General features: G+C 66.8%; 41 protein-coding genes, 3 tRNA genes and 1 riboswitch. Of the genes, 19 read left to right on the forward strand and 25 right to left on the reverse strand.

Features of this window, described 5'->3' with window-relative positions:
* Positions 1-130: 130 nt before the first annotated feature.
* The 3 genes from RT688_RS16945 to RT688_RS16955 form a co-directional block, all read right to left on the reverse strand.
* Positions 131-205, reverse strand: a tRNA-Thr gene (locus RT688_RS16945).
* Positions 206-242: 37 nt separating this feature from the next.
* A tRNA-Gly gene (locus tag RT688_RS16950) sits at positions 243-316 on the reverse strand.
* 39 nt (positions 317-355) lie between these two features.
* Positions 356-440 (reverse strand) — tRNA-Tyr (locus RT688_RS16955).
* 208 nt (positions 441-648) lie between these two features.
* Between RT688_RS16955 and RT688_RS16960 the strand changes: the two genes are divergently transcribed.
* Positions 649-3,903 (forward strand): EAL domain-containing protein, encoded by a 3,255-nt coding sequence (locus RT688_RS16960; protein WP_313706026.1) that lies wholly within the window; start codon positions 649-651, stop codon positions 3,901-3,903.
* Here RT688_RS16960 and RT688_RS16965 read toward each other — a convergent pair.
* The 4 genes from RT688_RS16965 to RT688_RS16980 form a co-directional block, all read right to left on the reverse strand.
* Positions 3,866-5,431: an HDOD domain-containing protein gene (locus tag RT688_RS16965; protein WP_313706027.1), complete on the reverse strand. Its 1,566-nt coding sequence runs from the start codon at positions 5,429-5,431 to the stop codon at positions 3,866-3,868. The two genes, RT688_RS16960 and RT688_RS16965, sit on opposite strands and share 38 nt — an antisense overlap.
* Before the next feature lie 3 nt (positions 5,432-5,434).
* Complete coding sequence (locus RT688_RS16970) at positions 5,435-7,069, reverse strand: tetratricopeptide repeat protein (RefSeq protein WP_313706028.1); 1,635 nt, start codon at positions 7,067-7,069, stop codon at positions 5,435-5,437.
* Between the two features lie 159 nt (positions 7,070-7,228).
* The gene (locus tag RT688_RS16975) at positions 7,229-8,161 is read right to left on the reverse strand and encodes a J domain-containing protein (protein ID WP_313706029.1); all 933 of its coding nucleotides are present in this window, start codon (positions 8,159-8,161) and stop codon (positions 7,229-7,231) included.
* Between the two features lie 132 nt (positions 8,162-8,293).
* Complete coding sequence (locus RT688_RS16980) at positions 8,294-9,442, reverse strand: class I SAM-dependent methyltransferase (protein ID WP_313706030.1); 1,149 nt, start codon at positions 9,440-9,442, stop codon at positions 8,294-8,296.
* A gap of 58 nt (positions 9,443-9,500) precedes the next feature.
* Between RT688_RS16980 and RT688_RS16985 the strand changes: the two genes are divergently transcribed.
* The 3 genes from RT688_RS16985 to ttcA are packed head-to-tail and all read left to right on the forward strand — an operon-like array spanning position 9,501 to position 11,618.
* Complete coding sequence (locus tag RT688_RS16985; RefSeq protein WP_313706031.1) at positions 9,501-10,283, forward strand: SDR family oxidoreductase; 783 nt, start codon at positions 9,501-9,503, stop codon at positions 10,281-10,283.
* Between the two features lie 16 nt (positions 10,284-10,299).
* Positions 10,300-10,698: a dihydroneopterin aldolase gene (locus RT688_RS16990; protein ID WP_312550614.1), complete on the forward strand. Its 399-nt coding sequence runs from the start codon at positions 10,300-10,302 to the stop codon at positions 10,696-10,698.
* The gene (gene ttcA / locus RT688_RS16995; RefSeq protein WP_313706032.1) at positions 10,695-11,618 is read left to right on the forward strand and encodes a tRNA 2-thiocytidine(32) synthetase TtcA; all 924 of its coding nucleotides are present in this window, start codon (positions 10,695-10,697) and stop codon (positions 11,616-11,618) included. The genes RT688_RS16990 and ttcA overlap by 4 nt, the downstream gene beginning before the upstream one ends.
* Here the strand turns inward: ttcA and RT688_RS17000 are convergent, their stop codons facing one another.
* Both RT688_RS17000 and RT688_RS17005 read right to left on the reverse strand, forming a co-directional pair.
* Complete coding sequence (locus tag RT688_RS17000) at positions 11,619-12,857, reverse strand: YbfB/YjiJ family MFS transporter (RefSeq protein ID WP_313706033.1); 1,239 nt, start codon at positions 12,855-12,857, stop codon at positions 11,619-11,621.
* A gap of 8 nt (positions 12,858-12,865) precedes the next feature.
* Complete coding sequence (locus tag RT688_RS17005) at positions 12,866-13,120, reverse strand: hypothetical protein (RefSeq protein ID WP_313706034.1); 255 nt, start codon at positions 13,118-13,120, stop codon at positions 12,866-12,868.
* 113 nt (positions 13,121-13,233) lie between these two features.
* Between RT688_RS17005 and RT688_RS17010 the strand changes: the two genes are divergently transcribed.
* Positions 13,234-13,755, forward strand: coding sequence for a phosphoglycerate mutase family protein (locus tag RT688_RS17010; RefSeq protein ID WP_313706035.1), 522 nt, complete (start codon positions 13,234-13,236; stop codon positions 13,753-13,755).
* Positions 13,756-13,904: 149 nt separating this feature from the next.
* On the opposite strand, the gene RT688_RS17015 is transcribed toward RT688_RS17010, so the two are convergent.
* The 3 genes from RT688_RS17015 to RT688_RS17025 form a co-directional block, all read right to left on the reverse strand.
* The gene (locus RT688_RS17015) at positions 13,905-15,665 is read right to left on the reverse strand and encodes a M14 family metallopeptidase (protein ID WP_313706036.1); all 1,761 of its coding nucleotides are present in this window, start codon (positions 15,663-15,665) and stop codon (positions 13,905-13,907) included.
* A gap of 127 nt (positions 15,666-15,792) precedes the next feature.
* The gene (locus RT688_RS17020) at positions 15,793-17,382 is read right to left on the reverse strand and encodes a S41 family peptidase (protein ID WP_313706037.1); all 1,590 of its coding nucleotides are present in this window, start codon (positions 17,380-17,382) and stop codon (positions 15,793-15,795) included.
* Between the two features lie 213 nt (positions 17,383-17,595).
* Positions 17,596-21,153 (reverse strand): indolepyruvate ferredoxin oxidoreductase family protein, encoded by a 3,558-nt coding sequence (locus tag RT688_RS17025; RefSeq protein WP_313706038.1) that lies wholly within the window; start codon positions 21,151-21,153, stop codon positions 17,596-17,598.
* Positions 21,154-21,419: 266 nt separating this feature from the next.
* On the opposite strand from RT688_RS17025, the gene RT688_RS17030 reads away from it, so the two are divergent.
* On the forward strand, positions 21,420-21,935 hold the full coding sequence (locus tag RT688_RS17030; protein WP_313706039.1) for an Lrp/AsnC family transcriptional regulator: 516 nt from the start codon (positions 21,420-21,422) through the stop codon (positions 21,933-21,935).
* 160 nt (positions 21,936-22,095) lie between these two features.
* Here the strand turns inward: RT688_RS17030 and RT688_RS17035 are convergent, their stop codons facing one another.
* From RT688_RS17035 to RT688_RS17070, 8 genes are all read right to left on the reverse strand, one after another.
* Entirely contained in the window at positions 22,096-22,761 is a 666-nt protein-coding gene (locus RT688_RS17035) for a GNAT family N-acetyltransferase (protein WP_313706040.1), read from the reverse strand.
* A 71-nt stretch (positions 22,762-22,832) separates the two neighbouring features.
* On the reverse strand, positions 22,833-24,389 hold the full coding sequence (locus RT688_RS17040; RefSeq protein WP_313706041.1) for a diguanylate cyclase: 1,557 nt from the start codon (positions 24,387-24,389) through the stop codon (positions 22,833-22,835).
* Between the two features lie 93 nt (positions 24,390-24,482).
* Positions 24,483-25,238: a type II CAAX endopeptidase family protein gene (locus RT688_RS17045; RefSeq protein ID WP_313706042.1), complete on the reverse strand. Its 756-nt coding sequence runs from the start codon at positions 25,236-25,238 to the stop codon at positions 24,483-24,485.
* Between the two features lie 114 nt (positions 25,239-25,352).
* Positions 25,353-26,492: a multifunctional CCA tRNA nucleotidyl transferase/2'3'-cyclic phosphodiesterase/2'nucleotidase/phosphatase gene (locus RT688_RS17050; protein WP_313706077.1), complete on the reverse strand. Its 1,140-nt coding sequence runs from the start codon at positions 26,490-26,492 to the stop codon at positions 25,353-25,355.
* 14 nt (positions 26,493-26,506) lie between these two features.
* Complete coding sequence (locus RT688_RS17055) at positions 26,507-27,226, reverse strand: glutathione S-transferase family protein (protein ID WP_313706043.1); 720 nt, start codon at positions 27,224-27,226, stop codon at positions 26,507-26,509.
* 29 nt (positions 27,227-27,255) lie between these two features.
* Positions 27,256-28,218: a complex I NDUFA9 subunit family protein gene (locus RT688_RS17060; protein WP_313706044.1), complete on the reverse strand. Its 963-nt coding sequence runs from the start codon at positions 28,216-28,218 to the stop codon at positions 27,256-27,258.
* A 34-nt stretch (positions 28,219-28,252) separates the two neighbouring features.
* Positions 28,253-30,247, reverse strand: coding sequence for a transglycosylase SLT domain-containing protein (locus RT688_RS17065; protein ID WP_409521936.1), 1,995 nt, complete (start codon positions 30,245-30,247; stop codon positions 28,253-28,255).
* A 13-nt stretch (positions 30,248-30,260) separates the two neighbouring features.
* Positions 30,261-30,392, reverse strand: a complete 132-nt coding sequence (locus RT688_RS17070; RefSeq protein ID WP_313706046.1) for a hypothetical protein — start codon at positions 30,390-30,392, stop codon at positions 30,261-30,263.
* Between RT688_RS17070 and RT688_RS17075 the strand changes: the two genes are divergently transcribed.
* Positions 30,385-30,915, forward strand: coding sequence for a 5-formyltetrahydrofolate cyclo-ligase (locus tag RT688_RS17075; protein WP_313706047.1), 531 nt, complete (start codon positions 30,385-30,387; stop codon positions 30,913-30,915). The two genes, RT688_RS17070 and RT688_RS17075, sit on opposite strands and share 8 nt — an antisense overlap.
* A gap of 52 nt (positions 30,916-30,967) precedes the next feature.
* Here the strand turns inward: RT688_RS17075 and metF are convergent, their stop codons facing one another.
* The 4 genes from metF to metK all read right to left on the reverse strand — a co-directional run bounded on the left by metF (position 30,968) and on the right by metK (position 35,215).
* Positions 30,968-31,801 (reverse strand): methylenetetrahydrofolate reductase [NAD(P)H], encoded by an 834-nt coding sequence (gene metF / locus RT688_RS17080; protein WP_313706048.1) that lies wholly within the window; start codon positions 31,799-31,801, stop codon positions 30,968-30,970.
* The gene (locus RT688_RS17085; RefSeq protein ID WP_313706049.1) at positions 31,788-32,141 is read right to left on the reverse strand and encodes a phage holin family protein; all 354 of its coding nucleotides are present in this window, start codon (positions 32,139-32,141) and stop codon (positions 31,788-31,790) included. The genes metF and RT688_RS17085 overlap by 14 nt, the downstream gene beginning before the upstream one ends.
* Positions 32,142-32,281: 140 nt before the next feature.
* Positions 32,282-33,694: an adenosylhomocysteinase gene (gene ahcY / locus RT688_RS17090; protein ID WP_313706050.1), complete on the reverse strand. Its 1,413-nt coding sequence runs from the start codon at positions 33,692-33,694 to the stop codon at positions 32,282-32,284.
* 26 nt (positions 33,695-33,720) lie between these two features.
* Positions 33,721-33,792, reverse strand: a riboswitch (S-adenosyl-L-homocysteine riboswitch).
* 256 nt (positions 33,793-34,048) lie between these two features.
* On the reverse strand, positions 34,049-35,215 hold the full coding sequence (metK, locus tag RT688_RS17095; RefSeq protein ID WP_313706051.1) for a methionine adenosyltransferase: 1,167 nt from the start codon (positions 35,213-35,215) through the stop codon (positions 34,049-34,051).
* A 186-nt stretch (positions 35,216-35,401) separates the two neighbouring features.
* Between metK and RT688_RS17100 the strand changes: the two genes are divergently transcribed.
* The 3 genes from RT688_RS17100 to dapF are packed head-to-tail and all read left to right on the forward strand — an operon-like array spanning position 35,402 to position 37,985.
* Positions 35,402-36,253 (forward strand): lysophospholipid acyltransferase family protein, encoded by an 852-nt coding sequence (locus tag RT688_RS17100; protein WP_313706052.1) that lies wholly within the window; start codon positions 35,402-35,404, stop codon positions 36,251-36,253.
* The gene (locus RT688_RS17105) at positions 36,250-37,113 is read left to right on the forward strand and encodes a lipid A biosynthesis acyltransferase (protein WP_313706053.1); all 864 of its coding nucleotides are present in this window, start codon (positions 36,250-36,252) and stop codon (positions 37,111-37,113) included. Before RT688_RS17100 ends, RT688_RS17105 begins: the two co-directional genes overlap by 4 nt.
* An 8-nt stretch (positions 37,114-37,121) precedes the next feature.
* Positions 37,122-37,985: a diaminopimelate epimerase gene (gene dapF, locus RT688_RS17110; protein ID WP_313706054.1), complete on the forward strand. Its 864-nt coding sequence runs from the start codon at positions 37,122-37,124 to the stop codon at positions 37,983-37,985.
* Positions 37,986-38,009: 24 nt separating this feature from the next.
* Here the strand turns inward: dapF and RT688_RS17115 are convergent, their stop codons facing one another.
* Positions 38,010-39,623, reverse strand: a complete 1,614-nt coding sequence (locus RT688_RS17115) for a hypothetical protein (RefSeq protein WP_313706055.1) — start codon at positions 39,621-39,623, stop codon at positions 38,010-38,012.
* Between the two features lie 466 nt (positions 39,624-40,089).
* Here RT688_RS17115 and RT688_RS17120 point away from each other — a divergent pair, with 466 nt between their 5' ends.
* The 9 genes from RT688_RS17120 (at position 40,090) to RT688_RS17160 (ending at position 48,626) form a co-directional block, all read left to right on the forward strand.
* Positions 40,090-41,130: a porin gene (locus RT688_RS17120; RefSeq protein ID WP_313706056.1), complete on the forward strand. Its 1,041-nt coding sequence runs from the start codon at positions 40,090-40,092 to the stop codon at positions 41,128-41,130.
* 165 nt (positions 41,131-41,295) lie between these two features.
* The gene (locus tag RT688_RS17125; RefSeq protein ID WP_313706057.1) at positions 41,296-41,958 is read left to right on the forward strand and encodes a DUF484 family protein; all 663 of its coding nucleotides are present in this window, start codon (positions 41,296-41,298) and stop codon (positions 41,956-41,958) included.
* Positions 41,959-41,960: 2 nt separating this feature from the next.
* Positions 41,961-42,887, forward strand: a complete 927-nt coding sequence (locus RT688_RS17130; protein ID WP_313706058.1) for a tyrosine recombinase XerC — start codon at positions 41,961-41,963, stop codon at positions 42,885-42,887.
* Between the two features lie 181 nt (positions 42,888-43,068).
* Positions 43,069-44,133 (forward strand): GTP-binding protein, encoded by a 1,065-nt coding sequence (locus tag RT688_RS17135; RefSeq protein ID WP_313706059.1) that lies wholly within the window; start codon positions 43,069-43,071, stop codon positions 44,131-44,133.
* Positions 44,134-44,345: 212 nt separating this feature from the next.
* Entirely contained in the window at positions 44,346-44,798 is a 453-nt protein-coding gene (gene dksA, locus RT688_RS17140) for an RNA polymerase-binding protein DksA (protein WP_312553169.1), read from the forward strand.
* Between the two features lie 256 nt (positions 44,799-45,054).
* On the forward strand, positions 45,055-46,407 hold the full coding sequence (locus RT688_RS17145) for an STAS domain-containing protein (protein ID WP_313706060.1): 1,353 nt from the start codon (positions 45,055-45,057) through the stop codon (positions 46,405-46,407).
* Positions 46,408-46,516: 109 nt separating this feature from the next.
* On the forward strand, positions 46,517-47,053 hold the full coding sequence (hslV, locus tag RT688_RS17150) for an ATP-dependent protease subunit HslV (RefSeq protein ID WP_312554174.1): 537 nt from the start codon (positions 46,517-46,519) through the stop codon (positions 47,051-47,053).
* Positions 47,054-47,067: 14 nt separating this feature from the next.
* Positions 47,068-48,405, forward strand: a complete 1,338-nt coding sequence (gene hslU / locus RT688_RS17155) for an ATP-dependent protease ATPase subunit HslU (protein ID WP_313706061.1) — start codon at positions 47,068-47,070, stop codon at positions 48,403-48,405.
* 17 nt (positions 48,406-48,422) lie between these two features.
* The gene (locus RT688_RS17160; protein ID WP_313706062.1) at positions 48,423-48,626 is read left to right on the forward strand and encodes a hypothetical protein; all 204 of its coding nucleotides are present in this window, start codon (positions 48,423-48,425) and stop codon (positions 48,624-48,626) included.
* The last annotated feature ends 161 nt before the right edge of the window (positions 48,627-48,787 follow it).

Here is a 48,787-nt window from a genome sequence, read left to right on the forward strand (position 1 = left end):
ATGGTGCCGACGTTGACGTGCGGCTTGGTCCGTTCGAATTTACCTTTTGCCATTTGAGACTCCTAACGATATTTTGAGAATTACCAGGCACACCTGACGGACGAGTACAACGGACTGCCGCGCTAAATTCTGGTGCCCTTGACGTGGATTGAACACGTGGCCTCTCCCTTACCAAGGGAGTGCTCTACCACTGAGCTACAAGGGCTGATTTGTTTGCGATACACAGCTTGCATCGCAATAACTGGAGCGGGTGAAGGGAATCGAACCCTCGTCGTAAGCTTGGAAGGCTTCAGCTCTACCATTGAGCTACACCCGCGAGGTACAACTTCAATTCGACTTCACGACTTCTTCTTTTTGGTGGTGGGGGCTGGATTCGAACCAGCGTACTCAGAGAGGGCAGATTTACAGTCTGCTGCCTTTAACCACTCGGCCACCCCACCGCGAAGAACCGCAGAGTATGAAGCAAGCTCAACATGCTGTCAACTATTTTTGCCATCACTACCAACCTGGCTCAATAGCAGCGTTGCTTCGGGGCGTGATTGTAACCGTAGCTTATGCAAACCTGCAAGGGTTCTTTTTACATGCTGTGCGCTGCGGCCCGACGCGCTGCGATACTGTATGCCTCATGGGTATGTAAAGACGGGGCAGATGGACATCAAGAAGCCTGGGTATCCCCGCTGGGGTTGGCGGCAGCTGCTGCTGGCCAACCTGGCGATCGTCGCGGTCCACCTGGCCACGCGGCTGGCGGCGAACGCCCTGGCGTTGGGCGAGAACTACGTGCTGCCGCTGTTCCCGCCGGCCGGCGTGGCGCTGGCCCTGGCCACGATCGGCGGCGCACGGGTGCTGCCCGGCGTTGCGATCGGGGTCGCGGTCGTCAACCTGCCCTGGTACCTGAGCAACACCGGGCTGGCGCCCGCGATGGCCGTGCTGACCACCGCGGCGACCACGCTCGGAGCGGTGCTGCAGGCCTGGCTCGGCTCGCGCCAGTTCCGGCGCTGGCTGCGGCCGGCCATCGATTCCGGCCAGGACGTCATTGCCTTTCTCGTGCTCACGCCGCTGATCTGCCTCATCAGCCCCAGCATTGGCGTACCGGCGCTGCACGCGCTGGGTGCGGTGGACGATCCCGAGCCGCTACGCAGCTGGCTGGGCTGGTGGGCCGGCGACACCATTGGCGTCCTGCTGGCCGCGCCCTTGTGCTGGATCGCCTGCGGCGAGCCGCGCCGCCTGTGGCGCCAGCGCGCCACGATCGTCGGACTGCCCCTGGTGCTGGCCAGCGCGGCGGTGCTGACCGTCTACCGGCTCACCGTCGGCTGGGAACACGAGCAGCACCTGCAGCCCTTTCGCCTGAAGGCGCAGCAGACCGCCGACATGCTGCAGGCCGAATTCAACGAACACGTGCGCTTCGTCGGCACCTTCGCGCGCACGCTCGCCGACACCGAGCACATCCTGGCGCGCGACAAGTTCCTGCACATCGCCAGCGGCTATGTCGACGGCCGCCCCGAGATCCAGGGCGTGAACTGGGCGGTGCCGGTCACGGGCGGCGAGCGCGCCGGCTTCGAGGACTGGGTGCGGCGCACGCTCGACGCTTCCTTTCCCGGCATCCAGGATGTCGCGGCCGGCCGGCGCCTGTCTCCCGCCAGCGAGCGCGAGCGCTACCTGCCGATCCTCTATACCTGGCCGCCATCGAATGCCATGCTACGGGGGATCGATTTCCTCACCGCCCCGGGACGCGCCGCGGTGGCAGCCCAGTCGCTCACTGCGCGCACGCCGATCGCCACCGAGCCCTTCCCACTGATGACGACCGGCGACATGGGCATCAGCCTGTTCCGCTCGGTGGGCGATCCGCAGCTGCCGACCGCCGGCGTGGTCGTGTTCGTGCTCAATGCCGACGTCCTGCTCGAGCAGACCATCGCACGCGCCGGCTTCGACGGTTTCCAGGCCTCCCTGATCGATGTCACCGACGGCGCCGCGCTGCCGGTAGTGGGCATGCTCGGCACACCCCACCCCGACGAGCACCGCATCGGCCTGTTCTTCGCCGGCCGCAGCTACCTGGTCGCCTTCCGCCCCACCGCCGCCTTCATCGCCGCCGAGCGCGGCGTGGCCAGCTGGACCGTGCTGTCGGCCGGCCTGCTGCTCACCGGCCTGCTGGGCGCCCTGCTGCTGCTGGTCAGCGGCGAGCGCGCCGCCATCGAGGTGCAGGTGCGCGACCGCACCGCGCGCCTGCGCGACCGCGAGGCGCGCCTCGAAGCCATCCTCGACAACGCGGCCGACGCCATCCTCACGGTCGATGCGGAAGGCGTGGTGGTCTCGGCGAATGCCGCCACCGCGCGCCTGTTCGACTATCCGGCCCAGCACCTGGTCGGATTGCTGTTCGGCTCGCTGGTGCCGGCCGGCGTCGACGGCGACGCCCGTGCCCAGCTCACGCGCCTGTCGCAGTCCGGCCCCGACGACTGCGTGCTGGAGGGACGCAACGCGCGTAACGAGGTGTTCCCGTTGTCGATCTCGGTGGCGCCGGTGCGGATCGGGAGCGACCAGCTGTTCGTCTGCATCCTGCGCGACCTCACGGAACAGCAGCGCTCGCAGGAACGCATCTACCGCCTGGCCCACCACGACGTGCTCACCGGCCTGGAGAACCGGGTCGCGCTGAACGCCCGGCTCGAGCAGCAGCTGGCCAGCGCGCGCCGCCACAAGGAGCCGGCGGCGGTGCTGTTCATCGACCTCGACCACTTCAAGAAGATCAACGATTCGCTCGGCCATGCGGCCGGCGACAGGCTGCTGGTCGGCGCGGCCGAGCGCATGAAGGACCTGCTGCGCGACGTCGACACCCTGGCGCGCCTGGGCGGCGACGAGTTCATCATCGTGCTGGCCGGCCCGCTCACGCCCGACAGCGTGAGCGGCGTCGCGGTGCGCCTGGTCGAGTCGCTGTCGCAGCCCTACCAGTTGAACGGGCACACGGCGCACAGCGGCGCCAGCGTCGGCGTGGCCCTGTTCCCGGACGACGGCGAGGACGCCGGCACCCTGCTGCGCCACGCCGACATGGCGATGTACGCGGCCAAGCGCGAGGGCCGCAACAACTTCCAGTTCTTCTCGCCGGCGATGAACGCGGCCACGCACGAACACCTGCTGCTGGAAAACCGCATGTGGAGCGCCCTGAGCGCCGAGGGTTTCGAGCTGCACCTGCAGGCCCAGGTCGCGCTCGACACCGGACGCGTGATCGGCGCCGAGGTGCTGCTGCGCTGGCACGACAGCGAACTGGGAGCGGTCGAGCCGAGCCGCTTCATCCCGGTGGCCGAGGAAAGCGGGATGATCGTGCCGCTGGGCGACTGGGTGCTGGCGCGCACCATGGCCCTGCTGGCCGAGTGGCAGCGCGAGGGGCTGGACCACCTGCGGCTGGCGGTGAACCTGTCGGCGCGCCAGTTCTCGGGCGGCTCGCTGATCGAGCGCCTGGACGAGCTGGTGGCGCACTACGGCATCGACCCGGCCCTGCTGGAACTGGAGATCACGGAATCGGCCGCGATGCGCGACCCGGAGAACACGCGCCAGCTGCTGCGCCAGCTGCGCACGCGCGGCTTCAAGCTGGCGATCGACGACTTCGGCACCGGCTACTCGTCGCTGGCCTACCTCAAGTTGTTCGCGATCGACCGCATCAAGATCGACCGCGGCTTCGTGAAGGACATCGAGCACAACCCGAACGACGCGGTGATCGTCGCGGCCACCATCGGCCTGGCGCATTCGCTGGGCCTGACGGTGGTGGCCGAGGGGGTGGAAACCCAGGCGCAGTGGGGTTTTCTGCGCGACAAGCACGGCGACGAAGCCCAGGGCTTCCTGTTCGCGCGGCCGATGCCGGCCGCCGAGTTCCGCGAATTCATCCGGCGGCAAGCGCAGCCAGTACCTGGCGCTTGAGGGCGCGGATCAGCGCGGTCTCGTCGGGCGCCACGCCTTCCGGCGCGGCGAGCGCGCGGTCGGCGTAGAAGAAGCCCAGCCGGGCCTTGCCGACCACCAGCGGCAGCACGATGAAACTCTTCGCATCCGGCAGCAGCGCGCGGTGCCAGGCCGGCAGCAGCTCGCGGATCTTCGGGCTGGCGGCGTCGGAAATCATCAGGTCGGCATCGTTGTCCAGCGCCAGCAGGAACAGGTCGCGCCCCGGGCCATTGTCCATGACAGGAAAGCTGAAGCCGGCCTGCACGCGCGCATGCTCCTCGCCGAACGAGACGCGGGCGCGGTACCCGTTCTGGCGCGCGTCCTTCAGGCACACGGTGGCGAAGCGAAAGCCCAGCGCGCGGTACAGGGTCTCGAGCACCGCCAGGATCACGTCGTTCAGGCGCGCCGCTCCGCCGGCGCGCAGCTGGGTCACGTCCTGCACGCCGGCCAGCAGCAGTGCGCGCGCGTTCTTCGGCTTGCCGCTCGGGTGCGTGCCCTCGTCGCTGTCGCCGGCGTCGAGCGTGGCCAGCAGCAGCACGTTGGGCAGGCCGCCGCCCTCCTCCAGTTCGGGCGGCGCCAGCGGCTGCAGGTTCATGCTTTCCATCAGGGCCTGCATGCCGCCCGCGACGTTCGCAAACAGGGCCTCCAGCCGGGCCGCATCGAGCTCGAAGGCGGCGCCGTAGCGTTCCAGCAGCGCGCGCGCCTCGGGCGAGCCGCTCGGCTCGGGCTGGCGTGCCAGCAGGCGCGCCACTTCCAGGCTGAACGAGGCCACCTGGCGCATCCACTCGCCGCGGTTGGCGGCAGGCTTCAGGACGCCCGGCGGCAGCGCGGCCTGGGCGCGCACGATCACGTCGGGGATCTTCCATTCGGCCAGCACCGCCGCCGACAGGGTGTCGTAGCTGCAGCCGAGGATCAGCTGGGAGGCCTGCGCCGGCGTATGCCTGCCGCCGGCAACCAGCTGCCGGATCTCGCGGTAGCGTTCGTGCGCGTGCGAGGCCACCAGCAGCGCGCCCAGGTTCTTGAACAGCGCCCCGATCGCCGCCTCCTCGGCGCCCTGGTAGAACGACAGGCGCGCCATTTCGCGCCCGACCAGGCTGGCGCACAGCGCCGCTTCCAGCTCGACGCGCACGCTGCCGGCGTGGGCGCCGTTGTCCAGGGTGTCGACCAGCAGCATCGCCAGGGCGGTGGTCTTGACGTTGTCGAAGCCGAGCAGCGCGATGGCGCGCGAGACGGTGGTGACCACGGTGCCGGCCATGGTGCGGTACTGCACCGTGTTCGACAGGCGCAGAATGCGCTGGGTGAGGGCCACGTCGGACAGCACGAAGTAGGCGAGGTCGTGCGTGCCCTGGTCGTCCGAGGAGGCCAGTTCGACCACGCGCGCGATCGCGGCGCCGAGGGCGAACATCTCCTCGTCGCCGTTCACCTTCTGCATCAGGGCCGCGCGCACGCGGCGCGTCGCCTGCTCGTCCGGCTGCGGCGAACCCGGCGCCATGTTTCCCGCTGCTGCCATCGCTTATCCGGCTTTCCTGGCGCGTGCGCCCTTGTCGTATTTTTTCAGGACTGCCTGGTGCAGCGCGGTGAGCGCCGGCAGCTTGGGGTTGCGCGGATCGAGCCGGCGCACCGCCGCCAGGTGGACCAGGGCCTGCTGGCCCAGCTTCTCGTCCCAGCCGGTGTGCTCCAGGCAGCGCAGCAGCGCCAGCGCGGCATTGAAGGCCACCTGCGGATTGCCCGGCATGCGCTGCGCCGCTTCCTGCATCAGGGCGACGGCGCCGTGGTAGTCGCCGCTGCGGGCGCGCTCGGCGCCGCCGGCGACCAGGTCGACCACGTGCTGGCGCGCTTCCTGGGCGAGCGTCGCGCCCAGTTCGGCCTGGCCGGCCTGGGCCATCACGCTCATCGCGCGGTCCATGCTCGAAGCGTCGCTGGCGTTGCGCATCACCTCGCGCACGATGCTGGCGGCGCCCTCGGCCATGTCGTGATCGAGGCAGCTGCGCGCCAGCTCGAGCTTGAGGTCGGCCGACATCGCCGGGATGTCGCGGCTGGCCGCCACCGCCGCGTTCAGGGCCTCGGCCAGGCGCTCGCCGTTGCCGGTGTATTCGTGCAGCAGGGCCGAGGAGATCGCGCTGCAGGCGTCGGCATGCTGGCGCCCGCCCATCGAGCGGTCCAGTTCGCGGATCACGGCGGCGGCGGCCACCGGATCGCCCCTTTTGACCAGGGTGCGCACCAGTTTCACGTGGTCCTCGGGGTCGCGGAACTCCGAATACTTGGCCTTCGCCACCACCTGCTTGAACGCCTTTTCGGCGGTATCGCTGTCGCCGGCCTCGAAGGCGACTTCGCCCAGGGTGCGCAGGCGCCGCACTGCGTGCGGCGACACCGCCACCGCCTTGGCCAGCACCGCCTGCGACCGGTCCAGCTCGCCCATCGCGGCATGGGTGCGCGCCAGCCAGTCGTAGGCATCGACGAAGTTGGTGTTGGCCTGCACCAGCTCGGTGAGCAGGGTCTCGGCCTGGTCGTACTGCTCGCGCAGATAAAGGGTCTTGGCCAGGCCCAGGCGCGCCCAGGCGATGGCGCGGGTTTCGGACAGGCGCCGGTAGATGGGCTCGGCCTGTTCGGCTTCGCCGAGGAACAGGTGCAGTTCGGCGCGCAGGCGCAGGAAGTCGACCGCGTAGCGCGGATGCGCGGCCTCGCCCTCGATGCAGGCCTGGATCGCCTCGTGCTGGGCGCCGGCCTCCATCAGCCGGTACACCGGCAGCAGCACGCTGCGCCGCTCCAGCGCACGCGCGATGCGCTCCAGCAGGCGGTCGGCGGTGAAGGGCTTCAGGATGTAGTCGGTCGGGGCCAGTTCGGCGGCGCTGACGACCTTGCCGTAGTCGCCCTCGGCGGTCACCATGAAGAACATGGTCGAGAGGTTGACCAGCTTGTGGTGGCGCAGGTCTTCCAGCAACTGCTGGCCATCCTGCCCGCCCTCCAGGTCGTATTCGCACAGCACCAGGTCGAACGCCTTGAGGCCGAGTTGCTTGACGGCCTGGTTGGCGCTGCTGGCGTGGTCGATGCGGGTCAGGCCGCACAAGGTGAGCATGCCGTGGATGTTCGCCCGCATCCCGGCATGGGGCTCGATGAGCAATGCGGTCAGACCGTCTAGTTCGTTCATGGCGATTTTTTTCCGTGGGCCGCAAGGGCAGCCTGCCTGCCGGCGGCTACGTTGGCCGCTGCTCGGTTCAGTATATTACGGCGAGGAAAAAAAATTACTTAAATTGAATACCTGGCTTGCGCGGAAACGGCAGGCCGATGGCAAAAAGCGACAGACGAATTAAAAATTGGCGCCAGCCTGGCGCAGCGGGGCGGCATTTGCGCAGGCGGCGCGCGCCGCTTCGGTGACGACGTTCTGGTAACGCACTTCGTAGCGCCCCGCCGCCAGCTGGTCGATCGTCAGGGTGGCATGCGCCTCGACGTAGGCGTGGCGCACGTTCGAGCGGCGGTCGAGGTCGTAGATCTTGACGAACACCGGCGCCTCGTTAGCGCCGTTGTCCACCACCACGGACATCTCCTTGCCCAGGTTACCGACAGGATAGCCGGCGATGTAGCCGGAATCGGCCGGCCAGGGTTCGCCGTTCGGCGCGGCCGGGGTCGCCATGTCGGTGGCGCACTCGGGTTTGCGCGGCGGGACCACCAACTGGGTGACGGCCAGCGCCTTGACCTGGCTGGCCGGGATGCGGGCGCCGTCCAGGCCGGCCCAGACGTCGGGCTCGGCATCCTGCACCGGCGTCGGCGTCTCGGTTTTCGCGGCGGCGGGCTTGCCGTTGAAGGCCAGCGCGGCCGGCAGGATCTTCGGCGGCTGGATCAGGAGCACCGCGGCCGCTGCCCCGACCGTCACGCCGCCGAGGATGCCCAGCCACCATTTCGGGTCGCGCAGCAGGCTCGGACGCGGCAGGGCCGGCGCCGGCGGCGCTTCCCAGCCGCCTTCGCCGCGGGGGCGCGCTCCCTCCTCGCCGCTGCTCTCCAGCCACTCGACTTCCCACTCCTCGGCCGCGATCCACTCGTCGTGCTCCTTGCGGCGCACCGGATCGGACAGGGCGTTGTAGGCGGTGTTGACGATCGCCATGATGCGGGCGGCCTTTTCGTCGCCCGGGTTCTTGTCGGGGTGATACTTCTGGCTCAGAGCCTTGTAGGCCGCACGAATGACTTCCTGCGGCGCTCCGCGCGCCACCTTCAGGTTGTCATAATGGGTGTGGATCTTGGCCATGGTTGTTGTCAGCGGGAGTCGCTCATTCTGGCGCCTGTCTCGTTGCGGATGGCAGCCGATCCCGCAAGCCCGCCGAGCGGTGCAATCGGTACAGCATAGCCGGGTTTGTATCCACAGCGCAAGATGTCAATCTTATAATCGATGACTGCGGTCCGCGCGCACGATTGCTTCCGGCAACTCGACTTCCCGCCCCACCGCCAGCACCTTGAACAGCTCGCCCATCTCGGCCGGGGACACCAGCTTTTGCACCGCCTTCGACTGCGGCAGGTAGCGCATCGCGTCTTCCGGATCCGTCCGCAACAGCAGTTCGCCGATGCCGCAGCCGAGCAGGAAGCTGGCCTGGTTCATGTAGCCCAGCACGTCCAGCCCGGCATCCTGGGCGGCCAGCGCCATCGCCGTGAAGTCGACGTGGGCGGTGATGTCCTGCAGGCCCGGCAAGTAGAAGGGCTCGGGGTGCGCATGGTGGCGGTAGTGGCACATCAACGTGCCGCCCACGCGCTGGTCGACATAGTATTCGTGGGCCGGGAAGCCGTAGTCGAACAGGAAGGCGGCGCCTTTTCCGTTCTCGAACATGCGCGCCAGCGAGGCCATGAAGCCGCAGGCGACCGGGTGGATCTCGGTCAGGTAGCCCTCGGGCAGCGTGTCGGCTGCGGGAACCTGGCGCGCCAGCTGTTGCGCCAGCGCCGCATCCAACTCCTGCTGGACGTAGGTAAAACGGCCGTCCTCGACGGTCACCATCTGGCGCCGCCAGCCGGCCGCGGTTTTCAGCACCAGCTCGATCGGCATGGCGTCGAGCACCTCGTTGGCGAGCACCACGCCGCTGTACGAGTCCGGGAAACCGTCGACCCAGCGTACCTGCGGAAAATCCTGCAAGGCTTCCTGCTGGCGCGCGCGCAATTCGCCCGACAGTTCGATGATGGTGTAGCTGTCGACCTGCACGCCCTGCTCCGCCAGCGCAGTCAGGACGTCGCGCGCCAGCTTGCCGGTGCCGGCGCCGAATTCGATGATGTTGGGCGCGCTTTGGGCGATAATAGCGGCTGCCGCGCGCGCCAGCGCTTGCCCGAACAGGGGCGTGATCTCGGGCGCGGTGGTGAAGTCGCCGTCGCTGCCCAGCTTGGCCGCGCCGCCGCTGTAGTAGCCGAGCCGCGGCGCATACAGCGCCAGCTCCATGAAACGCGAAAACGCAATCGCGCCGCCCTGTTGTTCGATTTCGGCGGCAATCAATTGCTGCAAGGCTTGGGACGCGGCCAGCGCGTCGCTGTCGGGAAGGGGTAGGGACATCCCGGCATTGTAGCCAGATCGGCAGGGATCAACAATTTCAGGCAACCCACATTCTGTTATGACGCAAGACATACCGCCGCATGACGCGCCACGCGTCGCGCTCGTCACCGGCGCCGGACGCCGCATCGGCCGCGCGATCGCGCTCGGCCTGGCGCAGGCCGGCTGGGACGTCGCGGTCCATTACCGCCATTCCGAACGCGAGGCCGAAGAAACCGCCGAGGCCATCCGCGCGCTGGGCCGGCGCGCCGCCTTGCTCGCCTGCGACCTCGCCGACGAAGCGGCGGTGCGCGCCCTGCCCGGCCGCGCAGCCGAGGCCCTGGGCCGCGTGACTTGCATCGTCAACAACGCTTCGTTGTTCGAATACGACAACGCGACCACGTTTTCCCCGACGCTGTTAAGTGCCCACATGAGCGCCAACCTGGCCGCGCCCCTGCTGCTGGCCCAGGCCCTTCACGCGGCCACGCCGGAAAACAGCCAGGCGGTGGTGATCAACCTGCTGGACCAGAAACTGTACAATCTCAACCCGGATTTTTTGTCGTACACGCTGTCGAAAGCGGCGCTCGATACCGCCACCACGATGCTGGCCCAGGCGCTGGCGCCGCAGTTGCGCATCGTCGGCGTGGCGCCCGGCATCACCATGGTGTCGGGCGACCAGAGCGAGGAAGGTTTCCAGCAGGCGCACACGGTGACCCCGCTGGGGCGCTCCTCGACACCGCAGGATATTGCCGATGCCGTCGTGTACGCGGCCTCGGCGCGCGCGCTCACCGGCACCACGCTGGTGGTCGACGGCGGCCAGCACCTGGTGCCGCTGGCGCGCGACGTGATGTTCCTTACCAAATAACTTATTAAGGCTTGTTATGCTGTCCGCCCTGTCCCACCCGAGCTTGCGCGATTGCCGCCGGCTGTTCCTGCGCAATTACGAAGTGATGATCAACATCGGCGTCCACGACTTCGAGAAGAAGGGCGAGCAGCGCGTGCTGATCAACGTCGACCTCTACATCCCGCTGGCCGAATCGACCCCGAAGGCCGACCAGCTCGACGAAGTGGTCGACTACGATTTCATGCGCGAGACCATCGCGCGCCGCATGGCCCAAGGCCACGTGCACCTGCAGGAAACCCTGTGCGACGACGTCGTGCGCGCCATGCTGGCGCATCCGCGCGTGCGCGCCGCCTGCGTGTCGACGATGAAGCCGGACGTGTACCCCGACTGCGAAGGCGTCGGCGTGGAAGTATTCCAGATCAAGGATCAAGCATGAGTGCAGTAATGAACGAGGTCTCCGCAGAAGCAACGGATGCCAAAAAATTGGAAAAGATCGCGCACGAGAACAACAAGCTGCACAAGCGCTTGTGCCGCCTGGTGGGCCAGGCGATCGGCGATTTCAACATGATCGAAGATGGCGACAAGGTGATGGTCTGCCTGTCCGGCGGCAAGGACAGTTATGCCCTGCTCGACATCCTGATGACGCTGCGCGAGCGCGCGCCGATCCATTTCGATATCGTCGCGGTCAATCTCGACCAGAAGCAGCCGAACTTCCCGGCCGAGGTGCTGCCGGCCTACCTGGATAAACTGGGTATTCAGTACCACATCGAGAACCAGGACACCTACAGCATCGTCAAGCGCCTGATCCCGGAAGGCAAGACCACCTGCTCGCTCTGTTCCAGGCTGCGGCGCGGCATCCTGTACCGCGTCGCCGACGAACTCGGCTGCAACAAGATCGCCCTCGGCCACCACCGCGACGACATCCTCGAGACCTTCTTCCTGAACATGTTCTTCGGCGCGAAGATCAAGGGCATGCCGGCGAAGCTCGTGTCGGACGACGGCAAGCACATGGTGATCCGCCCGCTGGCCTACGTGAAGGAAGCCGACACCGAGCGCTACGCGGAAGTCAAAGGCTTCCCGATCATCCCGTGCGATTTGTGCGGCTCGCAGGAAAACCTGCAGCGCAAGCAGATCAAGGCCATGCTGCGCGACTGGGAAAAGAAACACCCGGGCCGCGTGGAGAACATCTTCTCCTCGCTCACGACCGTCGTGCCCTCGCACCTGATGGACCGCGACCTGTTCGGTTTCAAGGACCTGAAAACGGACGGCGTGCCGAACCCGAACGGCGACATCGCCTTCGACGAGGAGCCGTGCTCCACGCCCGTAGCGAACACGATCTCGCTGACCCAGCTGTAATCAGGCAGAGGCGCGCTCAAGGGGGCGCTGGCGCGAAGCCAGCAGCGCCCCGATGAACAGCGCCAGCGCCGAAAACACCAGGCCCCGCTGCAAGCCCCCGGGGCCATCGGCGATCCAGCCGATCACCGACGGCCCGACGATCTGGCCCAGCGCAAACACCGTCGTGAAGGCGCTGATGCCGGCGGACCAGGCGTGCTGGGGCAGGTTGTGGCGCACCAGGGCGGTGGTCGAGGCCACCACCGACAGGAAAATCCCCCCGAACAGCAGGCCCGACACGAACATCAGCGGCGGCGCGGCCGTCAGGGCCGGCAGGATCGTCGCCACGCCCAACAAGGCGTTCAGGATGGCCAACGACTGGCCGCCCCTGAAGCGGTCCAGCATGCGCGCCCAGATCCGCGACGAGGCCATCACGGCCAGGCCCAGCGCCGTGTAGAACAGCGTGACGGTGGCGCCATCCATCCCCTGCTCGCGCAGCAGGGCGATCACGAAGGTCATGTAGCCGATATAGCCGACGCCGAACATCAGGTAGCCCAACAAGCCGAAGGCGAAGGCACGGGTCTTGAAACCGCCCTGCCCGTTCGCGTTGGAGGCGGCGCCATCGACCTGGCGCGCCGGCAGCACCATCGCCAGCGTCGCCAGCAGGCACAGCGCCCCGAGCGCGATCCACGCCCATTGCCAGCCGTGCGCCGCAGCGTGGGCGTCAGCCGCATCCAGGACCAGCGGCACCAGCAAGGCGGAGGCGGCGATCCCCAGGCCCGTGCCGCCATAATAAATCCCGAGCAGCAGGCCGGAACGCTCGGGATGCAGCAGGCCCAGGCGGGCCGCCAGCAAGCCGCCGGAAATGAAGATGAAGGCGCTGGCAATGCCGGCCAGGACGCGCTGGCCGATCAGCAGATCGGCATCGGTCACGAAACCGGACAGCATCATGAACAAGCCGGCCAGCAGCGCCCCGCCGACCAGGGCGGCATGCGCGCCGTAGCGGCGCATCAGGGCCGGCGTCGCCAGGGCGCCAATAAAGTAGCCCAGGGCGTTCCCGGTGTTCATCGCGCCGGACAGGAAATAGGACCAGCCCAGGTCGGCGCGCATCGGCGGCAGCAGCAGCGCATAGGAAAAGCGCGTCAGCCCCAGCGAGATGGCGGCGCCGAGCGAGAGGGCGAATGCGGTAAGAAAAGGGCGCCGCTCGGCCAGGGAGCGCAGGCCCGGCAGGCTGGCCGGCGCGGCTTTCGCATGATTGTCCATCCCTGCCCCTAGGGAAGCACTGATTTATTCATGGCGGCGGTCTCGACCACGAGAAATGCGTCCTGCTGCGTTGTAAATCCTCGCGATACCCCGGTATCGCTCCGGTTTACGCCTTGCCGGCCACATTTCTCGTGTCCGATTCCTGCGCGCCAGACTAAATCAGTGCTTCCCCAGGCGAACGCGCTGGCGAACAGCGCCAGGTCGCGGGTGTGCCCGGTGGGGAGGACGATCGTCGGCGCGCTGGCGGATAAATGGGCGGTCACGGAGCTTCCTTGCGATGGCTGGTGAGCTGTAGTTTACGTCAAGCCTTAGCATTGTGATACTTTTGCATCCAGGCCCGCCGGGCCATCCGCCGCTCCCCTGACGAAAGACCACGATGCCCCTGCTGCCACGCCTGTCCGCCGCCTTTGCCCTCGTCCTCGCTATGCTTACGCCCTGCGCCGCCCTCGCCGATCCCGCCATGGTCTACCTTGTACGCCATGGCGAGAAGGAAACGATAGGCAAGGACCCCGCCCTGACCGCCGATGGCCTCCAGCGCGCCCGCAACATCGCGGCGATGCTGGGCAAGGCCGGCATCGGCCACGTCTTCGCCACCCCGACCGTGCGCGCCCGGCAGACCGCGCAGCCGCTGGCCGAACGCAGCGGGCTGCAGGTCGAACTCTACGATCCGCGCTCGCCGCAGGCGCTGGTGGCGAAGGTGAAGGATTTATCCGGGCCGGTGCTGGTGGTCGGGCATTCGAACACGCTGCCCGAGCTGGTGCGGCTGTTCGGCGGGCAGGCCGGGGCGGAGATTACCGATAACGAGTTCGATCGGGTGTACCAGCTGATCCCCGGGACGAATGGCAGCGTGACGACGGTAGTGTTCACGTCGCTGCCGGAAACGGGTGCGGCGCCGTAGGGTGGGTTCTCGAACCCACCGGTTTGCAAGGGATGATGGATCGAAACGGACGATGTCGACCGTTCGGGCAGCGGACCGCGTGGGTTCAAGAACCCACCCTACGAAAAACGGCCGGGATTCCCGGCCGTTTTGACGTGCTGTGACTTCGCTTACAGCGCCACGTTCGTGCGCAGCACCGGATACAGGTTCAGGCGCTCGTCCCAGGATGCGTGACGACGCGCGAAGAATTCCAGGCGGGCGTGGGCGCTCTTCGCGAAGGCCGGGTCGGTGTCGATGCGGCGCTGGAATTCGGCGGCGATCGCCGGGTCGGCTGCCATCTGCTCGCGCGCCACATCCTCGGCGACGTACTCCTCCATGTATTCCTTGGCTTCGAAGGCATTGTTGAACATGCCCCAGGCCAGCAGCGAGTCCGGCGCCTGCGGTTCCAGGATCGCCATCACCAGGCGCGCCTTGGGCTGGGCGATCGGCACGAACAGGGCGCCGCGGCCGACGCTGCGCGGCTCGCTCTTCCAGCTGCCTTCGACCGTCAGGCGCTGGTGCGATTCGAGGGACTTGGCGCCGAACGTCACCTTGTCGGCGCGGAAGGTCTCGGTTTCGACACGGTCGATCGCCTTGTCCAGCTTGCGGAAAGCGATACCGTGCTGGGTCAGCTTGGCGGCCACCATGGCCGCATGCGCGGCCGGGACGATGTAGCCGGCGCGCGGCGCCGCCACCTCGAGGTCGGCCACGACTTCGTCGCGCAGCGGCACGCGCCAGACTTGCGGCTTGGTCTCGTCGTAACGCGTCATCAGGATGCCCGAGACACTTGATGGAGTACGCGTGTACTCGTAGCCGTTGAAGTCGACCATCTTCGATTTTTCGGTGGTTTTATAGGTCAGCGCCACCGGTGTGCCCGCAAGCTTCGCGGCGCGCGCGTCGGCGGCCGCGGCGGCCTGCTGCCATGCCTTGCCGTGTTTCGCCACCTGCTCGAGCACCGAGACGAAGCTGTTGTGGGTGATGCGCACGCGGGTCGGGTAATCCTTCCACGAATGGGTCTCGACCAGCATCGCCATGCGGTTACGCAGCGGGAAGTAGCCGGTCGAGAAGCGCGGGTCCGACACGCCGTCGACGAAGCCGGACATCGGGTCGTCGGTCTTGGCGAACGACATGTAGTACGACTGCGGGCTCGAGCCCTGCCTGGCGATGTCGGCGATCACGTTGTCGCGCAGCGCCAGGCCTGCCTTGCGGAATTCCGGGTCGGCGGAATACACCGGCTCGACCTGGATCGAGATGTCATGCTGGAACTTGGCGCCGTCGGTCACGTGCAGGTCGACGTAGGTCAGCGGGTCCCAGGCGTTCACCAGCGCCAGCATGGCCTGCATCTCGGGCGCGTCGGCCTTCACGTAGTCGCGGTTCAGGTTGAAGTTCTGGGCGGTGGTGCGCCAGCCCATCTCGACCGGGCCGCGCTGGTTTGGGCGGTTCCACTTCTGGAAGCGCTCGTGGCCGTCGACGTTGAAGACCGGGACGAACAGCAGCACCTGCTTGTCCAGCGCGCCTTGCGCCAGGCGGCCGGCCAGCATTTCGCGCAGCGCCAGGAAGCCGGCGTCCTTGCCGTCGATCTCGCCGGCATGGATGCCGCCCTGGATCAGGGTGACCGGCAGGCCCTTCTTCGCCGCCGCCTGCGGCGTGAAGGCGCCGGTCCTGGTGACGACCAGCGCCAGCATCGGACGGTCTTCCGGCGTGCGGCCGAACTCGATGCATTTGACGTCCTTCGGGTAGGCCTTCTGGAACTCGCCGCACAGCTTGACGACTTCGTCGTAGCGGCCGGTGGCCTGGAAGCCCGAGCGCTCGGACACGGTGGTCAAGTCGGGGGCGGCATGGGACAGCGGCAAGGCGGCAAGCAGCGCAAGCAGTAACGCAGAACGAATCATCGATGAAGCTCCGGCAGTTGGGAAAGAGGCAAAGCGGAAAATTATAGTCGGGTTTGCACGGCGGCAGACCAACAAAAAAAACGCCACCCGAAGGTGGCGTTCCTGCTCTCTATCGACCGGGCAGCGATCAGCGCGGACGCGAGTAGATCTTCAGTTCCGACACGTGCTTGCGCACCAGGGTCCTCGGCTGCGCCAGCTTCATCGCCACTGCCGAAGGCTGGCTTGGGCAGATGCCAGTTTCGCGGTGCTTCAGCGCGGTTGCCAGCAGGGCTTCGTTGCGGTCGCCCAGTTCACGGGACAGGTCGTCGGCCACCGGGCAGGTCGGCGCGAAGCCCTGCGCGTAGTCGCCAACTCCCTTCGCGTTCACGCCTGCAAACTCGATCGAGAAATAGGTCGTGCCGCAGTTCGGGACCGGGGTGAAGCCGTAGGGCTTGCCGCAGGTCTGGCTGCCGACGATGTCGACCTGGACATCGACGCCGCGCAGCGCGTTGATCACCGCTTCGCTCGCCGAGCAGGTGCCGTCGGTGGTCAGGATCGTCACGCGCGGCAGGTTCAGGGTCGGCAGCGGCGTACCCGGCGTGACCCGGTTCGGCGCCGTGAAGCCTTCGGCGGTGCGCTTGAAGTAGACCGTATCGCGGTCATCCGTGACGATCTTGTCGTTGTACTTGAGGCGTTCGAATACCTTGCCGGCCGAACGGTCGCCCGCCACCATGTAGGCCAGCTCGGCCGCCATGTACAGCAGGCCGCCGCCGTTGTAGCGCATGTCGATCACCAGGTCGTTCACGTTATCGGTCTTCAGCTTGCTGAAGGCATCGATCAGCTGGCGCTCGGCAACCGCGGTATGGTTGTCGAAGGTCAGGTAACCGACGCGGCGGCCGCCGGCGATGTCGAAGTACTGCGTGTTCTTGACCGGGGTTGCCTTCACGTCCTGCGCGGTCAGGGTCACGGGAAGCTCGATGCCGGTGCGGGTGACGGTGAAGCTGTGCTGCTCGCCCGCCTTGGCCGGGAACAGGCCGGCATTGATCTTGGCGACCGAGGCTTCGTCGGTGGCGTTCACGAAGTCGACGCCGTCGACCATGGTCAGGCGGTCGCCGCGGCGCAGGCCTTGCAGCGCGGCCGGTGAGCCCGGTTCGACGGTCGTTGCACGCCAGTCGCGCGGCGCGGTCGGGCCGCTGCTCGACCAGGTGACGCCATACCCCATCTCGATGCCTTCGGTGCTCAGCTTGTCCCACTCGGCCGAGTCGTAGGTGAAGTGGAAACGGTCCTTCGGCACGCCCGGCGCGAGTTCCACCGGCGTCTTGAGCTTGTCGAAATAGGCCACCGGATCGGTGAAGTCCGCCATCTTGAAGTCGGTCGGGATCTCGTTGTACCAGAGGTAGAACTGGTGCGACCAGGCGCGCAGGAAGGTCAGCTCGTCGCGCAGGGTACCCTGCTTGTCCAGGTAGGCCTTGCCGGTATAGGGATCGATGCCGGTGCGCGGCGTTTCGCAGCGATTCTGGTAAGCGAAGGGGTCGCCGAGGGTCGCGAGATCCGGATCCGGCAGCTTGTTCGGATCGGTCGGCGTCGGCGTCGGCGTTGGAGTCGGAGTCGGCGCGGGCGTCGGGTTGCCCGCAATCGGGCCGTTGCCGCCACCGCCGCCGCCACCACCGCCACCACAGGCGGCAAGCGCGGATGCGGCCACGACGGCGGCGCAGATCAAGCGGAGCGAAGTGGTCATCTGACCCTTGGAAGTAGTTGGCGTCTTCATTGGCATTCGTTAAATAAAGGACAATATTGTCAGGCAAGGGTATGCCAAGCTCGTCGGTTTGAGAAGACCCGCACGATTGCATTTATTAAATTTTTTTTTGATAAGTTTTCTTTTGCGGGCGCAAAAAAACGCCGGGACGGCGCAAAGCCAGTCCCGGCGCGGGGGATACCAGACAGGCAGGCGTCAGGCGGCGCGCGTCACGCCTCCCGGGGTGTGGAAAGCAGACAACAGCTTCGCTTCTTTTTCCTTCGCCGCTTTCAGGTGGCGCGCCTTCACGTGACCATAACCGCGGATGTCTTCCGGGATGCTGGCGATCGCGACCGCCTGCGCCAGGTTCTCACCCGTGAGCGTCGGCAGCAGGCCGGTCACCATGTCGCGGTACTGCTTGATGAGCGCACGCTCCATCTTGCGCTCCTCGGTATAGCCGAACACGTCGAACGGGGTGCCGCGCAGGCCCTTCAGCTTGGCCAGCACGCCGAAGGCGCCCATCATCCACGAGCCGTATTCCTTCTTCATCGCGCGGCCTTCCTTGTCGTGCTTGGCCATCAGCGGCGGCGCCAGGTGGAATTTCAGCTTGATGTCGCCTTCGAACATGTTGGCGATCTTTTCGCGGAACGCCGGATCGGTATGCAGGCGCGCGACCTCGTACTCGTCCTTGTAGGCCATCAGCTTGTAGTAGTAGCGCGCGACCGCTTCCGTCAGGCGCGTGCCCTTGCCCAGCTTTGCCTCTTCCGCACGCACCTGGTCGACAAACGTCTTGTACTGCGCGGCGTAGGCGGCGTTCTGGTAGGCGGTGAGCAGCTCGACGCGGCGGTTGATTAATTCGTCGAGGGTCTGGGCGCGCTTGAACTCGACCACCTTGGCCGGCGTCGCCAGCTTCGTCACCGCGGCCAGGTCGTGCGCGGCCGTGCGGCCCCAGTTGAAGGCGGCCTTGTTGAACGGCACCGAGACGCCGTTCAGTTCGATCGCTTTCATCAGCGCGGCTTCGGACAAGGGCACATGGCCCTTCTGGAAGGCGTAGCCGAGCATGAACATGTTGGTCGCGATCGCGTCGCCCATCAGCGCGGTGGCGATGCGGCCGGCGTCGATGAAGTCGACGTTGCCTTCGCCGCAGGCCTGGACGATGGCCCCGCGCGAACCCTCGGCCGGGAACTGCCAGTCCGGGTTCTTGACGAAGGCCGCCGTGGTGGCCCCGGTGCCGTTCACCGCGGCCCAGGTGCGCCCTTCACCCATGCGGCTCAAGGCATCGCGGCTGGCGGTCACGATCTGGTCGCAGCCGATCACGAGATCGGCGCTGCCGGTGCCGACGCGGGTCGAGTGCAGGTCGGATTGATGCTGGGCCAGGCGTACGTGCGACATCACCGGGCCGCCTTTCTGGGCCAGGCCGGACTGGTCGAGCACGATCGCGCCCTTGCCTTCGACGTGGGCCGCCATCGCCAGGATCTGGCCGACGGTGACGACGCCGGTGCCGCCGATGCCGGCGACCAGGATGCCGAAGGGCGCGCCAATCTGCGGCACCAAGGGCGCCGGCAGCACTGGCGGAGCGTTCTCCGTACTTGCGGCTTTCTTGGGCTTCTTCAGGCCGCCGCCCTCCACCGTGACGAAGCTCGGGCAGAAGCCGGACACGCACGAGAAATCCTTGTTGCAGGAGGACTGGTTGATCTGGCGCTTGCGCCCCAGTTCCGTTTCCAGCGGCTCGACCGACAGGCAGTTCGACTGCACCGAGCAGTCGCCGCAGCCTTCGCACACGGCCTCGTTGATGACGGCGCGCTTGGCCGGGTCGGGGAACTCGCCTTTCTTGCGGCGGCGGCGCTTCTCGGAGGCGCAGGTCTGGTCATAGATCACGGCCGACACGCCCGGCATTTCGCGCAGCTCTTTTTGCACGTCCATCAGCTCGGAACGGTGGCGCACGGTGACGCCCTCGGCCCAGGCGTAGTCGCTCGGGTATTTATCGGGTTCGTCGGTGACGACGATGATGGGCTTGACGCCTTCGGCGGCGATCTGGCGCGTGATCATGCCCGGATCGAGCGGGCCGTCGACGTTCTGCCCGCCGGTCATGGCGACCGCGTCGTTGTACAGGATTTTATAGGTGATGTTCACCTTGGCCGCCACCGCGGCGCGGATCGCCAGGATGCCCGAGTGGAAGTAGGTGCCGTCGCCCAGATTCACGAACACGTGCTTCTCGCTGGTGAACGGCGCCTGGCCGATCCAGGTCGTGCCTTCCGCGCCCATGTGGGTGAAGGTCGAGGTCTCGCGGTCCATCCACAGCACCATGTAGTGGCAGCCGATGCCGGCCATCGCGCGCGAGCCTTCAGGCACCTTGGTCGAGCTGTTGTGCGGGCAGCCCGAGCAGAAATACGGAATGCGGTCGGTGTCCGGATTGGCCTTGGCCGGGATATTCTTGAGCACCAGTTCCTTCGCTTCGAGGAAGGCGATGCGTTCCTTGACGCGTTGCTCGACCGGGTGGCCCGCGCAGTAGTGCGAGATGCGCGAAGCGATGGCGCGTGCGATCTGGGCCGGGTTCAGTTCATAGGTGGCCGGCAGCAGCCAGTCGCCGTGGCCCATGCGGTTCTTGTTGTGCCACTCGCCGGTGTCGTCGAACTTGCCGACCACGCGCGGGCGCTCGCCGTCCGGCAGGTTGTACAGCTCTTCCTTCAGCGCGTATTCCATCACCTGGCGCTTTTCCTCGACCACCAGGATCTCGTCCAGGCCGCGCGCGAACTCGTGCACGCCTTCGGACTCGAGCGGCCAGGTCATGCCGACCTTGTACAGGCGCAGGCCGATGTCGCGCGCGGCCTGCTCGTCGATGCCGAGGTCGGCCAGCGCCTGGCGCGTGTCGACATAGCTTTTACCGGCGGTGATGATGCCGATCTTCGGCTGCGGGCTGTCCCAGATGATCTTATTGAGCTTGTTGGCGCGCGCGTAGGCCAGCGCGGCGTACCACTTGTAGTTGCTCATCCGCACTTCCTGGTCCAGCACGGCGTCCGGCCAGCGGATGTTAAGGCCGCCTTCCGGCAGTTCGAAGTCGGTGGGCGTCACGATCTGGACGCGGTCCGGGTCGAGGTCGACCACGGCGCCGGACTCGATGATGTCGGTGACGCACTTCATCGACACCCACAGGCCGGTATAGCGGCTCATGGCCCAGGCATGCAGGCCGAAATCGATGTATTCCTGCACCGACGAAGGATAGAGGACCGGGATGCCGCAGTGGGTCAGGATGTGGTCCGACTGGTGCGCGGTGGACGAGGATTTCGCCGCATGGTCGTCGCCGGCCAGCACCAGCACGCCGCCGTTCTTGGCGGAACCGGCGTTGTTGCCGTGCTTGAAAACGTCGCCGCAACGGTCCACACCCGGGCCCTTGCCATACCACATGGCAAACACGCCGTCGTAGTTGGCGTCCTTGTACAGGTTGGTTTGCTGGGTCCCCCAGACGGCGGTCGCCGCCAGGTCCTCGTTCATGCCCGGGTGGAATTTCACATGGTGGGCTTCGAGGTGCTTCCTCGCCTTCATCGCGGTCTGGTCGACGGCGGTGACGGGCGAGCCGCGGTAGCCGGTAATGTAGCCGGCGGTGTTCAGGCCAGCTTTCAGGTCGCGTTCGCGCTGCAGCATCGGCAGGCGGATCAGCGCCTGGGTGCCGGTCATGAAGGCGCGGCCACGCTCGAGCGTCCACTTGTCGTCGAGCGTGATCTCGTGCTCCGGCTGGGATGGTTGCAGCTGGGAACGGTCCAGGGGTGCGTTCATTGATGTCTCCGTTGTGTTGAGCCGGACGCAAGGCAGCGGACAGCGCCGCCCTTGTGGGGTGGCGTTTCCGCACTATCTATATAGATATTTCTTATCGTCCAAATGGGTTGGCGCCTTGTTGTTATTGGTTGCGCCATGACGGAGAAGTCTCCTCCGTGGTTTGCGACAGTATAGTCTTGTGCCCCCGGCATTAAATACCAATCAATTCCCCACGCCGAGGCGATTGCGCAATAAAATTGCGGCTTCAAACCGTAGCAAGGAAATTTATGTCAAAAATCGAGCTCGATAAAACCGACCGCAAAATCCTGGAAATCCTGCAGGCCGATGGCCGCCTGTCGAACCAGGACGTGGCCGAGCGGGTCAACCTGTCGCCCTCGCCCTGCCTGCGCCGCATCAAGCGGCTGGAGGAAGCCGGCGTGATTCGTCAATACGTGGCCCTGGTCGATCCCGACAAGATCGGGCTGGGCCTGCTGGCCTATGTCAACGTGCGCCTGGAAAAGCACAGCGAAGGCCCTGCCAACTCGCGCGTGCCGGCGACCTCGCCGCGTTTCGAGTTCGCGCAGGCGGTGGCGACCTGGCCGGAAGTGGTGGCCTGCTATGCGATGACAGGGGAGATGGATTTCCTGCTGCGCGTGCACGTGGAAGACATGGACCACTTCTCGCGCTTCATGATGGCAACCCTGCTGCGCCATCCGTCGGTGCTGGACGTGAAGTCGAGCTTTGCGCTGCAGCGGATCAAGGAGACGACGGCGCTGCCGATCGAGGCGCCGACGGCGCGGTAATCGGGGTTTCGTAGGGTGGGCTCTTGAGCCCACGCGGTACAACTTATGAGTATCGAAAAGTACCCCGACAGGGTAAGGATGCGATCGCTTCGCGAGGCTTTTCGGCAGACCAGCAGTTCTACCGCGTGGGCTCGAGAGCCCACCCTACAACGGCAAAACCTTATTTGCTACGCTTCTTCGGCGTCAGCCACTTCACCGCCGCCCGCGCATTCGCCTTCACCGTGTAGTCGATCACGGCAAACTGTTCCTCCAGCGCCTCGCGCATCACGCTGCCCGGACTCGGCGGCGGCAGGTGCAGGTAGGCGTCCGCTTCCCCATACTCGCGCTTGATCTCCATCCCGGCCTTCTTGGCGATGTGCATCATGGTGCGGTTGCTCGACAGGCACTGCATGTAGAGGGTGTCGATATCGGAGTTGCGGCAGTGGATGGACGCGCGCTGGAACAGGCGCGTGCCCACGCCCTGCCCGCGCGCCGACTTCGAGACCGAGACGCCGAATTCGGCCACCCGCTCCTTGGTGGTCGTGCCGGCGCGGCCCTTCTCGGCGGGCGCGAAGGCCAGGTGGCCGACGCCGACCAGCTGGAACACGTGACTGAACACGCCGAACACGATGTCGCGCGAAAAATCGATCTTGTTCACATAGGCATGGATCTGCTCGTCCGGCAGGACGGTGCCGAAGCGCAGCAGGCGGTCGCCCTCGTCGAGCGCGAGGAAATGCTTGAGCATGCGCCGGCGGTCGCGCTTGCCCAGTGCCTTGACCAGCACCGCCGGACGGTCGGTCTTGCCGGCCAGGCTGGCCAGCCAGTGGGTGAACGGATTGTCGGGCATACGGAGTCGGGATTCGGTTGAGCGGTTCGTTATTGTGCAGCGCACCATGCAGATATTGTAGCGGATTGCGCTCAGCTTGCCGGGTCGGGGCTGCCGTGCGCGCCCTTGTCGGGATCGGGCGCGCCCCACTGCGCGTTCGGGCTGATGATGAAGGTACCCTTGCCGGCCTGCTTGGCCGCATACATCGCCTTGTCGGCGTCGGCCAGCAGGGCCGCCGCCCCCCATTCGGCGCCGGCGCGGCCGCGCGCGCTGGCGATGCCGATGCTGGCCGAGATCGCGACCGGGTTGCCGTCGGCCTCGACGATGCCCTCGATCTGCTCGAGCACCAGCTTGGCGATGCGCAGCGCGCCCTCGGGCATGTTCACGCCCTCGAGCATGATGACGAATTCGTCGCCGCCCAGGCGCGCCAGCACGTCCTCCGCGCGCAACACCTTCTGCACCCGGCGCGCCACCAGCTGCAGCACCAGGTCGCCGGTGGCGTGGCCCCAGGTGTCGTTCACGCCTTTGAAACCGTCGAGGTCGATGAACATGGTCGAGACCACGGTGTCGCGCCGCGCCGCCCGCACCAGCGCCAGCTCCAGCAGGCGGGTGAGCTGTCCGTAGTTGACCAGTCCGGTCAGGCTGTCGTGCTGGGCCAGGCGCGCCAGCTTCTTCGACTGCTCCTCCAGTTCGGCGGTGCGTTCGGCCACGCGGTGCTCGAGCGTGTCGTTGGCCGCCTTCAGGCGGTGGTTCACGTCGTTGATGATGCGGTAGCTGCGGCGCAGGCGCCAGCCGGCATAGGCGAGCAAGGCCAGTAGCAGGATCGAATAGGCGAACAGGAAGCCGCGGTAGCGCTGGCGCTCGAGCACCTCGGCCTGGAACGAACGGTCGAACTCGCGGCCCAGCAGCGCCATCATCTCTCCGGTGCCGAGCGCGGAGATCTGGGTTTCGACCTCGTTCTCGCGCGGCCGGTTGGCCAGGATGGTGCGGGTGTCGCGCGCCAGTGCGTCGATCTGGTCGACCACCGCCTGCGAGAAGCGCGACTTCTGGTCCTCGATCTGGGCCAGGGTGCTCTCGATGCGGCGCGCCAGCGTCGGCGAGGGCGCCAGGTTGAAGCGCAGCGTGTCGGCCAGCAGGTCGTTCAGGAGCGCATCGAGGCGCACCACCACGCGTCCTGGCGCCAGCGCGCCCTCGATGCCACCGAGCTCGGTCTTCAGGTCGGCCAGCGCCGGCGGCAGCGTCTGCAGGGCCGTGCGCAAGGGCGTGTTCAGCGTGCGGAACTCGTTCACCAGGTCGGCCTTCATGCGCAGCGCGCCGGCCAGCTCCGTGTGGGCCTGGCGCGCGCCGCGTCCGCGCGTCATCGGCAGCGCCTCCTCCAGGCGGTCCATCAGCTGGCGCATCTGCTTGACCGGCCCCACCAGACGCGCGTCGGCCAGGCCGCTGCCGATATGGGCCCGCAGCAGGTTCGCATCCCACTCGGCATCGAGCTGCTGCAGCTCGTGCAGGTCGAACATCACGCGGTTCTGGTTGTCGACATCGACCCCGGTGGTGCGCGTGTACAGGACCGCCAACAAGGCGATCAGGACCAGCGCCGCGGCGCCGACCAATTGCAGCCGCCGTCGCGGATGCAAGGCTTCCACACGACGCATCCATCCCGCAAACAAGCTGTCCGACCAACGTAACAATCTACTCATAGTTGCAGGAGCATATCAAAACGGCGGCGGCAGTCGCGCACGTGGCATTTACGACAACTTTCCGTGCCAGAGGCGCGCGAAAATCCAGCCGTTCATGGCGGCATTGAAGGCGGCGTGGGCCAGGATCGCGGGCGTGATCGACTCCGCGCGCCGCCGCAGCCAGGCGAACGCCAGCGACAGCAGGAACATCTGAGCCACCCACAGCGCACCCGATACCGGCAGCAGCGCGAATCCGGCGGCGGTCAGCACGATGCCATGGTGGCACAAGTGGACCAGGGCGAACAGGCCCGCTTCATACAGCGTGGCCCGCACGGCGCCATGGCGCTCCTCGAGCACCCCGTGCAGGAGGCCGCGGAAGAAGATTTCTTCACCGATCGGACTGAACAGGCAGGCGACCGTGGTGAACACCAGGTGCAGCTGCAACAGGCTCCAGCCGGCGGTGGGCTGCAGCTGGTAATTGCGCGCAACGCTGACGAACCAGTTGTCCGCGCTGGCCCCGTAGAGCGTGGCGCCGAGCCAGTAGCAGGCGCTCGCGGCCAGCACCCCGACGGCAAGTCCCGCCGCCAGCCAGAGCGGGCGGCGCGGCCACTGCATGCCGATCCTCCGGCGCCCTTCGCGGTCGAGCAGCACCCAGGGCAGGATGGCCATCACGATACAGGTCAGCATGAACAGGCCGCGCCAGGCGGCCGGACCGAACACGGCGATGGCCCGCATGAGCGAGGACACGGCGGCAAACGCCAGCACCAGGCCGTATATGCTCCCCGCCGCGATGCGCGCGGCTGTTCCTGCATTGGTCCGGTTCATCCGCTGCGCTCCGCCAGTCATGAAGAGCTCGACTATACAAAGCGCAGGCGCAGCCGTCTATCGCTGGTGCATGGACCAGTTCGCCGGCGATAACGATGGCCGATGCCGTCCGGTTCAGCCAGGCGGCGACTGCGCCATCCAGCTCCCGACAGCGGCGACGCGGGCGGCGAGCACCGCGTCCGGGATCCTCGCCTTGTCCCCGGCGCAGCTGGCCGCGACCGCCCCCGCGTCGACGCCACGCGCCACCTCGAGCGCCGCCAGCAGCCAGGCCTGCGGCACGGGCGCGTGGCATGCGGCCGCCAGCAGCATCTCGGCAAAGCGCTCGGGCTTGCGGAAGGCGTCGCAGCGTCCGAACAGGGCGACCAGCGCGGCAGCGTCGAGCTTTGCCGCGGCCTCGACGTGGCTGTGCTCGCGCGCCGTGATCAAGGCCAGGTCGCGACAATCGTTGGGCACTTTCAGGCGCTTGCACAGCCCGGCAACCGCGTCGGCGCCACCAAGGTCGCGCATCAGCACCGCGCAGCGCACCGCCAGCGTGCGGTCCAGTTCGGCGGCGTGGTCGATCACCTCCATGATTCGGACACCGTTGTCCACTTCCGGGCGCCGCGGCTGCGGCATGCCCCACAAGGCATCGAGCTCGGGCATGATGCGCGCCAGGGCGCCGCAGTCGCGCAGCACGGCGAACATGCGCGAGGGGCGCCGCTCCATCAGGCCGCGCGACAGTTCCTGCCAGACGCGTTCGGGCACCAGCGCATCGACCTCGCCCGCCTCGACCATGCTGCGCATCAGGGCGTTCGTGTCCTCGGCCACGCGGAAGTCGGCGAAGCGCGCGGCGAAGCGGGCCACGCGCAGGATGCGCACCGGGTCCTCGGCGAATGCGCTCGATACGTGGCGGAACAGGCGCGCTTCCAGGTCGCGCTTGCCGCCGTAGGGGTCGACGATGCTGCCGTCGTCGGCGCGCGCCATGGCGTTGATGGTCAAATCGCGCCGCACCAGGTCGTCTTCCAGGGTGACGTCGGGCGCGGTATGGAAGACAAAGCCGTGGTAGCCGGGCGCGGTCTTGCGCTCGGTGCGCGCCAGGGCATATTCCTCCTGCGTCTCGGGATGCAGGAACACCGGGAAATCCTTGCCGACCGGGCGGAAGCCGGCCGCGACCATCTGGTCCGGCGTGGCGCCGACCACGACGTGGTCGCGGTCCTGTACCGGCAGGCCGAGCAGCGCGTCGCGCACGGCGCCGCCGACAACGTACGTCTTGATCGTCATCGCCGGTGTCAATCCTGCGGCAGGTCCGCGTCGTGCAGCGGGGTCGGGTCGGTTTCGCGCATGGCTTCGTTCACCCAGCGCGCCACCGCCGGATGGGCCAGCACGCGGTCGCAGTAGGCCTGCAGGGCCGGCGCCAGCGCCACGCCGTAGGTCTTGAAACGGGTGACCACCGGGGCATAGAAGGCGTCGGCAATGGAAAAATCGCCGAACAGGAATTCGCGGTGGCCGAAGCGCGCCAGGCACTCTTCCCAGATTTCGCAGATGCGGCCGATGTCGGCCTGGGCGCCCGGCGTGCGGCCGCGGCCCGGCAGCCTGGCCTGGATGTTCATCGACATGTCGTTGCGCAGGGCCTGGAAGCCGGAATGCATCTCGGCCACGACCGACCGCGCCAGGGCGCGCGCGGCCACGTCCTGCGGCCACATGTGCTTGTCGGGGAACTGCTCGGCCAGGTACTCGCAGATGGCGAGGCTGTCCCAGATCGTCATCTCGCCGGCCAGCAGCACCGGCACCCGTCCCGCGTGCGAATAGCGCGCGATGTTGGCGGCGGTGTCGGGCTGGTCGAGCAGCAGCCGCACTTCGGTGAATGGGATATTGAACGCGACCGCCGCCACCCACGGCCGCATCGACCACGAGGAGATGTTCTTGTTGCCGATGACGAGGGTGAGGCCGGGCTTGCGCGCCTGCGCAAGGGTATTCGAGAGGGTCGGGTCGAGTTCCGTGGTCTGCATGACGCTCCTGGCGATGGATGAATGGTCAATTAGCGGCCGGCGCGGGCGCGCAGGCGGTCGAGCGGCTCCTGGGGCGCGAGGTAGTGCGGCGCCACCGCTTCGAGCGCAGTGAGCTTGATTCCCAGCGCGGCGGCTGTCAAGTCCTGGATGGCCGGGTCGATCACGTTATCGACTTTCATCGAGTCGAGGTTGTCGCGGGTGATGATGGGCTCGCCCGGCAGCGACTCGAACAGGCGCGCCTGCAGCCGGGCCAGGCGCGGCGGCAATTCGATGATGGGACGCTCGCAGCCGGCGTAGCGCCCGGCCAGGCGCACCAGCTCGGCCAGCGTGTAGACGTTCGGCCCGCCGAGCTGGTAGACCTGGTGGCGCGCGGCCGGATCGCGCAGCGCGTTGAGGAAGGCCTGGGCGACGTCGCCGACGTAGACCGGCTGGAATACCGCCGAGGCGCAGGCGAGCGGAATGACGGGAAAACGCCGCTGCAGCCGCGCGAACACGGTCAGGAACTGGTCTCCGGGGCCGAACACGACCGAAGGCCGGAAGATGGTCGCCGCCACCTCGGGCCGGCTGCGCGCGGCCAGTTCGCCGTCGGCCTTCGAGCGCTGGTACATCGAGGGACCCTCGATGCTGGCGCCGAGCGCGCTCATGTGCAGGTAACGCTCGACGCCGCAAGCGGCGCAGGCGTCGACGATGCGGCGCGGCAGGTCGACGTGAGCGCGCCGGAACTCCGGCCCGTAAGGCTGGGCGCGGCTGCCGTGCAGGATGCCGACCAGGTTGATCGCGGCCGTGTGTCCCTCGAGCAGGCGGCGCACGGTGGCGTCGTCGTGGATGTCGGCCTCGACCACGTCGACCCCGGGCAGGGTCGTCAGGTGGCGCACGCGCGCGGCGTGGCGCGTCGGCACCAGCGCGGGGATGCTTTCCTCGGCCAGCAGCGCCAGCAAATGACTGCCGATGAATCCGGAACCGCCAAATACCACCACCGACAGGTCGCGCATGGAGTCCTCGTCTAAAAACCGTCTCGGTATTGCGTCAGGGGAGTCCGCTCGCGGCGCCGCGCGGGGCGATCGTTCCCAGGCGCGCCTTGAGCGACTGCGGCCGCCGCTCGAACAGCGCGGCGTAGTTCGTTGCGTTCGACATCACGTTGCGCACGTAGGTTCGGGTCTCGGTGAACGGGATCGACTCGACGAACACCGCCCCTTCCATCGGCGCCTCGAGCTGGCCGCGCCAGGTGCGCGAGCGCGCCGGGCCGGCATTGTAGGCGGCGGTGGCCAGCACCTGCGAGCCGCCGTTATTTTCCAGCACCATGTTCATGTAGTTGGCGCCAAGCGTGATATTGGTGCGCAGGTCGTTGAGCATGTCGTGCACGAAGTCGGTCAAGCCGATCTTCGCCGCCACCCACTTGCCGGTGGCCGGCATCACCTGCATCAGGCCGGAGGCGCCCACGCCCGAGCGGGCGTCGGAAACGAAACGCGACTCCTGGCGGATCAGGCCATACACCCAGGCGGTGTCGAGCGACAGGTTCTTTGCCGTGGGATGCAGGATGTCGTTGTGCGGCGCCGGGAAGCGCTGGTCGAAATCGAGCTCGTTGCGGGTGCGCAGCGAGGTCTCGACCATGCGGTCGAGCAGCTCGTTGCGGCGCGCGTACTCGGCGGCGGCGAGCAGCTGGCGCTCGGACAGGCCGCGCAGCGCCCAGCTCCACTCGCGGTTGCCTTCCGGGCGCAGGCGCAGCGCATAGAACTTCATGGCCTGTTTCATCGCCGGCAAGGCCGCCACATAGGCCACTTCGCCCGGCGTCGGCGGCGCGGCCGCGGGCGGGATCGTCACCAGTTCGCCCAGCTCTTCCATCGCCAGCTGGCCATAGAAATTGTTCTGGGTGGCGATGCGGCGGAACAGGGCCTCGCCCTCTTCCTTGCGGTTCTGCGCCACGTGGGCCCGCCCGCGCCAGTAGATCCAGCCCGATTCGGCGGCCAGGCCGGCGGGCATCGCGTCGATGGTGGCGGCGACCGTCTTCCAGTCGCCGCGGCGCAGCGCCATGCGGGTCTTCCATTCGAGCTGGAAGTTCGACAGCGGCGCGCCTTCGGCACGCTTCCAGTAGTCGTGGGCGTCGGGCGACAGCGCGATCGAGGCGGCCAGGGCGACGTTGGCCCAGCCGATCGCGCGTTCTTCCTTGTTCAGTTTGCTGCTGTTCTTCTCGAGCGCGACCACGGCCAATTTGAGGCTGGTGCGCGCCATGCGGCCCAGCGCGACCAGGTAGATCTCGTGCTCGGCGCGGTTCGCGCCGATGCCGCGCGCCATCGCCACCGCCGGCACGTCGACCGCTTGCGCGGCGCGGGTGTCCGAGGCCCCGAGCAGCTGGGCGATGCGGCGCGAAGGACCGGTGGCGCCCATTTCGCCGGCCAGGCGCAGCTGCACCAGCAAATCGTCCTGGCCCAGCTGATTCATCTGCACCAGTTGGGTCATCAGCGCGGCGCAGCCCTCGCCGTAAGCGGGCGGGTTGGTCAGCAGCGCACGCGCTTCCGGCGCCACCCGCTCGCCGCGCAGCGCGCGCGCCTGCAAGCCGTAGCAGCGCACCTGCAGCTCGGGGGTACCGGCAAGCTGGCGCATTTCGTGCTCGAAGTTGTTCCAGTCGCGCTGGCGCCCGAGTTCGAGCAGCCAGTCGGCACGCAGGCGTTCGGCGATCGCGCTGCCTTCGTGGCGGCGCAGCACGGCGCGCACCTCGTCCGGCGTGGCGTCGCGCAAACGCGGTTTGAGACGATAATAGTCGACGTAGCCTGAGAGCACGTAGTCCGGCAGGCGCGAGGCCAGCGCGTTGGCGCGGGCGGCGTCGTTCTGGCGCGCCGCCTCGCGCAGCAGGAGGAAGGTGTCATCCTCGGCACTGGCGGCGTCGATCGCCGGGGCGGCGCCCGGCGCGGCCGGGACCGAGGAGGCGCCTGGAACGGGCGGCACCGCCTGCGGGACCTCGGCGATGGCGGCGAGGCTGGTGGCGGCGAGGACTGCGCCGGCTATCAATTTCCACGGAAACAACAACACAGCTTTTCTACCCTTCATTCGAGATCATGACCGGCGAATCAAGAATACCATGCGCATCAATCGTGCCGCCAGAGAACGCCTCCAGCGTGGCCAGTTCGGACGCCAGAGTCAGCGCGGCGGCAAAGACAGCGTTGCGCAAACACCTCAAAGCCCAGCGTGCGGCGCTCGATGACGCGGGCAAGGCGGAGCGCGACCGCCGCATCGGCGCCCAGGTGCTGGCCTGGTGGCGCCGCACGCGTCCGCCCCTGCTGGCCGTGTACTGGCCGCTCAGCGGCGAACCGGACCTGGGCGAGACCTACCGCGCCCTGGTGCAGGAAGGCGCCGCGCTGGCGCTGCCGGTGGTGCTCGAACGCCACGCGCCGCTGGCCTTTGCCGCCTGGACGCCGGGCGAAGCGATGGCCAGCGACCCGCTGGGCGTGGCGGTGCCGGCCACGCTGCGCACGGTGGAACGCCCGCCGGCCCTGCTGGTCCCCTGCCTGGGATTCAACGAACACGGTTACCGGCTCGGCTACGGCGGCGGCTTCTACGACCGCACCCTGGCCGGCGGCGTGCGCCCGGCAACCCTGGGCATCGCCTACGCCTGCCAGGCGGCCCCCTTCGATGCCGACGCCCACGACGTGCCGCTCGACCTGATCGTGACCGAGGAAACAGGCGTGGAATGAAAAAAATCCCGGCAACGCGCCTGCGCCGCCGGGACTTTCCATTTCCGCCACCTTATTTACCGGTCAGGCGCTTCCAGATGGCGGTGGTCGCCACCGCCTGGTTCATGCTGTAGAAATGCAGGCCCGGCGCGCCACCTGCCAGCAGGCGTTCGCACAGAGTGGAGACCACGTCCAGGCCGAAGGCCTTGATCGAGGCGCTGTCGTCGCCGAAGCTGGCCAGCTTGAGGCGCACCCAGCGCGGAATCTCGGCGCCGCACATGTCGGAGAAACGCATCAGTTGCGTGTAGTTCGTGATCGGCATGATGCCGGCCACGATCGGCACCTCGATTCCCATCTTGCGCACGTTGTCGACGAACTGGAAATAGGCGTCGGCATTGTAGAAGTACTGGGTGATCGCGGCGTTCGCGCCCGCGTGGACCTTGCGCGCGAAATTCTGCAGGTCGTCCTGGGGCGAACGGGCCTGCGGATGCATTTCCGGATAGGCCGCCACTTTGATGTGGAACCAGTCGCCGGTTTCCTGGCGGATGAACTCGACCAGTTCGTTGGCGTAGCGCAGTTCGCCGGCGCCGCCGTAGCCGCTCGGCAGGTCGCCGCGCAAGGCCACCAGGCGGCGGATGCCGTGCTGCTGGAATTGCTTGAGCAGCACACGGATCGATTCGCGCGTGGCGCCGATGCACGACAGGTGGGGCGCGGCCGGGTGGCCGTCGGCCATGATGTCGAGCACGGTGTCGAGCGTGCCCTGCTGGGTGGACCCGCCGGCGCCGAAGGTCACCGAGAAATACGTCGGCGACAGTTCAGCCAGCTGGCGGCGCGTGGCGCGCAGCTTTTCCGCGCCCTCGGGCGTCTTGGGCGGGAAGAACTCGATGCTGAAATTATGAGTTTCCATCGTCTTTCAGGAGCAAGGTGGAAAGCGCCCACGAAATCACGCTGTACAGGATCGCCGCCAGGAAGGCCGACCAGAACCCCGCCACCTCGAAACCCTCCACCCACTGCGACACCAGCCAGAACAGCAAGGCGTTGATCACCAGGATGAACAGCCCCATCGACAGCAGCGTGACGGGCAAGGTCAACAGGACCAGCAGCGGCCGGATCAGCGTGTTGACCAGGCCCAGCACCAGGGCGGCGATCAGGGCGGTGCCGACATTGCTGACGGCGACGGAATGCATCAGGTAAGGCAGGGCCATCAGCGCGGCAGCGTTGATCAGCCAGGTCAGGAGCAGGCGCATGTTGAGCTTCTTTCGTGTGCGTTTCTTGTTGTTGGGTCGCGGGAACGGAGTCCGTTCCCGCAGGCTGCGTGTCTCTTGCAGCGAAACCGCCGCACGCAGCGCGGCCGGCGCGGGCGCGCAGGACGCCCGCTTACCGCATATTAATAGCGGTAGTGGTCCGGCTTGAACGGGCCTTCCTTCTGCACCGAGATGTAGGCGGCCTGCTCGTCGGTCAGCGTGGTCAGCTGGGCGTTGAGCTTCTTCAGTTGCAGGCGCGCGACCTTCTCGTCCAGGTGCTTCGGCAGGGTGTAAACGCCGACCGGGTATTTATCCGTGTTGGCGAACAGCTCGATCTGGGCGATGGTCTGGTTCGCGAACGACGAGCTCATCACGTACGACGGGTGACCGGTGCCGCAGCCCAGGTTCACCAGGCGGCCTTCGGCCAGCAGGATGATGCGCTTACCGTCCGGGAAGATCACGTGGTCGACCTGCGGCTTGATGTTTTCCCACTCGTACTTCTTCAGCGCGGCGACTTCGATCTCGTTGTCGAAGTGACCGATGTTGCAGACGATCGCCTGGTCCTTCATCTTGAGCATGTGCGCTTCGGTGATGACGTGGTAGTTGCCGGTGCAGGTAACAAAAATGTCGCCGTGTTCGGCGGCGTAGTCCATGGTCACGACGCGGTAGCCTTCCATCGCCGCCTGCAGTGCGCAGATCGGGTCGATCTCGGTGACCCACACCTGCGCCGACAGGGCGCGCATGGCCTGGGCCGAACCTTTACCCACGTCGCCGTAACCAGCGATGACGGCGATCTTGCCGGCGACCATCACGTCGGTGGCGCGCTTGATGCCGTCGACCAGCGACTCGCGGCAGCCGTACAGGTTATCGAACTTCGACTTGGTGACGGAATCGTTGACGTTGATGGCCGGGAAGGCCAGCTTGCCTTCCTGGTGCATCTGGTACAGGCGGTGCACGCCGGTGGTGGTTTCCTCGGTCACGCCCAGGATGCACGGCAGGCGCTTCGAGTACCACTGCGGGTCGCGGGCCAGGCGGCCTTTGATGGCGTTGAACAGGCAGATTTCTTCGTCCGAACCCGGATTCGCCAGCACGGAAATGTCCTTCTCGGCGCGGGTGCCCAGGTGCAGCAGCAGGGTCGCGTCGCCGCCGTCGTCGAGGATCATGTTGGCACGGTTGTCGCCCGGCCATTCGAAGATGCGGTGGGTGTATTCCCAGTATTCATCGAGGGTTTCGCCCTTGACGGCGAACACCGGGGTGCCGACCGAAGCGATGGCGGCGGCGGCGTGGTCCTGGGTCGAGTAGATGTTGCACGACGCCCAGCGCACCTGCGCGCCGAGGGCTTCCAGCGTGCGGATCAGCACGGCGGTCTGGATGGTCATGTGCAGCGAGCCGGCAATGCGCGCGCCCTTCAGGGGCTGGCTTGCGGCGTATTCCTCGCGGATTGCCATCAGGCCCGGCATTTCGGTTTCGGCGATGCGGATTTCCTTCTCGCCCCAGGCAGCCAGGGAGAGGTCGGCAATGTGGAAGTCTTGGGTTTCTTTCAGTACGGCGTTCATCACGCCCTCCTTTCAGTTAGAAAAAAGTAACGTGAGCGCAGTGTTGATATCCGAGCCTGGCGAAAAGGAATCTTTTCGTCGCAACGCTCCTCGGAACGGGGTAGTTTAGCACGACTAAGGACGGGATTGGCTTTGGCGGTGCTGGTTTTGCTGCACCTGCAACATGGGGTGTAGGGTGGGTTCTTGAACCCAAGCAGATGCAACGCATGCCCATCGGAGGGTAAGCCGATGCCACGCCAGCATCAGTTGCGTAGGGTGGGCTCTCGAGCCCACGCGGGGATAGGCGACGATGATAGTCAGCGGCTGATCAAGCGTTGACTATCACCGCGTGGGCACAAGTGCCCACCCTACGTTTTACGCCAGGCCCGCTTCCGCGCGCAGCAGCGCGGCCTTGTCGGTGCGCTCCCAGGTGAATTCCGGCTCTTCGCGGCCGAAGTGGCCGTAGGCGGCCGTCTTGGCGTAGATCGGGCGCAGCAGGTCGAGCATCTGCACGATGCCTTTCGGGCGCAGGTCGAAGTGTTCCATCACCAGCTGGGCGATCTTCTCGTCGGAGATGACGCCGGTGCCTTCGGTGTAGACGGTGATGTTGATCGGCTTGGCCACGCCGATGGCGTAGCTGACCTGCACCTGGCACTGGCGCGCGAGACCGGCGGCGACGATGTTCTTCGCCACGTAGCGCGCGGCGTAGGCGGCCGAGCGGTCGACCTTGGACGGGTCCTTGCCCGAGAACGCGCCGCCGCCGTGCGGGGCCGCGCCGCCGTAGGTGTCGACGATGATCTTGCGGCCGGTCAGGCCGCAGTCGCCCTGCGGGCCGCCGATGACGAAACGGCCGGTCGGGTTGACCAGGTAGCGCGTGCCCTGCAGCCACTCGCGCGGCAGGATCGGCTTGATGATCTCTTCGATCACGGCTTCCTCGATCTGCGAGTGGGTGACGTCCGGATGGTGCTGGGTCGAGAGCACCACGGTGTCCACGGCGACCGGGCGGCCATCGACGTAGCGCAGCGTGACCTGCGATTTCGCATCCGGGCGCAGCCATGGCAGGCGGCCGTCCTTGCGCAGCTGCGACTGGCGCTCGACCAGGCGGTGCGCATAGTGGATCGCGGCCGGCATCAGCTCGGCGGTCTCGTCGCAGGCATAGCCGAACATCAGGCCCTGGTCGCCCGCGCCCTGGTCGAGGTCAATGCCGGCGCCTTCGTCGACGCCCTGGGCGATGTCCGGCGACTGCTTGTCGTAGCAGACCATGACGGCGCAACCCTTGTAGTCGATGCCGAAGTCGGTGTTGTCGTAGCCGATGCGCTTGATGGTGTCGCGCGCGACGCGAATATAATCGACGTTCGCGTGGGTCGTGATCTCGCCGGCCAGCACCACCAGGCCGGTGTTGCACAGCGTTTCGGCGGCGACGCGCGCGCGCGGGTCCTGCTCGAAGATCGCGTCGAGGATGGCGTCCGAGATCTGGTCGGCAACTTTATCGGGATGGCCTTCCGAGACGGATTCGGAAGTGAAGAGGTAGTCGTTGGACATGAAGGCTCCTGTTACTGTTCAAAAAACTGCCGCAGCAACATGTGCCTGCGACGCTTTAGCGACATTTATATTCCGCTTCGCAAGTTGTCTATTAACTCGGCGGATCCTGCGTAAAGTGGTATTTTACGCTCCTTTAAGAAATTTTTGGCAGAGCAGGCCTGCTCTTCCTGAACGCCGATCAATCGCATGCTAGTTATTCTATTCAGAGTTCTCTCCATATTTCCCCTGCGCCTGCTGCACGCGCTCGGCGCCGCGCTGGGCTGGCTGGTCTACCTGCTCTCCCCTTCTTATCGCCGCCGCCTCGACGCCAACCTGGCCCAGGCCGGCTATAGCGCCTACCGCCGCGCCGCCGTCGCCGAGGCCGGCAAGGCCATCGTCGAACTGGCCTTCGTCTGGTGCGGCAAGCCGGAACGCGTGGCGCGCCATGCCAGCATCGAGAACTGGGACCTGGTCCAACGCACGCTCGACGCCGGCCGCGGCATTGTGTTTTTAACGCCACACTTGGGCTGTTTCGAGATGACCGCCCAGCAGATCGCCCTGCACACGGCGCTCACCGTCATGTACCGGCCGCCGCGCAAGAGCGCCCTGAAACCGCTGGTCGAAGGCGCCAGGGCCCGCCACAACCTGCACCTGGCCCCGGCCAACCTGTCGGGCGTGCGCATCCTGGCCAAGACCCTCAAAAGCGGCCAGCCGATCGGCCTGCTGCCCGACCAGGTGCCGCAGGAAGGCGAAGGCACCTGGGCGCCCTGGTTCGGGCGCAGCGCCTATACCATGACGCTGCCGGCCAAGCTGGCCCAGCTGGGCAAGGCCGACATCCTGCTGGTCTATGCCGAGCGCCTGCCGCAAGGCCGCGGCTACGTCGTGCGTTTCGTGCCCTTCGAAGGCGACTTGTCGGGCAACCCGGCCGAGCAGGCGGCCAGCATCAACCGCGCGATGGAGCAATTGATCTCCCGCTGCCCGGCGCAGTATTTCTGGAGCTACAACCGCTACAAGCAACCGCAGGGCGTGGACGCACCGCAAGCCGAGGCCGTCGCATGAGGGTCGCCATCGCATTCATGTGGCTGCTGCACTGGCTGCCGCTGCCCGTGCTCGGGCGTTTCGGCGAAGCCGTCGGCAGCCTGATCTACCTGATCCTCGGCAAGCGCCGCAAGATCGCCCTGACCAACCTGCGCCTGTGCATGCCGGAGCTGACGGAAAAGGAAAGGCGCAACATCGCCTATCGCCACTTCCAGGGCTATTCGCGCAGCATCTTCGAGCGCTCCATTTTGTGGTGGGCGCCGGAAGAACGCGTGCGCAGCCTGATCCAGGTCGAACCGGCGGTACCCCAGGCCGAGATGGAAGCCGGCCCGACCATCCTGCTGTGCCCGCACTTCGTATGCCTGGACGTGGCCGGCGTCGCCGCGCGCGTGATCCCGGTGTGCAGCATGTACGTGCCGCAGAAGAACGAAGCCTTCGACAAACTGCTGCGCCATGGCCGCGAACGCTACGGCCCGGTGCGCCTGGTGACGCGCAAGGAAGGCATCAAGCCGATCCTGCGCGCGCTGCGCGACGGCCTGCCCTACTTCATGCTGCCGGACATGGACTTCGGCGAAAAGGACGCCGAATTCGTGCCCTTCTTCGGCGTGCCGGCCGCGACCCTCACGGCCCTGGGCCGCATTGCCGCCACGACCGGCGCGAAAGTCATCCCGGTGGTGGCGACCTTCCTGCCGAACTACAAGGGCTGGCGCGTACGCTTCTATCCGGCATGGGAAAACTACCCGGGCGCCGACATGGTCGAGGCCACGCGCCGCATGAACGCCTTCATCGAAGAGCGCGTGCGCGAGGCGCCGGCCGAATACTTCTGGACCCATAAACGCTTCAAGACCCGGCCGCCGGGCGAACCTTCCCTGTACGACTGATTTATAGAATGAAACTCAAGTTCACCAAGATGCACGGCGCGGGCAACGACTTCGTCGTGATCGACGCCATCAACCAGCAGATCGATTTCGATACGAACCAGTGGCGCCGCCTGGGCGACCGCCGCTTCGGCGTCGGCGCCGACCAGATCCTGGTCGTCGAGCGCCCGCTTGAGCCCGGCTGCGATTTCCGCTACCGCATCTTTAATAGCGATGGCGGCGAGGTCGAGCAATGCGGCAACGGTTCGCGCGCCTTCGTTCGCTTCGTCAGCGAGAAAGGCTTGACGGATAAACGCAGCATCCGCGTCCAGACCATGGCCGGCATCATCGAGCCGCGCCTGGAAGACGACGGCAGCGTGACGGTCGACATGGGCGCGCCGGTGCTGGAAGCGGCCGCCGTGCCCTTCGACAGCGCCGGCCTGACTGGCCGCCCCGAGGGACGCGACACCTTGTGGCCGCTGTCCCTGCGCCAGGGCGGCGCGGAGCGCACCGTGCTCGTGTCCGTGGTCTCGATGGGCAATCCGCACGCCGTGCAGACGGTCGACGATGTCGACAACGCGCCGGTGGCCGAACTCGGCCCGCAAATCGAACATCACCCGCGCTTCCCGAAGCGCGTGAATGCCGGCTTCATGCAGGTGGTGCATCGCCATCATGTGAAACTGCGGGTGTACGAGCGCGGCGCGGGCGAGACCCTGGCCTGCGGCACCGGTGCCTGCGCCGCCGTCGTGGCGGGCATCCGGCGCGGCCTGCTCGATTCGCCGGTGCGGGTGTCGGCCCGCGGCGGCGAATTGTCGATCGCCTGGGCCGGCGAAGGCGAACCGGTCTACCTGAGCGGTCCGGCCGTTACCGTCTTCGAAGGCGAAATCGAGCTGTAATCCCGTCCGCCGCCAGCCAGCTCCTCAGGCCGCCAGGCCGTAGGACGCGCCGCGGCCCGGCACCGGCGGCTTGGCCGGCTTGATGACCTGGGACATGTCGGCCACCGCCGTGCGCAGCCGGTACAGGCGCTGGCGGTAATTCCCTTCCGGCCCGCCCGGACCGCAATCCACGTTCTCGAACAACTGCACGATGCGGTCGAGCGCTTGCCGCTCGTGCGCGGTCTCGATCATGACCAGGCGCCGCTTGCTGCGCCCGTAGCTGGCGCGGATGTCGATCACCAGGCAGTGACCCTGGTCGGCCGCGTGCACGTCGAGCAGCAGGGCTTCCGCGCGGCTGAGCCCGAACAGGGCCGCCAGTTCCAGCCGGGCCGCCAGCAGCGGATGGGCGGACAGGTCGATCGCGCAGCCCAGCAGGGCGCCGGTCTCGGTGTGCAGCGCGTCGGCGAGCCGCGGCGCGATTTTTTGCAGCGCGGCGGCGGCATCGGGGCAGCCTCCGGCCGCCGCCTGCTGCAGCCAGTAGACCGCGCGCACGTCGTTGTTTTCGTTCTCGCGCCGGGCGCGCCAGGCATTGTTGCCGCACTCGAGCTGCGCCACGCGGTAGCCCATTTCCGCCGCCCGCTCGAGATAGCGCTGGGCATCGGCGACGTTGCGCTGCGAGAACTCGGGTTTGACGTAGATGCGCGACAAGGCATACCAGGCTTCGGCCAGGCCTTGTTCGCCCGCCAGCAGCAGCCAGCGGATCGCCTTCTTGAAGTTCGCCGCGCCGGCGCCGCCCGCCACCCGGGTGCCGTCGACCTGCATGCGCGCATACCACAGCCCCATGGCAAGCTGGGCATGGCGGTCGTTCTCGGCCGCGGCCAGCTCCCAGAACACGTGCAGTTCGGCGGCGTCGACGCCGGCGCCGGCCATGCCGCGCTCGAGCAGGCGGGCGACACGCGACAGCAGGCTCGTTTCGCCCGGCGTCAGGCGCTGGGTGTGCTTGCCGGCGCCCCCTTCGGCCAGGGCGCGCGCCAGCGGCAGCGCGCGCTCGAGGTAGTCCTGCCACTGGCCGCTCTTCCAGCTTTGCTCCAGCAGGGCGAACTGCGCTTCGGGCAAGCCGTTGTCGGCGGCCCGGCGCAGCCAGGGCTGGCCCGCTGCCGGTTCGGCCGCCGCGGCGCCGCTGGCCGCACGCGCCGGCAGCGCCGCCGCCGTGCCTGCCGGCCTGGGCGCGGCCGCGGCCGCGGGCTGGCGCGCCAGCAGCCATTGGGCCTCGGCAAAGCCGGCGCGGGCCGCGTCCTCGAGGGCGCGCAGGGCTTTCGCACGCAGTGCCGGCGCCAGCGCCGCGCCCGGCTCTTCGAGCAGCAGCTGGGCCAGCACCAGTCCGGCGCGCGTGTTGCCGGCGTCGTAGGCGCGCTCGTACCAGGCGGTCAGCGGCCCGGCATGCTGGCGCGCCAGTTCGAGCGGCACGTGGTTGCCGATCAGCTGGCAGGACTCCAGGCAGCCCTGGTGCGCGGCGCGGTCGAGCCAGTGCAGCGCGGTCGGCAGGCTTTGCGGCAGGCCGGCGCTGCCGAACAGATAGCGCTTGCCCAGGGCGAGCTGGGCGTCGGCGCGGCCGGCACGGGCGCCGCGGATGATCGCCAGTTCTTCACGATTAGCCATCGGTCGATCTTTTACTAGTGGGGGGGTGGGCAGCGTGGGCGCGACTGGAATCGGCAAGGATGATGGCAGCACGTTGCCGCGGCCAAAGTTGCCAATATACAAGAAGCGCGAGAATCGCGCCCACACCGCTGCGGTTCGAGGGAAGTCTAAGCCAGCCCCGGGCGCGCCACGTCCCGAACAGCTTGATGATTGACACCGAACAAGGGCACCGAAACGGAGCGGAACTTGGCAAAATTGCAGTGCGGCAAGCACTTCAATGGTGCGAAAAGGGGTGGTAGACGTTTCGAAAATACAACAGCACGATTGGTTAAATTGGCTTTCCACCAAGTCCAGCCCGCATAATTAACCAATCCGGCAATCTTGACGCATTAAACAATTACTGTTCACTCGTCCGAGTGTTCAGCAAACCAATAACGTCTCAATGCTCTCTGGATCCCCGATTCACCTTATAAGAGGATACGAATAAATGAAAAAGTCACTGATGGCAGTCGCTCTTGTTGGCGCTTTCGCCGGCGTTGCCCACGCACAAACCGCCGTTCAGATCTACGGCACCATCGACGCTGGCGTGCAGAAGCGCAGCGGCGACACCCTGAGCATCGGCAAGCGCGCCGCCAACACCCTGGGCTTCAAGGGCACCGAAGACCTGGGCAATGGCCTGAAAGCTCTGTTCCAACTGGAAATCCGCTACGAGTCGGACACCGGCACCGTTGAAAACGGTTCGCGTCCGCTGTTCCAGGGCCAGAGCCGCGTCGGCCTGCAGGGCGACTTCGGTATGGTCCGCATCGGTCGCGGCCTGACCCCGTACCAGGAAACCATCGGCGCCTTCGAGCCGTGGCACGCACTGCCGAACCAGGGCGGCTTCTACACCGACCTGGCAGTCGCTGGCTACAACTCGGCACCGCTGGAGCCGGCCAACTCGTCGAACAACCGCTGGTCGAACGCCTTCTGGTACAACTCGCCGGTCACCGGCGGCTTCCAGCTGAACGCAGCCATCGCCACCAAGGAAGGCGCAGGCGCCAACGGCCGTGCAGTCGGCCAATACCCGGTCGGCGCCGAAGCTTCGGCCAACCCGTTCTCGATCTCGGCAACCTACAACAACGGCCCTGCGGCCCTGATGCTGGGTTACGAGCGTAACGCCGTCGAAACCAAGGTCATGTCGGTCGCCGGTTCGTTCATGGCAACCCCGGAACTGAAGCTGATGGCCCTGTACACCCGTCAGGACCAGGACAACACCGCCTTCGCCGCCGGCCTGCCGGGCGCGAAGACCAACGCATGGGTGCTGGGCGCGAACTACACCATGGGCCCGGGCAAGTTCCTGGTTGGCTACGGCCAGAAGGATCCGGACAACTGGATCAAGACCAAGCAGATGTCGCTGGGCTACGAGTACAGCCTGTCGAAGCGTACCTACCTGTACATCGACGCATCGCGCAAGACCGGTCCTCAGTCGCAGTTTGGCCAGGACGCATCGGTCAACTACTACGACCTGGGCGTGAACCACTCGTTCTAAGCTGACGCGGGCCCAGGCCCGCCACGCATGAACCGCAAGGGCGGACACCGGCAACGGTGCCCGCCCTTGTTGCATTTGGCGGCTTGCGGCGCGGGCGCCTTTTTTCTGCCCGCCCTCCCCTGCTCGGGTAAAATTGCGCACACACATTTTCTGCAAGCTCAGCCCATGACCGTTACCCTGGACTCCGCCGCCGTCGCCCGCTACCTGGCCGACCACCCGCGCTTTTTCGAAGAACACGCCGGCCTGCTGGGCGAAGTCAAGCTGTCCAGCCCACTGACCGGCAAGACGGTATCGCTCCAGGAGCGCCAGATGGAAGTGATGCGCGCCAAGTACAACGCGCTCGAGCTGCGCATCGCCGACCTGCTGCGTACCGCCAGCGACAACAACACCATCCTCAACCGTTTCCACGCCTGGCACCTGGCGTTGCTGCGCTCAAACGGCGGCGCGGCGATGGCGCGCGACCTGGTCGACGGCCTGATCGAGCATTTCAGTGTGCCACAGGCAACGCTGCGCCTGTGGAACGTGGCGCCGGAACATGCCGACAGCTGGTTCGCCGCCGGCGTGGCCGAGGATGCGCGCCTGTTCGCCGCCAGCCTGCGCGCGCCTTATTGCGGCCCGAACAAGGATTTCGAGGCGGTGCGCTGGCTCGACGACGCCGCCGCCGTGCGCTCGATCGTGCTGCTGCCGCTGGTCGCCGAGGGCAAGACCTTCGGCCTGCTGGTGCTGGGTTCGCCGGACGCCGAGCGTTTCAGCCCGGCGATGGCGACCGACTTCCTGGTCCAGCTGGGCCAATCCGCCAGCACCGCGCTGGCGCCGCTGCGCGCCTGACCATGGACGCGGCGCGGGACTGGGCCAGCCGCTACCTGGGCGAACTGGTGACCCAGCGCCAGCTGTCGCCGCTCACGGTCGCGGCCTACCGGCGCGACCTGGCCGAGCTGGCAGAACTGGCCGGCCACGACGACTGGGCGCGCCTGACGCACGCCGACATGCGCCGCTTCGCCGCCCGCCTGCACGCGGCCGGGCAGAACCCGCGCTCGATCGCGCGCAAGCTCTCCGGCTGGCGCGGCTTCTACCAGTGGCTGTCGCTGCAGCTGGCCCTGCCGGCCAACCCGGTCGACGGCGTACGCGCGCCGCGCCGCGCCAAGTCGCTACCCAAGGCCCTGGCCGTCGACGACGCCGTCCAGCTGCTGGAAGCGAACCGCCACGGCCATCCGGAGCCGGCCGAGCTATGCAACCGGGCGATGTTCGAACTGCTGTACTCGAGCGGGCTGCGGGTCTCGGAGCTGGCCGGCCTCGACCTGGCGTACACCGACGGCAAGCAGGGCGGCTCGCTGGGCTGGTTCGATGCGGCCTCGGGCGAAGTGGTGGTCACCGGCAAGGGCGGCAAGATGCGCCGGGTGCCGGTGGGCGGCCCCGCGCGCGCGGCGCTGGCGGCCTGGCTGGCGGCGCGTCCACCGGCCAGTGACGGCAGCCCCGCCCTGTTCCTGTCCAGCCGCGGCACCCGCATCACCCCGCGCGTGGTCCAGCAGCGCCTCAAGCAGCATGCGATCAAGGCCGGCGCCCCGGTCCACGTGCACCCCCACGTGCTGCGCCACTCCTTCGCCTCCCACCTGCTGCAATCCTCGGGCGACCTGCGCGCCGTGCAGGAACTGCTCGGCCACGCCAGCATCACCTCGACCCAAGTGTATACCGCGCTCGACTTCCAGCACCTGGCCGCCGTCTACGACAAGGCGCACCCGCGGGCCAAGGCGAAATAAACGCCTCGTGCTTTACGCTTATCAGTAGGCTGCGCACAACTTTTAGTGGCCAGCTTGGGCTCCCGGCAATAGTTCGCTTGCGCTGGCGCAAGGGCGTGTACGGTTGATGGTGGCAGATTGCAAATTGCGGCATAATCCTTCGATTCCCCACGCCCGATCGGGCCGACTAGAGCAGAAACACATGTCACTGATCCCCACTACCATCCTCACTGGCTTCCTCGGCGCCGGCAAGACCACCCTCCTGAACCGCATCCTGCGCGAGGAGCACGGCCTGCGCATCGCCGTCATCGAAAACGAGTTCGGCCAGGAAAACATCGACAACGAAATCCTGGTGCAGGACAGCGGCGAGCAGATCGTCGAAATGAACAACGGCTGCATTTGCTGCACCGTACGCGGCGACCTGATCGTGGCGCTGACCAACCTGGCGCAAAAGCGCGAAGCCGGCGAGATCGCGTTCGACCGCGTCGTCATCGAAACGACCGGCCTGGCCAACCCGGGCCCGGTGGCGCAAACTTTCTTCGTGGACGAGGAAGTGGGCGCCCACTACCTGCTCGACGCGGTGGTGACCGTGGTCGATGCCCGCCACGCGATGGACCAGCTGGACCGCCACGAAGAGGCCCAGCGCCAGGTCGGTTTCGCCGACAAGATCCTGCTGTCGAAGATCGACCTGGTCGACGCCGCCGCAGTCGAAACGCTGAAGAACCGCCTGGCGCGCATCAACCCGCGGGCGCCGATCTCGACCTCCGACTTCGGACGCGCGCCCCTGGCCGAGGTGCTCGACCTGCGCGGCTTCAACCTGAACGACAAGCTCGAGCTCGACCCCGACTTCCTGCGCGCCGACGAGCACGACCACGAACACCACGATCACGCGCACGATCACGCGCATTGCGGCCACGACCATGCCCATGGCGAAGCCTGCACCCACGACCACCACCATCCGCACCACAGCGACGACATCGCCGCCTTCGTGTTCAAGAGCGAGCGCGCCTTCGATCCCGAGCGCCTCGACCAGTTCCTCGGCAGCCTGGTGCAGGTGTTCGGTCCGAACATGCTGCGCTACAAGGGCGTACTGTCGATGCAGGGCGCGGACCGCAAAGTCGTGTTCCAGGGCGTGCATCAAATCATGGGCAGCGACCTGGGGGCAAAGTGGGAAGACGGCGAGACACGCGGCAGCAAAATGGTGTTTATTGGTAAAAATTTACCAAAAGACGTATTTATCCGCGGATTGGAACAATGTTTGGTATAAACTATCCCGGTTTTGCGGTACCCGTTGCGCCCGCCCAAGCGGCGTGACAGGTACCGTCGAGCGAGCGCTGCCGGCCAGTCCGGCAGCGAAGACGGCAGCGGCAATGGCCGTCATGGCAGCGAAGCGATGCGCATACCCCTGGACTATCCAGTGTTGCTGCTGAGCCAGCTGATAAAATGAAAACCTCTGTCGTATCGAAGGTAAGTGAAGTCATGACTAAAACAACGAAACCGAATACCGCCGCGCAGGCCGAAGACCGACTCTTGACGGAAGAAGAAATTCGGGCGATGGGCGACGAGGACTACATGAACCCGGCCCAGCTCGCGTTCTTCAAGGACCGCCTGCAACAGCTCGAGAAAGAGCTGCTGAAAAATGCCGGTGAGACCACAGAGCACCTGCGCGAAACCGTCCTGGTCCCGGACCCGGCCGACCGCGCCACCATCGAGGAAGAGCACGCACTGGAACTGCGCACCCGCGACCGCGAGCGCAAGCTGCTCAAGAAGGTCCAGCAATCGCTGGCCGCCATCGAAGCCGGCGAGTACGGCTGGTGCGAGGAAACCGGCGAACCGATCGGCATCCCCCGCCTGATCGCCCGTCCGACCGCCACCCTGTCGCTGGAAGCCCAGCAGCGCCGCGAACTGAAGCAGAAGCTGTACGGCGACTGATTCCCAGCCGGCACCAACAGAAAAAAGCATGCCTTCGCCGCATGCTTTTTTCTTTTTACGCGCCCGGCCTGTGCTGGCGTGCCGTCAAGATCTTTCCTATGGGATACACTAGAGCGCCCGCAGTGTGTTTGCGCTTGCGCACGTGTGCGCAGGGTGTGAAACGAGCGTCCGTGCTACCGTCATGGTCGAGCGCCGCCCCCGGTGGCGCGGCGCCGAGCGTGCACGATAACCAGGGCAAACGACAGACGGAAACGACGTGGGCTTATTTTCCTTCCTGAAGAAAAAGAACGACTCCCTGCCCGAGGCGCCGGCGACGCGCCTGCGCACGGACGAAGCGTCGCGCCTGGCCAGCGAAGCCGAGCGCGAGCGCCAGCGCGACATCGCGCGCGCCACCGCCGCCAAGATCGACGCCATCGAACTGGCCATGACCACCGACCTGTTCGACGACCTCGACACCGGCTGGGGCAGCGGCCACCGCCCCCCGGCGGCGGCCGCGCCGCTGGCCCCGGCCGGCGATACCGAACCGGATCCGCTGACCGACCAGCCCGACGCCGCCGCCATCCCGGCCAGCGCGCCGGTGGTCGAGGAAAGCGCGATCCTCTACGCCAACGGCCAGGCCGACCTGGCCGAGCAGATGCTGCGCGATTCCCTGGGCGAACTCGGCCGCGGCGAGCGCCTGCCCTGGTGGATGCTGTTCGACCTCTACCAGGCGCAAGGCCGCGAGCAGGCCTTCGAGAGCATCGCGATCGACTACGCCAGCCATTTCGAAACCTCTCCCCCCGCCTACGTCGAGCGCCTGCCGCGCGCGGCGCCGCAGCAGGCGTTTGCCGGCGTGGCGCCCGTCATGCGCCTCGGCGCCGCGCTCGACGCCAGCGTCGCCGCCCAGCTCCAGTCCCTGCGCGCCCCGGCGAGCGCCGGCAAGCCGGTGCGGCTCGACTTCGGCGCCGTGCGCAGCGCCAGCCTGGACGCCTGCGCCGCCCTGCTGGCCGGCCTGCAGGACCTGCGCGCCGCAGGGCAGGACATCGAGCTGGCCGGCGCCGACGCGCTGCTGGCCGTGCTGCGCCCGAAGCTCGCGATCGGCGAGCGTGCCGGCGGCGAGGCGCCCTGGCTGCTCCTGCTCGAACTATTGCAGTTGCTCGACCGCGAAAAGGATTTCGAGGAGACCGCGATGGATTACTGCGTCACCTTCGAGGTGTCGCCGCCTTCGTTCGAGGCGCCGCTGCGCCAGGTTCCCGCCGGTGCGCCCGGCGCCATCGACGCCCCTATCGCGCAGGGAGCCGCCGGACAGCGTTTCCTGTTGCCGCCGGTGGTGGACGGCGATGTCTCCCCGCTGCTGGCCGCGATCGACGCCTACGCCGCCTCGGTCCCGGCCGCAATGCAGGCGCCCGCTGCCGGAGCGGTCGACGCCGCCGCGGCAGGCATCGTGCTGGACTGCTCGCGCCTGGCGCGGATCGGTTTCGGCGCGGCGAACGCCCTGCACGGCCGCCTGCGCGCGCTGGCCGCCCAAGGGCGCCAGGTCGAGCTGCGCGAACTGAACCACATGGTCGCGGCCCTGCTGCGCCTGCTGAACTACGGCGACTGCGCGCGCCTGTACGCCCATAAATACTGAGCGGCGGATCGGGGCCTTCCCTATCTCCTGCTGAGCTTTCGCGTCACCCTGTCTTGCAATTCTGTGCAACAGCCCCACTTGCGGAGGGCTAGTTAACCATGAGGCAGATATGGAACAATTTCACGGCACCACCATTGTGAGTGTGCGTCGCGGCTCGCAAGTCGCATTGGGCGGCGATGGCCAGGTCACCCTGGGGAACGTCGTCATGAAGGGCTCGGCCCGCAAGGTGCGCAAGCTCTACCAGGGCAAGGTCCTGTGCGGCTTCGCCGGCGCCACCGCCGACGCCTTCACCCTGCTCGACCGCTTCGAGGCCAAGCTCGAGAAGCACCAGGGCAATTTGCTGCGCTCCTCGGTCGAACTGGCCAAGGACTGGCGCACCGACCGCATGCTGCGCAAGCTCGAGGCGATGCTGCTGGTGGCCGACAGGGAGTCGACCCTCATCATCACCGGCAATGGCGACGTGCTGGAACCGGAAGACGGCATCGGCGCGATCGGTTCGGGCGGCATCTACGCCCAGTCCGCAGCCAAGGCGCTGCAGGAAAATACCGAGCTGCCGCCCGCCGAGGTCGTCAAGAAGGCGCTGACGATTGCCGGCGAGCTGTGCATCTACACCAATTTGTCCCACATCATCGAAACGCTGGACTGACCGGCATGCACACCATGAACATGACTCCCCTTGAAATCGTCTCGGAACTGGACAAGCACGTCGTCGGCCAGGGCAAGGCCAAGCGCGCCGTTGCCATCGCCCTGCGCAACCGCTGGCGCCGCCAGCAGGTGGCCGAGCCGCTGCGCCACGAGATCACCCCGAAGAACATCCTCATGATCGGCCCGACCGGCGTCGGCAAGACCGAGATCGCGCGCCGCCTGGCGAAACTGGCCGACGCGCCCTTCATCAAGATCGAGGCGACCAAGTTCACCGAGGTCGGCTATGTCGGCCGCGACGTCGACACCATCATCCGCGACCTGATCGACATCGGCGTGAAGCAGACCCGCGCTTCCGAAATGAAGAAGGTGCGCCAGCGCGCCGAGGACGCGGCCGAGGACCGCATCATCGACATCCTGGTGCCGCCGGCGCGCGACTTCGGCTTCAACGTCAGCGCCTCGGCCGACGCCAAGGAAGGCGACAGCACCCGCCAGACCTTCCGCAAGCGCCTGCGCGAAGGTTCGCTCGACGACCGCGAAGTCGAGATCGAAGTGGCCGAGGCCTCGCCGCAGATGGAAATCATGGCGCCGCCGGGCATGGAAGAAATGACGGAACAGATCAAGTCGATGTTCGCCGGCGTCGGCGGCGCGCGCAAGAAGCCGCGCAAGATGAAGATCAAGGAAGCGATGAAGGTGCTGGCCGAGGAAGAGGCGGCGCGCCTGATCAACGAAGACGAAATGAAGCAGAAGGCGATCCACAATGTCGAGAACAACGGCATCGTCTTCCTCGACGAGATCGACAAGATCGCAACCCGCTCCGAACACGGCGGCGCCGACGTCTCGCGCGCCGGCGTGCAGCGCGACCTGCTGCCGCTGGTCGAGGGCACGACGGTGAACACGAAGTACGGCATGATCCGCACCGACCACATCCTGTTCATCGCCTCGGGCGCATTCCACCTGTCGAAGCCGTCGGACCTGATTCCCGAGCTGCAGGGCCGCTTCCCGATCCGGGTCGAACTGGAATCGCTGTCGATCGACGACTTCAAGCGCATTCTCACCAGCACCGACGCCTGCCTCACCACGCAGTACGAAGCGCTGCTGGCGACCGAGGGCATCAAGATCGACTTTACCGAAGACGGGATCCACCGCCTGGCCGAGATCGCCTTCTCGGTGAACGAGCGTACCGAGAACATCGGCGCGCGCCGCCTGTACACGGTGATGGAAAAACTGCTCGAGGAAGTCTCCTTCGATGCCAGCGACCGCCAGGACAAGCTGGTGAGGATCGACGCGGCCTACGTCAACGAACGCCTCGACGTGCTCTCTTCCAACGAAGACCTGTCGCGCTACGTGCTGTAAGGAGCCAGGAGAAAACGATGGCGAACAAGGCACTCGCAACCCGGCAGAAGATGCGCCTGCGCGTCGAGCCGGCGCAGAACTTCGGCAAGCCGCGCAACCCGATCGCGGCGCTGGCCAAGGCACGCGCGGCCGGGCCGCACGCCAAGCCGCTGTCGAGCGAGCGCCAGGCCGCCAAGCGCTTGCTCAAGAAGGCCAAACTGACGGCCGACGAGGACGAGTGAAGAAAGGGAGCCGCGGCTCCCTTTTTTTTATATGGTGGCCTCCCCTGAACCTTCTTTACCTGGCGTCGGGTGTGCTGCGGCACGAAAGACCGCGTGGGTTCAAGAGCCCACCCTACCCGAACTGTCGGGTATGCTTAAACACGAAAGACCGCGTGGGTTCA

It is taken from the genome of Massilia sp. (assembly GCF_032106685.1).
GTDB lineage: Bacteria > Pseudomonadota > Gammaproteobacteria > Burkholderiales > Burkholderiaceae_D > Telluria.

What these genes read in the sequence shown, in the direction of transcription:
- RT688_RS17000 (WP_313706033.1), bottom strand. Translation starts at nt 12,857, where the DNA reads ATGGACAATCATGCGAAAGCCGCGCCGGCCAGCCTGCCGGGCCTGCGC.
- hslV (WP_312554174.1), top strand. Translation starts at nt 46,517, where the DNA reads ATGGAACAATTTCACGGCACCACCATTGTGAGTGTGCGTCGCGGCTCG.
- RT688_RS17010 (WP_313706035.1), top strand. Translation starts at nt 13,234, where the DNA reads ATGCCCCTGCTGCCACGCCTGTCCGCCGCCTTTGCCCTCGTCCTCGCT.
- RT688_RS17105 (WP_313706053.1), top strand. Translation starts at nt 36,250, where the DNA reads ATGAGGGTCGCCATCGCATTCATGTGGCTGCTGCACTGGCTGCCGCTG.
- RT688_RS17120 (WP_313706056.1), top strand. Translation starts at nt 40,090, where the DNA reads ATGAAAAAGTCACTGATGGCAGTCGCTCTTGTTGGCGCTTTCGCCGGC.
- dapF (WP_313706054.1), top strand. Translation starts at nt 37,122, where the DNA reads ATGAAACTCAAGTTCACCAAGATGCACGGCGCGGGCAACGACTTCGTC.
- RT688_RS17160 (WP_313706062.1), top strand. Translation starts at nt 48,423, where the DNA reads ATGGCGAACAAGGCACTCGCAACCCGGCAGAAGATGCGCCTGCGCGTC.
- RT688_RS16980 (WP_313706030.1), bottom strand. Translation starts at nt 9,442, where the DNA reads ATGTCCCTACCCCTTCCCGACAGCGACGCGCTGGCCGCGTCCCAAGCC.
- RT688_RS17100 (WP_313706052.1), top strand. Translation starts at nt 35,402, where the DNA reads ATGCTAGTTATTCTATTCAGAGTTCTCTCCATATTTCCCCTGCGCCTG.
- metK (WP_313706051.1), bottom strand. Translation starts at nt 35,215, where the DNA reads ATGTCCAACGACTACCTCTTCACTTCCGAATCCGTCTCGGAAGGCCAT.
- RT688_RS17030 (WP_313706039.1), top strand. Translation starts at nt 21,420, where the DNA reads ATGTCAAAAATCGAGCTCGATAAAACCGACCGCAAAATCCTGGAAATC.
- hslU (WP_313706061.1), top strand. Translation starts at nt 47,068, where the DNA reads ATGAACATGACTCCCCTTGAAATCGTCTCGGAACTGGACAAGCACGTC.
- ttcA (WP_313706032.1), top strand. Translation starts at nt 10,695, where the DNA reads ATGAGTGCAGTAATGAACGAGGTCTCCGCAGAAGCAACGGATGCCAAA.
- dksA (WP_312553169.1), top strand. Translation starts at nt 44,346, where the DNA reads ATGACTAAAACAACGAAACCGAATACCGCCGCGCAGGCCGAAGACCGA.
- RT688_RS17020 (WP_313706037.1), bottom strand. Translation starts at nt 17,382, where the DNA reads ATGACCACTTCGCTCCGCTTGATCTGCGCCGCCGTCGTGGCCGCATCC.
- RT688_RS17115 (WP_313706055.1), bottom strand. Translation starts at nt 39,623, where the DNA reads ATGGCTAATCGTGAAGAACTGGCGATCATCCGCGGCGCCCGTGCCGGC.
- RT688_RS17035 (WP_313706040.1), bottom strand. Translation starts at nt 22,761, where the DNA reads ATGCCCGACAATCCGTTCACCCACTGGCTGGCCAGCCTGGCCGGCAAG.
- RT688_RS17015 (WP_313706036.1), bottom strand. Translation starts at nt 15,665, where the DNA reads ATGATTCGTTCTGCGTTACTGCTTGCGCTGCTTGCCGCCTTGCCGCTG.
- ahcY (WP_313706050.1), bottom strand. Translation starts at nt 33,694, where the DNA reads ATGAACGCCGTACTGAAAGAAACCCAAGACTTCCACATTGCCGACCTC.
- RT688_RS17055 (WP_313706043.1), bottom strand. Translation starts at nt 27,226, where the DNA reads ATGCAGACCACGGAACTCGACCCGACCCTCTCGAATACCCTTGCGCAG.
- metF (WP_313706048.1), bottom strand. Translation starts at nt 31,801, where the DNA reads ATGGAAACTCATAATTTCAGCATCGAGTTCTTCCCGCCCAAGACGCCC.
- RT688_RS16965 (WP_313706027.1), bottom strand. Translation starts at nt 5,431, where the DNA reads ATGGCAGCAGCGGGAAACATGGCGCCGGGTTCGCCGCAGCCGGACGAG.
- RT688_RS17045 (WP_313706042.1), bottom strand. Translation starts at nt 25,238, where the DNA reads ATGAACCGGACCAATGCAGGAACAGCCGCGCGCATCGCGGCGGGGAGC.
- RT688_RS17085 (WP_313706049.1), bottom strand. Translation starts at nt 32,141, where the DNA reads ATGCGCCTGCTCCTGACCTGGCTGATCAACGCTGCCGCGCTGATGGCC.
- RT688_RS17130 (WP_313706058.1), top strand. Translation starts at nt 41,961, where the DNA reads ATGGACGCGGCGCGGGACTGGGCCAGCCGCTACCTGGGCGAACTGGTG.
- RT688_RS16990 (WP_312550614.1), top strand. Translation starts at nt 10,300, where the DNA reads ATGCTGTCCGCCCTGTCCCACCCGAGCTTGCGCGATTGCCGCCGGCTG.
- RT688_RS17060 (WP_313706044.1), bottom strand. Translation starts at nt 28,218, where the DNA reads ATGCGCGACCTGTCGGTGGTGGTATTTGGCGGTTCCGGATTCATCGGC.
- RT688_RS17125 (WP_313706057.1), top strand. Translation starts at nt 41,296, where the DNA reads ATGACCGTTACCCTGGACTCCGCCGCCGTCGCCCGCTACCTGGCCGAC.
- RT688_RS17135 (WP_313706059.1), top strand. Translation starts at nt 43,069, where the DNA reads ATGTCACTGATCCCCACTACCATCCTCACTGGCTTCCTCGGCGCCGGC.
- RT688_RS17025 (WP_313706038.1), bottom strand. Translation starts at nt 21,153, where the DNA reads ATGAACGCACCCCTGGACCGTTCCCAGCTGCAACCATCCCAGCCGGAG.
- RT688_RS16970 (WP_313706028.1), bottom strand. Translation starts at nt 7,069, where the DNA reads ATGAACGAACTAGACGGTCTGACCGCATTGCTCATCGAGCCCCATGCC.
- RT688_RS17040 (WP_313706041.1), bottom strand. Translation starts at nt 24,389, where the DNA reads ATGCGTCGTGTGGAAGCCTTGCATCCGCGACGGCGGCTGCAATTGGTC.
- RT688_RS16975 (WP_313706029.1), bottom strand. Translation starts at nt 8,161, where the DNA reads ATGGCCAAGATCCACACCCATTATGACAACCTGAAGGTGGCGCGCGGA.
- RT688_RS16985 (WP_313706031.1), top strand. Translation starts at nt 9,501, where the DNA reads ATGACGCAAGACATACCGCCGCATGACGCGCCACGCGTCGCGCTCGTC.
- RT688_RS16960 (WP_313706026.1), top strand. Translation starts at nt 649, where the DNA reads ATGGACATCAAGAAGCCTGGGTATCCCCGCTGGGGTTGGCGGCAGCTG.